This window comes from Blattabacterium sp. (Periplaneta americana) str. BPLAN (assembly GCF_000093165.1).
Lineage (GTDB): Bacteria > Bacteroidota > Bacteroidia > Flavobacteriales > Blattabacteriaceae > Blattabacterium.
On the sequence record NC_013418.2, the window covers coordinates 575,184 to 632,854 of the forward strand.

A 57,671-nucleotide genomic window follows, 5' to 3' on the forward strand; every position below is an offset into this window, starting at 1 on the left:
TTACCAGATTGGTTATTATTATGCGCTCCAGGATTTCAAGCTCATCCAAAAACGGATGGAACACGGGAAAAAAATTTTACCATATTAAATTTTCAAAGAAAAATTATCCTGATTGGTGGATCAGGATATACGGGAGAAATAAAAAAATCCATTTTTTCTGTTTTAAATTTTATGCTTCCTACGTATAAAAACGTATTTCCTATGCATTGTGCAGCAAATATTGGGAAGCAAACAAAAGACACCGCTCTTTTTTTTGGATTGTCCGGAACCGGAAAAACAACTATTTCCAACGATTCTAATAGGAAATTGATAGGAGACGATGAACATGGATGGACATATGATGATATTATTTTCAATTTTGAAGGAGGTTGTTATGCAAAAATACTGGGTATTTCCAAAGAAAGAGAGCCAATGATCTATCATGCCATAAAAAAGGGGGCTATGTTGGAAAACGTTGTTTTTAAAAAAGGAACTAAAGAAGTAGATTTTTTCAATGATTCTATCACACAAAACATGCGAATAAGTTATCCTATTTATTTCATAAAGAATATTGAAAAAAAATTATTATCCTCCAATATAAGGAATATTTTTTTTCTAACCTATGATGCTTTTGGAGTGTTGCCTCCTATAGCTAAACTAAATAAAGAACAATCTTCCTATTATTTTTTATTGGGATATACTTCTAAAGTTGCTGGAACAGAATTAAATATAAAAAAACCACAGGCTACTTTTTCTTCTTGTTTTGGAGCTCCATTTATGCCATTACATCCAGTTGCATACACAAAAATGCTAATAGAAAAATTAAAAAATCCAAAAATAAACGTATGGATGGTAAATACGGGATTAATATCTGGGGGAGAAACTTTAGGTTTTCGTATTAAATTAAAAGATACACGAAAACTTGTACAATGTGCTTTAGATGGATGTTTATCTAAGGTTCATTATGAAAGGTATCCGATTTTCAATTTTCAAATTCCTAAATATTGTCCAGGTATTTCTTCTGATATCTTAAATCCAAAAAAAACTTGGAAAAATAAGAAACTATATCAAAATCAAGTAGAAAAACTTGTCAATAAATTCATAAAAAATTTTGATACATATAGAAAATATGCGGATAAAAATATTTCCTATGAAGAACCAAAAATAGAACACTAAATTATAATTAGTTATATAGTATATAGTTTACTATTTGAATTCATATAGTCCCTGACATACTTTCCAAGTATATCATATTCTATGTTAACAAAATCTCCAATTTTTATAAATTGGAGATTAGTTTTTTCATATGTGTAAGGGATTATAGAAACATTAAATATGTGTTGGGTACATTTTATTATAGTCAGACTAATCCCATTTACAGCAATGGAGCCTTTTTCGACAGCTAATCCAGATAAATTTTTTTTAGACTTAAAAGAAAATAACCAACTTCCATTTTTTCTTTCTATATCCAAAACTTTTGCTGTTGTATCTACATGTCCTTGTACTATATGTCCATTAAATCTTTCATTAATTTTCATACTACGTTCTAAATTAACTTCATCTTTCATTTTTAAAACATTTAAATTAGTACAACGTAAAGTTTCTTCTGAAACAATTACGGAATAAGTTTTCTTTTTCACATCTATAATTGTGAAACAAACTCCGTTATGAGATATACTTTGATTAATTTTTATTCCATCTGAAAATGGATTTTTAAAAGTAATACAAAGATTCTTCTTTTCATAATCTAATCCATGTACTTGAGTAGTACATTCTATAATTCCAGTAAACATGATTGAAAATTATTCATAATTTTTTTAAATTAAAATATTTATTTCATATTTATATTATTCATATGATGAATTATAGAAAAAAGAAAATTAAAGTAGGTGTTTCCACAGGAGACATCAATGGGATAGGAATAGAAATTTTTTTAAAAGTATGTCGTAAAAAAAAACTTTTGGATTTTTTTACTCCTATATTATTTGGATCTATCAAATTATGCTCCTATTACAAAAAAATTCTAAATATTGAAGTAAATAATATGCGAGAAATAAAAAATTTAAAAGATATTGTAGATTATAAAATAAATGTTCTAAACATTTGGAAAGAAGATATCAAATTTGATTTGATAAAAATTAACCAAGATTCAGGAAAATATCCTATTTTATCTTTAAAAAAAGCAACAAAAGCTTTGAAAGAAGGAAAAATAGATGTTCTTGTTACAGCCCCAGTTAATAAAAATTGGATGAATCACAAAGAATTTTCTTTTTTTGGTCATACTGAATATTTGCAAAATATTTTAGAGGGGGAATCATTAATGCTCATGATTCATGATACTTTAAAAATTGCCTTAGTTACTAATCATTTACCATTAAAAAATGTAACTCATGAAATTACTACAAAAAAAATTATAAAATCTATCAAAATTTTGCATAAATCTTTAATAATGGATTTTTCTATAGAAAAACCTAAAATTGCAGTTTTAGGATGCAACCCTCATTCAGGAGAAAATGGATTAATAGGAGACGAAGAAAAAACGAAGATAAAACCAGCTATTGATAGTTTATTTCAAAAACAAGGATTCTTAGTTTTTGGGCCCTATTCTCCAGATGGTTTTTTTGGAAATCAACATTATCGAAATTTTGATGCTGTTTTAGCTATGTATCACGATCAAGGTTTGATTCCTTTTAAAACACTAACTTTTAATGAAGGGGTTAATTTCACTGCAGGTCTTTCTCACATACGTACATCTCCAGATCATGGAGTGGCATATGATATAGCAAAAAAAGGTATTGCTAATGAAAACTCTTTTGAAGAAGCTATTTTTAGTGCTATAAAAATATTCAAAAATAGAAAGGAATATATGAATGAAAATGGAATATGATTTATAAAATAATAGAAACCATATTCTTTTTTACTTGTAAGATTCCACCTTCTATTTGTATTTCAAAATTTTTTCTATCATAGACATAGAAGGGTTTCAATTTTAATATTCCGTCTTTTAATATAGAAATAAATGGAGCGTGATTTTCTAATATTTGAAAATAACCATTTAATCCAGGAGCTACAATAGATACCACTTTATCTTGATAAAAGATTTTTTCAAAATTGATAATTGTTACTTGCATGGAAACAAAGATTTATGAGGATAACATTTTTTTTCCAGTTTCTATAACTTGTTCAATGGTTCCTTTTAAATTAAAAGCCATTTCCGGAAAATTATCCAATTCTCCATTCATGATCATATTAAAACCTTTAATTGTATCTTCTAATTTTACAAATTCTCCTTCAATACCTGTAAACTGTTTTGCTACATGAAATGGTTGGGATAAAAAACGTTGAACACGTCTAGCGCGAGAAACTATTAATTTGTCTTCTTCACTAAGTTCCTCTATTCCTAAAATCGCAATAATATCTTGTAAAGAATTGTATTTCTGTAAAATTTCTTTCACACGTAAAGCACAATCATAATGATTTCTATTTATGACATCCGGAGATAAAATTCTAGAAGTAGAATCTAATGGGTCTATAGCTGGATAAATTCCTAAAGAAGCTATTTTCCTTGAAAGAACAGTTGTGGCATCTAAGTGTGAAAAGGTAATGGAAGGTGCTGGATCCGTTAAATCATCTGCAGGAACATAAACAGCTTGTACAGAAGTAATAGAACCATTTTTAGTAGAGGTAATTCTCTCTTGCATCGCTCCCATTTCAGATGACAAAGTCGGTTGATAACCAACAGATGAAGGAATTCTCCCTAACAAAGCTGAAACCTCTGATCCAGCTTGAGTAAACCTAAATATATTATCTATAAAAAATAAAACGTCTTGCCCTTTTTTTCCTTTAATATTCTGATCTCTATAGTATTCTGCTAAAGTTAATCCAGATAATGCTACTCTAGCCCTTGCTCCAGGAGGTTCATTCATTTGTCCAAAAACAAAAGCTGCTTTGGATTCCTTTAAAGCTTCTTTATCTACTTTAGAAATATCCCATCCTCCTTTTTTCATAGATTCCATAAAAGAATCCCCATATTTTATAATTCCGGATTCCAACATTTCTCGTAATAAATCATTTCCTTCTCTAGTTCTTTCTCCTACTCCAGCAAATACAGAACGTCCTCCATGTCCTTTAGCAACATTATTAATTAATTCTTGTATTAACACTGTTTTTCCAACTCCTGCTCCTCCAAATAACCCAATTTTCCCTCCTTTTGGATAAGGTTCTATCAAATCAATTACTTTAATTCCTGTATATAATATTTCTGTATCTGTAGATAAATCCTTAAATTCTGGAGCATGGTTATGGATAGGTCTCACTTTAGACCTGTCTAAATTTCCTAATCCATCTATAGGTTCTCCTAAAACATTAAAAACACGTCCGTTAATACTTTCTCCTATAGGCATGCTAATCGGTCCTCCTAAAAATTCTACTTCTTGACCTCTTGAGATTTGATCCGTCACCTCCATAGATATACAACGAACACTATATTCTCCAATATGTTGTTGAACTTCTAATACTATTTTGTTTTTTTTGGATAAATTTACGGTTAATGCATCGTAAATTTTAGGAAGAAAAGATCTCTCTTCAAATGAAACATCAATAACTGGTCCTACAATTTTAGTGATTTTTCCTTTTAACTTTTTTTTATCCATGTAATTTTTTTTCAAAAAAAAGATTTCCAGATATTATGAATCCTTTATCTTTGTAAAGGTAAGAGAAAAAGATAAAAAATTTTGAAAATTTATTCATTTATTGATGAATTTTCATCCTTTTCTCCATGTGTATTTACACTTGGTTTTTTTGATGGAGTTCATAGAGGACATCAAAGAGTTATTCAAAATTTAATTTTTCGAGCAAAAAAAAAAGAAGAATATTGCTCTGTTTTGCTTACTTTTAATCCACATCCCAAAGAAGTTCTAAATCCAGGAAAAAAAATACTTTATTTAAATACTCTTTCTGAAAGAATATATCATTTACGAAAAACAGGAGTAGAACATTTAATTATTCATCCTTTCACTATAAATTTTTCAAAATTAAGTGCAAAAGATTTTTTACAAAAAATTTTGTTTTCCAAACTAAAGATTAAGCAAATTATTACGGGATATGATTCTCATCTTGGAAAAGATAGAGACGGATCTTCCCATCAACTAAAAAAATTTTCTCAAATTTATGGATTCAAGCTTTATCAAGTAAGTCCTCATAAACTAAAAAAAAAGATCATAAGCTCCACTTATATACGAAAATCTCTTCTAAAAGGAAACATAGAATGGGCCAATAAAGCTTTAGGATATTTATATACCCTTTCTGGATATGTCATAAAAGGAAGAGGGATAGGAAGAACCTTAAATTTTCCAACTGCCAATGTTCAAGTGGATAAAAAAAAACTAATTCCAAAAAAAGGGGTGTATGCTGTAAAAATTAATTACTTGAATCAAATTTATCAAGGAATGATGAACATTGGGATATGTCCTACTATTCATTTATTTAATAAGGAGATAAAAATAGAAGTACATATTTTTGATTTCCATCAAAATATATATGGTAAAAAAATTGATGTTTTAATCGTTCAAATTTTTCGTGATGAAATGAAATTTCAAACACTTCATGATTTAAAAAGACAAATAAGTCAAGACAAAATGAAAATAAAAAATTTTTTTAACCAAATTATTTATTGTGAGAAAAAAAATAGATAGAATTATTCAACATTTGTTGCTTCAAGAAAAAAGCATGAAAAAAAAATTTCTATTAGTTTCATCGGATAACTTTATTATAGAATATTTTAGAAAAAAGTACTATACGAATTTTAGTTATTTTCCTGAAACTTATACAATGGATAAACTTATTGAGAAAATCTCCGGTTTATCTCCATGTTCTGTAAATCAAATTTTTTTTTATTTTTTTTGTCTCTTGAGAAAGAAAAATAGTGTTTTATCGAAAAACTTGAACGATTTTTTGAATTGGGCTCCTAATATTCTAAATGATTTTCAAGATTTAGATATTCATCTGATAAATATTGAGTATTTTTTTTCTTACATTATTTCCACTGAAAAAATAAAAAAATGGCATATCAATCCTTTGGAAAAAGTGGATATAGAAAGAAAAAAAAAATTCCTATTTTGGGAGGAAATTTATAAATATTACAACCTTTTTCAAGAGAAACTATTGAAAAAAGGAATAGGTTATAAGGGGTTACTATTCCGAATAGCTATTTCTCGTCTAAAAAAATTTTTCTCCAAAAAAACGGATATAAAAATAATCTTATTGATTTACAAATTCAATCTACTTTCTGAATATGAAAAACTTTTTATAAAAAAAATTATTCAAATAAATCAAGAGTCTATTCAATTACATAGTATATGCGATATACAGCTCAAAAAATCTCAGGATTTTTATATCAATCTCCAGGATAAACCAATACTGATTAATAATCAATTAAATAATCTAAAAATCATCAGCGTTTCTAACGAAATCGAACAAGTGAAAATAATAGAAAAATTAGTTGATAAACTTATTAAAAACAGACAAGAACTATCTAAGATAGTTCTTGTCTTAGGAGATTCCTATTTGACTTTTCCTTTATTACATTCTCTAAAAAAAATTTCAGGAATCTATCCATCTATATCCATAGATTATCCCCTAAAAAATCTTCCGATTCATTATACTTTAGATTCAATTTTTCAGCTATTATTAAAAAAAGAAAAATTAAAAAATTTTTCTAAAAAAGATATACTAAGAGTTTTATTAGATGGATACATCCAAAAATTATTTCTTAAAAAAGATCTTTCTTTTATAGAGAAATTAGAAATAGAAAATTCTAATCTTATTTCAGAAGAAAATATAAACAAATATTTATTCAAGAATAATCTAAATATCATTTTTCAAATCCCAACTCATAATGCCAAGAAAGCTTTTCTTGGTATTATGAGTTTTATTAGAAAATTAAAAAATTTATTTTTTCTAAATACAAAAAAACATCTTTTAGAATTAAAATTTCTATCGGAATTAGAAAATTATATGCAAAGAATAAAAATTCTAATCAGAAAAACAGAATGTTCTTTTTTTGGAATAAAAGACTTATTTAATATTTATCAACAATTTATAAAAACAGAAAAAATTTCTTATATACAGAGAAATTCAAAAGGAATCCATTTAATAGGATTTTTAGGTTCTTATTTTGAAAGTGTTGAAACCACAATTATGACTTCCGTTAATGAAGGCATTATTCCCCCAAATACAGAAGAAAACTATTATAAAACACTGATCCCTAACGACATTCGTAAAAAATTTCACTTATCTAGTTCTCAAAAAAATGAGAATTTTTATTCTCATCATTTTAGAAATCTTTTGGAAAATTCAAAAAATATTTATTTGATATATAAAAACAAACCTGATGAGCTAAATTCTGGAGAAAAAAGCCGTTTCATTCATCAAATAGAAATGATTTCAAATTTTTCCATCAAAGAGAGAAAAAATCATCCACTTATTCTAAGTACTAAAATTTCCCCCATCTCTCCTATTGTGATAAAAAAATCAAATTCCATGATTCAACGTTTGTATGAACTAGCTACTCATGGTTTATCTCCTTCCTCCATCCATTTGTACAATTATAATCCTCTTATTTTTTACTACAAAAAAGTACTTGGATTAAACATAGAAAAAATATCTCTTAAACAAGAAATAGGAAAAATTATACACAAAATCTTGGAAGTATTATATCATCCTATTAAGGGAAATTTTATTACTATAGATGGAATTGATACAATGAAAAAAAATTATGAATCTATTATAAAAAAGATAATATCAGAAAACAAAAAAAATCCAGAAGGAAAAAGTCTGTTAATTAATTCAATAGTAAATAATTACATAAAAAATTTTATTTCTTGGGAGGAAAAAATTTTTCATAAAGGACATAAAATTTTTATCAAAGAATTAGAATGCAAAGTATCAACTCTATTAGATATTGGATCTAATAAAAAAGTTAATTTATACGGAATCATAGATCGTATAGATGAATGTGACGGAACTACACGGATTCTTGACTATAAAATAGGAATATCAAAAATAAATAAAATCCATATTTCTTTAAATAAAATAGAAAAAATCTTTCAAGATCCTCATTATGGAAATATTATGCAATTACTTATTTACATGTATTTATGGTTTAAATCATTTCATAAAAAAAATCCTCCAGTTATAGCTTTTGTTTCACCTGAAAAAAATAAAATAAATTCTATACAAACCATTCCTATAAATTTTTTTCATCAAATTACATATGAAAATTATATAAAAGAATTTTTACCATATTTGATGAATAGAATTTACGAAATTTTGGATCCAAAAATTCCAATAGAAGAAAAAAAATTTAATGATTTTTAATGTATTTTTCTATATAATCTCCCACTTCTTCAGTAGAAGAAGAATTTCTATCATCTAGAATAATATCTGGAGTGCATATTTTTTCTTGGATAGAGCTTTTCACAGCTTCTTCTAAAAGATTTTTTTCTTGAGGCATTTCAAAGTATTCTAGCATCATAGATACGGAAAGTATACAACCTAATGGATTTGCGATATTTTTTCCTTTTGCTTGAGGATAAGATCCATGTATAGGCTCAAACAACGATTTTTTACTCCCAATAGAAGCAGATGGAAGTAATCCTAAAGAACTAGTTAATATACTGGCTTCATCTGATAGAATATCTCCAAACATATTATCCGTTAAAATTACATCAAATTTTCTAGGATTAATAAGAATTTGCATAGCTGCATTATCTATATATAAGAATTCTAAATCCACATCAGAATAATCTAAAGCCATTTTTTGAATAACTTCCCGCCATAACCTAGATGTCTCTAGGACATTAGCTTTATCTACCAAAGTCATTTTTCTATTACGAGAACGTGCTGCTTTAAAAGACATTTCGCCAATACGTTCAATTTCTTTTTCTGAATACACACAATAATCATATGCTTCTTTTCCATTTTTAGAACGACCTTTTTTTCCAAAGTAAATTCCTCCTGTTAATTCTCGATATATAACAAAATTAACTCCTTCTAATTTTCTTTCTTTTATAGGGGATTTATTAATTCCTGGATAAGTAACTATAGGACGAATGTTACAATATAAGTCCATTTCTTTTCTAAGTTTTAATAACCCGTCTTCCGGTCTCATCCCTCTTGGATAAGAATCGTATTTTGGATCTCCTATAGATCCGAATAAAACAGCATCTGATTTTAAACAACTATCTATAGTTTCTTTTGGCATAGGATCCCCAAACGTTTCTATGGCTTTAGCTCCTGCTAAAACATTTTGATAAGAAAACTCATGGTGAAATCTATTTCCAATAGAATTCAAAGCTTTTATGGCTTGTTTTATAACCTCTGGTCCTATCCCATCTCCTTCGATTACAACAATATTCTTTTTCATATTTTAAAGGAATTTGTTTTTTTTTCAAAATTCTCTATGTCTTTTTTAATGGAAACCAAAAAATCTATGTCGTCATAACCATTTATAAAACAATTTTTTTTATATGGATGGATATAAAATTTTTCAGAAATTCCTGTTTCCATTATTGTAATAAGTTGTTCTATTAAATCAACTTTAATATTAGTATCCGGTTTTTTATTAACTAGATCAAATAAATTTTTCAAAAATTTTTCGGATATTTCTACAGTAAGTAACCCATTATTTAATGCATTCTCCTTAAAAATATCAGCAAAAAAACTAGATATAACTACTTGAAACCCATAATCAAAAAGAGCCCAAGCAGCATGTTCACGACTAGAACCACAACCAAAATTTCTTCCTGACAAAAGGATTTTTCCAGAAAAAAGTGGATTATTTAAAATAAAATCTTTTTTCAAAGATCCATCATTAGAATACCGCCAATCTCTAAAAAGATTCTTTCCATATTCCTCGCGTTTAGCTTCTTTCAAAAAACGAGCGGGAATAATTTGATCTGTATCTATATCCTCTACAGGTAAGGGAACAGCTTTGCTTGTTATTACAGTAAATTTTTTCATATTATATATTTTTTAATGTCTACAATTTTTCCTTCAATTGCTATAATAGAAGCTGTCAAAGGACTTACTAATAGGGTGCGAACTCCTGGTCCTTGTCTTCCTTCAAAATTTCTATTAGATGTAGAAACACAATATTCTCCAGAAGGAATTTTATCCTCATTCATTCCTAAACAAGCAGAACATCCTGGTTGACGAAATTCAAATCCAGCATTTTTAAAAATTTGATCTAATCTTTCCTTTTTAGCCTGTTGAATAACTCTTTGCGATCCAGGAACTACCATAACTGTTACATGATTAGCTTTTTTCTTTCCTTTTACTACAGAAGCCACTAATCGTAGATCTTCTATTCTAGAATTTGTACAACTTCCTATAAAAATATAATTAATCGGTTTCCCAATTAGGGATTCTCCGGATTTGAATCCCATATAATACAAAGATTTTTTGTGTTGAGATTCAGTTGATTTCGGGATACGATCAGAAATTTTCATTCCCATTCCCGGGTTTGTTCCATAGGTAATCATAGGTTCAATATCTTCAGCATCTAGGACATATTCTTTATCAAAAACTGCGTGATCATCTGTTTTTAATGTGGTCCAATGCTCTAGATGTTTTTTATGATATTTTCTTTTTAAATAAGTATGATTTTTAAGATAATCAAAAGTTATTTCATCTGGAGCTATTAATCCCCCTTTTGCTCCCATTTCAATACTCATATTACAAATAGTCATTCGACCTTCCATACTCATATTTTTAATGATAGGTCCCGTATATTCTATAAAATGCCCAGTCCCTATATCTACACCAAGCTTGGATATCATGTATAAAATAACATCTTTTGGAGTCACCCTTTTTTTTAAAGATTTTCCTTTTAATTGAATTCTCATCTGTTTCGGTTTAGATACTAATAAACATTGACTAGCCATAACCATGGCTACTTGACTAGTTCCAATTCCAAAAGCAATACTTCCAAAAGCTCCATGAGTAGAAGTATGACTATCTCCACAAACTATGGTCATTCCAGGTAATGTTAAACCTAATTCTGGACCAAGAACATGAACGATTCCATGATTCTCATGTCCTAATCCATACAACGTTATTCCAAATTTTTTACAATTTTTGATTAATAAATCTATTTGTTTTTTAGAAAGAGGATCTGAAATGGGTAAATGTTGATTAATAGTAGGAACATTATGATCCGCCGTCGCTATAATTTTTTCTGGTCTAAAAACAGGAAGCCCTCTTGTTTCTATTTCTAAAAAAGCTTGAGGGCTAGTTACTTCATGTATATAATGTCTATCGATATACAGAACATCCACTCCATTTTCTAATTTTTTTACTGTATGTGTTTCCCAAATTTTATCAAACAATGATTTTGACATGACTAAACAACATTTATTCTTCCACTATTATGTAACATGCGTTTTTTCTTAATATTCGCTTTTTCTAAAATAATCTTTAATTCTTTATCTGCAATTTCTTTTTTTTTATCTGCATAACTCAGAAAAATAGAATAAACTAAATCCAAAGAATTTTTATTTAAAAAATATCCCAATTTTTTATAACGATAAGCTAAAGCAGCCCTTCCACTCCTAGCTGTTAAAATAATTGAAGATTGATCAATTCCAACATCTTCTGGATTGATAATTTCATAAGTTTCTCTCTTTTTTATTATACCATCTTGATGAATTCCTGATGAATGAGAAAAAGCATTGACTCCTACAATCGCTTTATTAGCCTGAACTTTCATTCCCGTACATTCAGACACTAAATAACTGGTTTCAGAAATAAGCTTTGTTCTTATATTTGTAAATAAATTCAAATGAGAATTTTGTCTAATGATCATTACTATTTCTTCTAATGAGGTATTTCCAGCTCTTTCCCCAATCCCATTAATGGTGCATTCTACTTGTTGAGCCCCATTCATAATTCCAGATAAGGAATTAGCTGTAGCCAATCCCAGATCATTATGACAATGAGTAGACAATATAATTTTATGAATTCCTTTAACATTTTCTTTCAAAAAACGAATTTTTCTTCCATATTCTTCCGGTAAACAATAACCTGTAGTGTCTGGAATATTAATTACCGTCGCACCATATTTTATAACTGTTTCACAAACTTTTGCCAAAAATTCATTATTGGTACGTCCTGCATCTTCTGCATAAAATTCTACATCTTCCACGAATTTTTTTGCGTATTGAACCGAAAGTTTTGCTTTTTCTATAATTTTTTCTGGAGTACTATTAAATTTATAACGAATATGACAATCAGAAGTTCCTATTCCAGTATGTATTCTAGCCCTTTTCGCATTTTTTAAAGCGGTTCCAGCTATTTCTATATCTTTTTCTATGGCTCTAGACAATGCACAAATAATAGGTTTTGAAATAGATTTACAAATCTCTTGTACAGATTTATAATCTCCTGGACTAGAAGTGGGAAATCCAGCTTCAATAACATCAACACCCAAAGCTTCTAATTGCTTAGCTATCCTTACTTTTTCTTTAGTATTTAATTTACATCCTGGAACTTGTTCTCCATCACGCAATGTTGTGTCAAAAATTTGTATTCTTTTCTTTTCCATACTCATTGGATTATTTGATAATTCCAAAACTATTTTTTCCAAAAAGAAAATCATATCAAATAATTTACATATTTACAATACCTAATTGATAAAACTATTTTATATTTTATTGTCAATCAAATCAAATAAAAAAATATAATTACAATGTCAAATTATAATAAATTAGATCATCTTTTTCTATTGATTCAGTCTTTATCAAAATCTGAAAAAATAAATTTTAAACTTTATGCAGGTCGTATAAAACGAAATAAAAATGCAAAATTTATAAAACTATTTGAAATTATGAGTAAAATACATTGTTATAATGAAAAAAAGATTTTGGAAAACACCCCTATAAGTAAAATACAATTATCCAATATGAAAGCTCATTTATACAAGCAAATTTTAGTTAGTCTCCGATTACAACATACTGAAGAAAACTACGATCTACAAATACGTGAATATTTAGATTTTGCTAAAATTTTATACAACAAAGGATTGTATATACAAAGTTTAAAATTTTTAGAAAAAGCAAAAATCATTGCTAGATGTTATGAATCTAATACCATTCTTTTAGAATTAGTTGAATTTGAAAAAATGATAGAATCTCAACACATAACTAGAAGTCTTTATTCTAGATCTGGAGAATTATCTGTGGAATCCAAAGAACTAATTGAACGAGTTCAATGTCATGACGCTCTATCCAGTCTTTCCTTGGAATTATACGGATTATATTTAAAAGTTGGATACGTGAGAAATGAGAAAGATAAAATATTTATAGAAACCTACTTTCGTACTAACCTTCCAAAATTTGATATCGAAAAACTTAGTTTTTATGAAAAATTATTTTTATATCAAGCTCAAGTTTGGTATCATTATATTAGACAGGATTTTATCATGTGTTATAGATCATCTTGTAAATGGGTAGAATTATTTCAAAATCATACAAAAGCAAAAAAAATAGCTCCTGTAAGCTATCTGAAAGGATATCATTATTTGTTAGATACTTTATTTTATTTAAATCACTATTCTAAATTCACTAAAGTTTTAGAACAGTTTGAAAAGGAAGTTCAAAATGAGAAAATAATTTTAAATGGAAATACTAGAATATTAATTTTCATGTATAAATATGCTAATCGTATTAATAAACATTATATGGAAGGAACCTTTTCAGAAGGAGTGAAAAAAGTAATTCCTCCATTATTAAAAGATTTTAATAAAATTTCTAATCGTTTGGATTCTCATTATATCATGGTCCTTTATTATAAAATTGCTTGTTTATATTTTGGAAGTGGAGATAATCAAAATACTATTTTATATTTATTAAAAATTATGGAAAATCAAGAAAAAAATATACGACAAGATTTACAATGTTTTGCCAGACTTTTACATATAATCGCTTGTTACGAAAGTGGATTAGATGAAAATATGGATAAAAAAATTCAATCCGCATATAAATTTTTTATTCAAATGGATGATTGGTACATTGTACAAAAAAAAATTATCCATTTTTTTAAAAATTTAGGCAATGTGTATCCACATCAAATTAAAGGACAATTCAAAAAATTGAGAGAAAGACTCCTGAAATATTCTGATCATCCTTATGAAAAAAGGACTTTTTTGTATTTAGATATTATTTCTTGGTTAACTTCTAAAATAGAAAATAAATCTGTGGAGATGATTATAAAAGAAAAATTTCTAAAAAACCATTGTTAGTTTATTTCCTTCATTAAGAAAAAAGTTCTAAAAAAAAGAATCATAAAATATGAAAAAACGAAATCCAAAAGGGTCTTAAAGATATTCAAATATTCCAGGATGAAATAAAAAAATACACAAATACTAAAAAAAAACTTTATAATTCCACCTATAATATAAATAAATACAGCTATATTGGGTTTTTTAGTTATTGTGAACAACGAAAAAAAGAAAAAAAAACTACTGAAAGGCAATAAAAAAATATATATTTTTAACAAAGATAAATTTTTTTCAAAAAAAAGAAAATTACTAACTATATGAATGCAAGCAAAAAAAACAGTTAAAAGATTATAAAGTATAATTTTTTTAATCATCATGGAAAAATTCGTTGAACTGTATAAAACCTAAATAAAATAATGTTATTTATTAATTTTTCACATGAAAAACATTATTGATGAACTCTCCTGGAGAGGATTAATACAAAATAAGGTTCCTGGTGTAGAAAAACAATTAAAAAAGCGTACTACTATATATATAGGTTTTGATCCTACCTCGGATTCTTTACACTTAGGTAGCTTACTTCCAATTATTATATTGATACATTTTCAAAAACTTGGACATAAATCCATAGTGTTAATTGGAGGAGCTACAGGTCTTATAGGAGATCCGTCCGAAAAAAAAGATCAAAGAATTTTTTTTAGTCTGGAAACTTTACAAAAAAATGCAGAATCTATAAAAAAACAATTATATAAATTGCTAAATTTTTATTCAGAAAAGACAGAATTATTAAACAATTTTAGTTGGATAAAAAAAATATCCCTTTTAGATTTTCTACGGAATGTCGGAAAACACTTTCCTATAAATTACATGATGTCTAAAGATTCTGTAAAAAAGAGGATTGATAATAATAAGAATAATGGAATGTCTTTTACGGAATTTTCTTATTCTCTTATACAAGGATATGATTTTCTTTATTTAAACAAAGAAAAAAACTGTCTATTGCAAATAGGTGGATCCGATCAATGGGGAAATATAACTACTGGAATAGAACTCATTAGAAAAAAGACAGGAAAAAAAGCATATGGAATAACATTTCCTTTAGTTACAAAATCTGATGGAATAAAGTTTGGAAAAAGTGAAAAAGGAGAAAATATCTGGTTAGATAGAAAACGTACTACTCCATACAAATTTTATCAATTTTGGATGAATGTTTCAGATAAAGAAATTGAAAAATTTATTAAGATTTATACTTTTTTTTCAAAAGAAAAAATAGAATCTTTGATTTTAAAACATAGAAAAAATCCTGAAAAAAGATTTTTACAAAAAAGAGTAGCGGAAGAAATCACTCAATGGGTTCATGGAAAAATGGCTTATGAAGAAGTAGTTAAAATATCGCATGTTTTATTTGGAAAAAAATATATCAACGAACTATTACTTTCTTTAGATGAAAAAATATTGTTTTCTATATATGAAAATATTCCACATATGAAACTCCCTTATAAAGAATTTGAAAAAGGAGTTTTTTTATTAGACGTTTTGAAAAAAAGTAGTCTTTTTGCTTCAAAAAGTGAAGCAAATCGTGCTTTGAATTTAAATTCCATTTCTATCAACAAAAAACTCATCAAAAAAAATATTCTTCTTCATAAAGAAAACTTAATAGGAAAAAAATATATTTTATTTCAATTTGGAAAAAAAAACTTTTTTATTACAAAAGTTGAATGAATTTAATATCCAAATTTTTTTAAGATCTTGTAATCTGAACGCCAATTTTTGCATATTTTCACATTTAATTTTAGCCAGACCTTTTTCTTAAAAAATTTTTCTATTCCTTTTATAGATAAAGCTCCTAACTTATTTATATAATTCCCTTTTTTTCCAATTAGAATACCTTTTTGAGAATTCCTTTCTACATATATAGAAGAAAATATATGTAGAAACATTTCATTTTCCTTAAATGTTTCTGTGAAAATTTCTACAGAATAAGGAATTTCTTTTTTATAAAGAAGAAAGATTTTTTCCCTAATTATTTCATTCACAAAAAATCGTTTTGATTTGTCACTCAAGAACCCCTTAGGATAATAAGGAGGATGTTCCGATAATAAACCTAAAATCTTATCCATTAATAAATCTTGATTTATGTTTTTCAATGCAGATATTGGTAATATTTCTGAATGAGGAAAAATTCTATGCCAATAATTGATTGTCTCATATAATATTTTTTCATCACATTCTATTCCAATTTTATCAATTTTATTAATTAAGATAAGAAAAGGTTTATTATTTTTAATATTTTTAAGAGAATTCAAAATAGAAAAATATTTATCGGAAATAGAAAATTTTCCTATTTCCGTCGTAAATAAAACAATATCAGCGTCTTCTAATGATCTTTCTATATATTTCATCATAATTCTTTGCATAAAGAATGCTGTTTTTATCATAAAACCAGGAGTATCAGAAAAAATAATTTGGGCATTATATTTATCCACTATTCCTAGTATTCTATGACGAGTTGTTTGTGGTTTATGTGTGATGATAGAAAGATCCTCTCCTACAAGAGAATTCATTAATGTAGATTTTCCTACATTAGGAAATCCTATAATATTTACAAAACCAGATTTATGTATTAATTTTTCCTTGCACATTAACAGGATCAGATTGTCTAAATACAATTCCTTGTTCTTTAAAAAAATCCACTAATATTCTATTGTTATCATGTATTTTTCCTTTTAATATTTCTTTAGAAAGATTGTTGAGGATCTCGTGTTGAATGACCCTTTTTAAGGGTCTTGCTCCAAAATGTGGATCATAACCTTTTTCTGATAAATAATCTATAGCTTCATTAGTTGCTTCTATATGAATATTTTTATGAGATAATAAATTAGCAAATTTTTTCATTTGTAATTTGACGATTTCTTTAATCTCTTTTCTGGAAATAGGTTTAAATAAAATGATTTCATCAATTCTATTAATAAATTCTGGTCTCACTATATTTTTTAACAAGTCGATCAAAGTCTTTTTTGTTGTTTCCATTCTGTTGATAGACATTTCCGTGTCTAAATTTTCCTGAATAATATCTGCTCCTATATTGGAAGTCATGATAATAATAGTATTGGTAAAATTGACAGTACGACCTTTATTATCTGTTAATCTTCCATCATCTAAAACTTGTAAAAGGATATTAAATATATCTGAATGAGCTTTTTCTATTTCATCTAAGAGAATAACGCTATAAGGACGTCTACGTATGGCTTCTGTTAATTGTCCGCTTTCTTCGTATCCAATATATCCAGGAGGGGCTCCAATAAGTCTGCTTACAGAATGACGTTCCATATACTCACTCATATCTATACGGACCATGTTGTTTTCGTTATCAAATAAATATTCGGCTAGTGTTTTGGCTAATTCCGTTTTTCCAACTCCTGTACTTCCCATAAAAAGAAAGGAACCTATGGGTTTTTTTTCATCTTGAAGTCCTGCCCTAGAACGCCTTATTGCATCTGCAACAGATTGAATGGCATCATTTTGACCTATAACCCTTTTGTGTAACTCTTTTTCTAAAAAAAGTAATTTTTTCCTTTCACTTTGCAACATTTTAGTAACCGGAATTCCTGTCCACTTAGAGACCACCTGAGCTATATCTTCTTTAGAAACTTCTTCTTGGATCATTTTTTTTCCCTTATCTTCCTGTTTTTTTAATTCTATTTCAAACGATTTGACTTTATTTTCTTCTTCTTTAATCTTTCCATACCTTAATTCCGCAACCTTTCCATAGTCTCCGGATCTTTCTGCTTGTTCTGCTTCAAATTTGAAATTTTCTATTCTTTCCTTAGCCTTTTGGATTCCTTCAACTAAATCCTTTTCCTTTTGCCATTGAAATTGTAATTGCATTTTTTCTTCATTCAATTTTTCTAATTTTTTTCTTAAAAGGACCAATTGTTTTTCATCTTTTTCTCTTTTGATGGCTTCTATCTGTATTTCCATTTGCATAATTTTCCTATGCAATACATCCAATTCTTCTGGTTTAGAATTAATCTCCATTCTAAGTTTTGAAGCTGCTTCATCAATAAGATCAATAGCTTTATCCGGTAAAAAACGTTCATTAATATAACGCTGAGATAATTCTACGGCTGCAATAATAGACTCATCTTTAATTCTTACTTTATGATGACTTTCATATTTTTCTTTAATTCCACGCAATATGGATATGGCATCAGTGACTGAAGGCTCATCTACATATACTTGTTGGAATCTTCTTTCTAAAGCTTTATCTATTCTAAAATATTTTTGGTATTCATTTAAAGTTGTTGCTCCTATAGCACGAAGTTCTCCTCTCGCCAATGCAGGTTTTAGAATATTTGCAGCATCCATAGCTCCTTCTCCACCTCCTGCACCTACCAAAGTATGTATTTCATCAATAAATAAAATAATTTCTCCATCTGAAGAAGTCACTTCTTTTACAACAGATTTAAGACGTTCTTCAAATTCTCCTTTATATTTAGCTCCTGCAATGAGAGAAGCCATATCCAATGAAAAAACTCTTTTATCTTTTAAATTATCTGGAATATCTCCATTAATAATCCGATGAGCTAATCCTTCAGCTATGGCTGTTTTTCCTACTCCTGGTTCTCCAATTAAAATAGGATTATTTTTCGTTCTTCTGGACAAGATTTGTAAAACTCGACGAATTTCTTCATCACGTCCAATAACAGGATCTAATTTTCCTTTAGATGCCCATTCATTAAGATTTTTTGCATATTTCTCTAAAGCATTATAAGTATTTTCTGCTGTTTGAGAAATAACATTTCCGCTTTTTTTTCTAATATCTTCAATCAAAATTTTTATTTTGAATTCTGTAATTCCTTGATCTTTCAAGAGTTTAGAAGTAACATCCGAAGTCATAAAAATTCCATAGAAAATATGTTCAATAGAAATAAATTCATCTTTTAATGTTTTAGCATAATTTTCCGCTATATTGAACATTTGTGTAACTGAATGGCTTAAATGTTGTTGAGTAACTATTCCACTTCCTACTCTAGGATAAGAAGATATAATTCGATCCAAACCGATCATAATTTTTTGATGGTTTACATTTAATTTTTTTATAAGAAAAGGAATGACATTTTCCTCTTTTTCCAAAAGAGATTTTAAAATATGTGCATTCTCAATTGCAGGTTGATTATTTTTTAAAGCAATACGTTGTGCTTCTTGTATTATTTCTTGAGTTTTTATAGTAAATTTATTATTGAAATTCATAATAAAAGTGGAATTATTAATAGAATATTAGTTCCATATATTTCTGGATGAATTAAGTTTTTCTTTTCTAATCAGAATTTACAAAAAATTCAAGAATTAATAGAAAATAAGTGTTATAACTTAGATGTCCCTATTTTTTTTACGAAAAAATTTATTTTCATATTATGATAAAAAATGAAGACATTCAATCTATTTCAGAAAAAATTAATAAACTTCAAGAAGTTCTAAACATAGATCAAATTAAAGAATCTATTGAGAAAGAAGAAAAAAAAATTTCAAATCAAAATTTTTGGAAAAATTGTAAAAAAGCTAAAAATTTTACAAAACGTTTGCATGCTATGAAGACATGCATAAAAAATTTTTTTGAATTAAAAAACGCTCTAGAAGAATTAGAAATTCTATTCTCTTTATCTAAAGAAGAAGATCTAGAAAAAGAGGTTAAAATTCAATTAAATAAAACGAAAAACCTTCTGTCAAATATAGAATTTAAAAATCTTCTTTCGGAAGAAGAAGATATTTTTAACGCTGTATTACAAATTTCCTCTGGGGCAGGAGGAACTGAAAGTTGTGATTGGACTTCTATGTTAATGAGAATGTATATTATGTGGGCTGAAAAAAATAAATTTTCTGTAAAAAACATTCATCATATTCCTGGAGATATTACAGGAATCAAATCTGTTACTTTAGAATTAGATGGATTATATGCTTTCGGATATTTAAAAGGAGAAAATGGAGTTCATAGATTAATACGTTTATCTCCATTTGATAATAATTCAAAACGTCATACTTCTTTTTCTTCGGTTTATGTATATCCTTTAGTAGATAAAGACATAGATATAAACATTAATATGTCTGATATACAATGGAATACATTTCGTTCTAGTGGATCTGGAGGACAAAACGTTAATAAAGTGGAATCTGGGGTCAGATTACGTCATCATCCTACGGGAATTATTATTGAAAATACAGAGACTCGTTCGCAAATGCAAAATAGACAAAAAGCCTTGCATCTCTTAAAGTCTAGATTGTTTGAAATAGAAATTTCAAAAAAAAATGAAAAAAAAAACAAAATAGAATCCAGTAAAAAAAAAATTGAATGGGGATCCCAGATTCGAAATTATATAATGCATCCTTATAAATTGGTAAAAGACTTACGAACCGGTTATGAAACTACACAAATCCATTCTGTAATGAATGGAGAAATAGATATTTTCTTGAAAAAATTTTTGGTATACAATAAAAAAATAGAAGAAAAGGAAAAAGAATGAAAAAATTAAAAATTTTTAAACCTTATTTTTATTTAACCATAAAATTAATTTTTCTTTAATGAAAATTCGCTATGCAGATCTTATCGATCAAACTTTTGATTTTCCTACCGAGGAATTTTCTCTCAAGAATGATCTTCTAGAATTTCATGGAATTCCATTAATGAATATTATTCAAAAATATGGAACTCCACTGAAGTTTACTTATTTGCCAAAAATATCTAAAAACATACAAAAGGCTAGAAAATGGTTTGAAAAGGCCATTCATTCTAATAAGTATAATAATAAATATACTTATTGTTATTGCACAAAAAGTTCTCATTTCTCTTTTGTATTAGAAGAAGCCTTAAAAAACAATATTAGTATTGAAACTTCATATGCTTATGATATAGAAATTGTGAAAAATCTTTATCAAAAAGGAAAAACAAATAAAGATATTGAAGTTATTTGCAATGGTTTTAAAACTCATAATTACATAGAAAATATATCCTATTTGATTAATAATGGTTTTTATAATACTATTCCTATATTGGATAATTCCGATGAATTGGAAAAATTAAGTTTTTTTATCCATTATCCATTTAAATTAGGAATCCGAATCGCCTCTGAGGAAGAACCTAAATTTGAATTCTATACCTCCCGTTTAGGAATAGGATATAAAGACATCATCGTTTTTTACTTGAATAAAATAAAAAACAATCCAAAAGTTGAACTAAAAATGCTCCATTTTTTTATAAATACGGGAATTAAAGATACGGCTTATTACTGGAATGAACTTTTCAAATGTTTACACATTTACGCTAAATTAAAAAAAATTGCTCCAGAGTTAGATATTTTAAATATAGGGGGGGGGTTTCCTATTAAAACCTCTATGTCTTTCAAGTATGATTATGAATACATGACTAATGAAATTGTTTATCAAATAAAAAAATTTTGTCAAGAAGAAAATATTTCAGAACCTCACATATACACAGAATTTGGAGCTTATACAGTTGGAGAAAGTGGAGGAATTATCTACAGAATACTTAGTCAAAAAAGACAAAATGATAGAGAAAAATGGAATATGATAGATAGTTCTTTTATGACTACTCTTCCTGATACTTGGGCTATTAGTCGTAGATTTATTATGATGGCTATAAACCGTTGGAATGATTCTTATGAAAGAGTTTTTTTAGGAGGTTTAACGTGTGATAGTGACGATTATTATAATTCTGAACAGCATATGAATGCCATATATCTTCCTCGTTTTCGAGAAAATCCTCCACTTTATATTGGTTTTTTTAATACTGGAGCTTATCAAGATACCATCAGTGGATATGGAGGAGTCCATCACTGTTTAATCCCACAACCTATTCATATTTTAATTGATCATGATGATCAAAAAAAATTAGTATATAAAATATTTCGTCATTCTCAAAATCCTAAAGAAATATTGAAAATATTAGGTTATTAAGGTGATTAAAAAAAATATTATGAAAAAAAAAACATTTGCAAAAATTCCTCTAAAATATGCAACTCTTGAAAAATCTCAAATAGTACTTATTCCTGTTCCATACGATTATACAGGGACATGGAAAAAAGGATCTAAAAAAGGACCTAAAGCTTTTTTATCTGCATCAGAACATATGGAATTATATGATATAGAAACTAATTCTGAAGTATACAAAAGAGGAATTTTTCTTGTTAAACCTGTTGTAAATTCTTCAATTTCTTCCAGAAGAATGGTAAAAATAGTTTACGATATTACTAAAAAATATCTTTTAAAAGAAAAATTTGTTACTCTCATTGGTGGAGAACATTCCATTTCCATAGGAAGTATCAGAGCTTTTGGAGAAAAATATACGAATATGAGTATTCTTCATATGGATGCACATGCAGACTTGCGTCCTATCTATAATGGAGATCCTTATAATCACGCATGTTCTATGCATGAAGCCTCTAAAAAATATCCTGTAATCCAGATAGGAATTCGAAGTATGGATATTTCAGAAAAATCGTACATCCAAAATGGAAACATTTTTTACTTTCATGAAATTTATCAAAATGATTTATGGATGAAAAAAGCGATTCAAAGACTATCTGAAAATGTATTTTTAAGCATAGATATCGATGTTTTTGATCCAAGCATAGCGCCTTCTACAGGAACTCCAGAACCAGGAGGTTTATCTTGGTACAAAACTTTAAAATTTTTAAAAATGGTTTTTCAAAAGAAAAAAATTATAGGTTTTGATATTGTGGAACTTTTGCCAAATGAACGAGAATCTTCTACAGATTTTTTAGTCGTTAAACTTTATTATAAACTCTTGTCATATAAATATGAATTAATAACTTATCAATCATGAATCCAAAAATGATCATAACTATAGATGGATATTCTTCTTCTGGAAAAAGTACTTTAGCTCAAGCGCTTTCTAAGAGATTAGCATACTCCCATATAGATACTGGAGCTATGTATAGAAGTATAGCTTTGTTAGCTATTAGAAAAAAAATTTTCAACAGTGATTTATGGAATGTAAAAAATTTTATGCCTGTTTTAAATAATATAAATTTCCAATTTAAATGGAATAAAAAATTGAATCAGACAGAAATTTTTTTAAATAAAGAAAACGTTCAATCTGAAATTAAGTCGATAGAAGTGACAGATAAAGTCAGTTTTATAGCAAGAATCCCAGAAATTCGGGAAAAATTAGCAGCGATACAAAAAAAATTTGGAAATCAAAAAGGGGTTATTATGGAAGGAAGAGATATCGGGCATAGAATTTTTCCTCATTCAGAATTAAAAATCTTTATGAAGGGATCTCTAGATATTCGTGCTCATAGAAGATATCAAGATTTTCAAAAAAAAGGAAAAAAAGTTTCTTATGAAGAAATGCGAAGAAACATTTTCCATAGAGATATGATGGATATTTCTCGTAAAATTTCTCCACTTCAAAAACCTATAGATTCCGTAGAAATAGATAATACATTTCTTAATGTTGAAAAACAGTTAGATCTTGTACTTCAATTGATAGATAAGATTAGAAAAAAAAATAAGATATGAAACTTCTAAATGGAAAACTAGCCATAGTTACAGGTGGTTCAGGAGATATCGGAAAATCTATAGTGAAAACATTTGTAAAACATGGTGCCTATGTGATTTTTACATATTTTTCATCAAAAAAAAACGCTAAAAAATTAGTGAAAGAATTAGGAAATTCTGTAGAAGCTTACGAAATAGACCTAAAAGATTTAAATTCTTCTAAAACTTTTGTTCAAAAAGTTATAGAAAAATTTGGAAGTATAGATATATTAGTCAATAATGCTGGAATTATAAGAGATAATTTTTTATTTAGAATGTCTGAAAAAAATTGGGATACAGTTATTCGTACTAATATTTATTCTGTTTTTAATCTGACTAAATATGTCATATTTCCTATGATCAAACAAAAAAATGGAAGCATCATTAATATGAGTTCCGTTATAGGAATAACAGGAAATTCTGGACAAGCTAATTATGCGACATCTAAAGCTGGAATTATTGGCTTTACTAAATCTATAGCTAAGGAATTAGGAAGAAAAAACATACGTTGTAATGCCATCGCTCCTGGATATATTTCTACGAAAATGAATTCTTATTTTTCTCCCAAAACAAAAGAAAATTGGATAAAGAATATTCCATTAAAAAGACCGGGAATTCCTCAAGATATTGCCAACTGTACTCTATTTCTAGCATCGGATTTATCCAATTACATAACTGGATCTGTTTTAAATGTTAACGGGGGATTAATTTAATTTAAATGTATTCAAATAAAAAGATTGTACAAAGTTTAGGAGAAATACTAAAAGCTAAATCCATATTTCATATAGTCATCTCTCCAGGTTCTAGAAACGCTCCAATAATTATTCACTTCACACAGCATAAAGATTTTAAAACTTATAGTATTGTAGATGAACGTTGTGCAGGTTTTTTTGCTTTAGGAATAGCTCAAGAAATAAAAAAGCCTGTAATTCTTAGTTGTACTTCTGGATCTGCTGTCGTTAACTATTATCCTTCAGTGACAGAAGCTTTTTATCAAAATATTCCACTTATTTTTCTTACAGCAGATCGTCCTAAAGAAATTATAAATATTCTAGAAGGACAAACCATTCATCAAGAAAATATTTTTCAAAACCATGTGGAATCATCTATTCAATTAACAGAAGATGAAACCAAATTAGGATTATGGTATAATGAAAGATTAATCAATGAATCTATTAATAAATGTATTGAAAAAAAAAAACCTATACATATTAATATCCCTTTTTCAGAACCTCTTTATGAAACCACTGAATTTTTACACGTAAAACCTAAAATTATCAATACTTTTCCTGTAAAAAATTGTATTGAAAAAACTAAATATTATCGAAAAGAAAAATATATATGGAAAAAATCTAAAAAAAAAATGATTTTGCTAGGTTTATATAATACAGGAAAAGAATTAGAAAAAATTTTAAATAAATTAAGTAGAGACCCTACCATAGTTATTTTCACGGAAACCACATCTCATGTATACGGAAAATTTTTTTTCTCCTGTATAGATCAACTACTTTTCAGTATGAAAGATACTGAATGGATAAAATTAAAACCTCATATCTTATTAACTATTGGTGGAAATATTATATCCAAAAAAATAAAGCATTTTTTAAGAAAAAATCCTCCTAAGTATCATTGGCACCTAGGAGAAAATAATAGAAAAAATTACCCAGATATCTATTATCGATTAAACACCTATTGGCCTATAGAACCAGAATTTTTTTTCAAAATATTTTGTTTCTCCAGTTTAGAAAGTTTAAAATCATCGGATTATCGATATAAATGGGAAAAATTGAGAAAATATAGAAGAAAAAGAAATGACTGGTTTTTAAAAAAGGAGAAAAGTTTTTCAGATCTTAAAGTTTTATTTTGCATATTCAAATCTATTCCTAATCATTCAGTTTTGCAATTAGGAAATAGCACTATAATAAGATATTATCAACTTTTTGATGAAAAAAAACATTTCGTAAAATCTTATTGTAATAGAGGAACTTCTGGAATAGAAGGAAGTGTTTCTACTGCTATAGGTTATGCTGTCAGTAGCAAAAAAAAGGTAACCTTAATCATTGGAGACATAAGTTTTTTTTACGATAGTAATGCCTTATGGAATAATTATATTCCAAATAATTTTCGCCTTATACTTATTAACAATGGAGGGGGTAATATTTTTAGATCTATTTCAGAATATAAAATTCCTGAAAGGATATTCAATTTTTTTGAAACAAAACATCTTTTTACTGCAGAAAAAATTTGTGAAATGCATAATTGGAAATATGAAAGAGTATCAAATAAATTTTCTTTGAAAAAGAGTTTAGATATTTTTTGGAATAAGTCGGATGTTCCTTGTCTATTAGAAATAGACACTCAAAAATCTAACAATGCAAAAATATTGAAAAAATATTTATCCTATCTTTCTTGATTTTAAAGATAAAAAAATATCCCATATAGCTTTTATTCTAGCTAAAATTTCTCTAAACTGTGTTTTGCAATCAAAAGAGAGACTTTGAGCGTTAAAACCTATGACATCTAAACCTAAACAATTTCCAATGAATATGGCTCTTTCATTATGAAATCTTTGAGAAATTATAGTAAACTTTTTTTGATTAAAAACTTTGTAGACTCTTAATACAGAATGTATAGTGCTGATTCCAGAAAAATCTTCATATATAAAATAAGCGGGGATCCCCTTACTTATTAATTCTTTTTTCATCATTTTTGGTTCATTATAATTCTTTTCTCTATTATCTCCACTCACGATAATATAACGAATTTTTTTCTGATAAAACAAAAAACAAGCAGCATCTATCCTATATTTAAAATAAGCGTTTAACCCCCCACCATGTAAATACTTAGAAGTCCCTAAAACGACTCCAAATGTATTATATGGAATTTTTTCAATATTATCATAGCTTTTTCTTATAGCCCACAAACTAATTCCGAGATAACAAATAACTATGATAAAAACTATAATAAAGAATATACGTTTTATTTTTAGTTAACACAATCGTATTCTAAAAAAGATCGTCTTCTATGATCCATTCTCCCTTTTCTAAAAAAAAATCCACTTGTTTAAATTTTATGTTTTTAGTTTCTCCTGTAATTAGATGACGGATGTTAATTCTATTATTTCTTCCTAATTTTTTCCATTTTTTTCCTTTCAAAAAAGGATCTATCATTTTATAATGATTTGGAATACATAAAATATCACTTTTCATTATAATAGACTTTAGCAAAAAAGAAATTACCTGTTTGTTAATTTCATAGACTCTTTCTTGAAATAAATTAAAAGCATTTTGCTTATAAACAATCAGAGGGTCTTTTTGTTCAAAAACGGCATTTTGCACTGAATATCGCAAACTATCCATTTCTCGTAAATGTTCTTTCCATTTCTCATCTAAAAAACACAATATAGTTTTTTTTTCAAATATAGATAATAACGATAATCCACGACTATCATAAATTTCTTTTAAGTCGGATACAGAACTAATATTGTTAACGCCATCCGTAAACATAACCTGAATTTGATAATCAGTTTGATCCTTTCCTTTCCCTATTATATTAGATATAACAGGAGTAATTTCTTCAAAAACCATTCTTTCTTTTTTTTTCTCATAAAAATCCATAATGAGATCATGAAGATAATTGATACAATCACGTTCTTTATAAGAAAAAAATTCATTCTCTTTTATAGGAAACTCCAGTCCAAAAATTTGGATGAATTCATATTCCAAATTTTTAAAATCATTCAAAGATTTGTTCACCAATATCATATTATCTAATAAAACATAGATCATATTGGAAATATCTAAACTTAATTCTTCTCCACATAAAGCATTTCTACGTTTTTTATAAATAAATTCTCGTTGTTTATTAATAACATCATCATAATCTAGCAAACGTTTACGTATACTAAAGTTATTATCTTCTATTTTTTTTTGTGCTCTTTCTATAGATTTTGTTAATAAAGGATGTTGAATAATATCTCCTTCTTTATGTCCAAAACGATCCATTAATTTAGAAAGTCTTTCTGAATCAAGAAATAAACGAATTAAATTATCTTCTAGCGATACATAAAACTGAGAACTTCCTGGATCCCCTTGACGCCCAGAACGTCCTCTTAATTGATTATCTACCCTTCTAGAATCATGTCTTTCCGTACCTAAAACGGCTAACCCTCCATTTTTTACAACTTCTTTCGAAAGCTTTATATCCGTCCCTCTACCTGCCATATTGGTTGCTATAGTTACGGATCCAGGTAGTCCTGCTTTCTCTATAATTTCCGCTTCTTTATCATGTAATTTAGCATTTAAAACATTATGTGCTATTTTTCTAAATTTTAAAGCTCTGCTAAGAAATTCAGAAACTTCAACAGAAGTTGTTCCAACAAGAACAGGACGTTTTTCATATTTAGATAAATGAATAATTTTTTCTATAATAGCGTTATATTTTTCACGTTGTGTTTTAAAAACTAGATCTTGCAAATCCTGTCTTTGCATAGTTTTATGTGTAGGGATGACTACTACGTCTAATTTATAGATATGCCAAAATTCTCCAGATTCTGTTTCCGCAGTTCCAGTCATTCCAGAAATCTTTTTATACATCCTAAAATAATTTTGTAAAGTTATGGTAGCAAAAGTTTGACTAGAAGATTCTATTTTCACTTTTTCTTTAGCTTCAATAGCTTGGTGAAGACCATCTGAATAACGTCTTCCTTCCATAATACGACCAGTTTGTTCATCCACTATTTTCACTTTTCCATCCATAACTACATAATCTATATCTCTTTCAAATAAAGTATAAGCTTTAAGAAGCTGATTAATAGTATGTATACGTTGTAATTTTACAGTAAAATTTTTTAAAAGCTTTTCTTTTTCTTTTGTTTCTTTCTCTTTTGAGTAATTTTCTTTCTCTAATTCAGTAATTTCCACGTTAATGTCAGGTAAAACAAAAAAACCTACATCTTCTACATTTTTAGATAGGAATTCAATTCCTTTATCTGTTAATTCTACAGTATTATTTTTTTCATCAATAACAAAATAAAGATCTTTATCTACTTTATGCATTTCTCTACCATTATCTTGTAAATATTGACTTTCCACTTTTTGTAAAAGCAAACGTATTTTCTCTTCACTTAAGAATTTAATCAAGGATTTTTTTTTTGGTAAACCACGGTAAGCCTGAAGAAGTTTAAAACCACCTAATTTTTTTTCTCCAGATTTAATTAAATTTTTAGATTCTTGAAAAAATTTTGTAACTTCTATATTTTGTTGGTTAACAATATTTTCTATCTCATCTTTTAATAATTTAAACTCCTCTTTATTATCTTTATGAGGGTGAACTGGTCCTGATATCACTAAAGGAGTGCGTGCTTCATCTATTAAAACAGAATCAATTTCATCTATAATAGCATAATTCAAATCCCTTTGAACTAATTCTTCTTTAGAACAGGCCATATTATCACGTAAATAATCAAAACCAAATTCATTATTAGTTCCATAAGTGATATCCGCTTGGTAAGCTTTTTTACGCATATATCCATTAGAAGATGGATAATTATCAATACAATCAACTCTTAATCCATGAAATTCCATTAAAGGAGCCATCCAATTGGCATCTCTTTTAGATAGATAATTGTTTACGGTAACAATGTGTACTCCCCTTCCAGATAGAGCATTTAAATAAGCAGATAAAGTAGCCACAAATGTTTTTCCTTCTCCAGTTGCCATTTCCGCTATTTTTCCTTGATGTAAAACTATTCCTCCCATTAATTGAACATCATAATGAACCATATCCCATATAATAGATTTTCCATATGCATCCCATTTATTCTTCCAAATAGCTTTATTATTTTGCAATAAAACATAAGATTTTTTGTTTGACAATTCCTCGTCAAAAGGAGTAGACTTTACTATAAGCTGTTTTTTTTCTTTAAAGCGTTTAGCTGTTTCCTTAATAACTGCAAAAGCTTTGGATAAAAGATTCATTAAGACTTTTTGTTCGATTCTATAACATTCTTCTTGCAGTTTTTCTATTTTCAAGTAAATTTCCTCTAAAGTACTTATAGAATAAGATTTTTCCTTTATTTTTTTAAGGAAATATTTTTTCTTTTCATAAAATTTTTTTGTAGATTCTTTTATGATTTCTTTAAATTCTTGAGTACTATTCCTTAATTCATCATCTGATAAAAACGATATTTTTTTTTCTTCTTCTTTTATATGAATGATTAATTTTTTCACTTCTTGAAGATCTCTTTCATTTTTATTTCCTAATAAATTTTTTAATATTTTTTTAAAAAAACTCATTAAATGCAATGATTAAAATATAAATCTGAGTCAAATAATTAAAGTTCATATTCATCTCTATTCCAATAAAAATCTTCGTCATCACGTGGATAATCAGCCCATATATCTTCTATGGATTCAAAAACTTCTCCTTCTCCATTTTCTAATTGCTGAAGATTTTCCACGACTTCTAATGGAGCGCCAGTGCGAATAGCAAAATCAATTAATTCCTCTTTTGTTGCTGGCCAAGGGGCATCTTCTAAATGAGAAGCTAATTCTAAAGTCCAATACATATATGAATTATTTTATAATAAAAAAATCCCTAAAATTTTTTGCAAAGAAATGATATTTGTTTGATTTTCAAAAATCAATAAACTTTTTCATATACAAGATAAAATTAGTGTATTTAAATTACAAATAATTTGATATTATTTTAAACATATATAAGATGAAAAAGTTTCCTAGAATTGTATTTATAGGTTCTACTCCTTTTTCTTTTTTCTCTTTGAAAGAATTATATACTCGAAAATATAATATTGTAGGAATAATAACTACTCCTGATCCTCCATTTTTTAGAAGAAAAAAAAACTTTTTTCCTGTCAAAGAATATGCTTTAGAAAATCATATTCCTCTTTTACAACCAAAAAATCTTTTGGATTCTTCTTTCTTGAGAAATTTTACGATGTGGAAAGCGGATATACAAATTGTTGTTTCTTTTCGAATTTTACCTAGAGAAATTTGGTCTTATCCAAAAATGGGAACTTTTAATTTACATGCCTCACTTCTTCCTCAATACAAAGGAGCCGCACCTATAAATTGGGCTATTATCAATGGAGAAAAAAAAACTGGATTAACTACTTTTTTTATTTCTAATCAAGTAGATTCTGGAAATATTCTTTTGCAAAAAGAAGTAGAGGTTAAAAGAGATGAAACTGCTGGAGAACTTGAAAATAAAATCAAAAAGATTAGTGGATCTTTAGTTCTAAAAACATTAGAAGGAATTTTACAAAAAAAAATCAAACCTATTCCGCAAAAAATCATAAGTTCTTCATTATTAAGATATGCCCCAAAAATATCTCCTATAGATTGTAAAATTCATTGGGAAGAAACTTCTATAGATGTTATTTATAATAAGATAAGAGGACTTAGTCCTTATCCATCAGCATGGACGACCTTATTTTTTAAGGAAAATAGATTTGTAAGATTCAAAATCTTCTTTGTCAAAAAAATGCGAAAAGCACACAATTTTCCAATTGGATTAGTAATTCTTTCTTCCTGGGAAATGAAAATTTCTGTAAAAGAAGGATTTATATCTGTTCTTGAAGGACAAATAGAAGGGAAAAAAAAAATGAGTATAAAAAATTTAATTAACGGAATAAAAATAAGAAAAAATCTTTTTGTTCGATAAAAAAGTATTTTTTTTACTGCACAAGCCCTTTTATCCATGATAAATCTTTTATATTTGTTATCTGAAGTAAATAAATGTTTTATAGTTAATTCAATATATATTTCATGAACAAAACAGAATTGGTGAATTCAATAGCTGAAAAAACAGGTATTACGAAAATAAAAGCAAAAAACGTTACGGATGCATTTATTGAAACGGTTATTGAATCCCTAAAAAAAGGAAATAAAGTTACCTTAGTTGGATTTGGTACCTTTTCTGTTGTAGAAAGGAATCCAAGAAATGGAATTAATCCTAGAACAGGAAAAAAAATTCACATTCCAGGAAAAAAAGTAGCTAAATTCAAAATAGGTGCAGAATTAACAAATTTGTAATTTTATTTTTTTCAATAGAAGATAAAGTCGTGTAGTACTTTTATCTTCTATTTTTTATTAATCTTTAGTCATGGAGATAATCTATACAAATTCCATTTATTAGTTTTAGTTAAACTGTAAACCAATCTATCATGAAGTCGATTCGGTTGTCCTTGCCAAAACTCCATTTTATAGGGTTTTACGATATAACCTCCCCAATCAAAAGGACGTTTTATGATATTTTTTTTAAAAAAAGAACTCCACTTTCGATATTGAATCAATAAGTGTTGTTTAGACGGAATAACGGTACTTTGTTTAGAAGCCCAACATCCTACTTTATTTTCTATAGGTCTTCTAGAAAAATATTCATCTGATTGATTTTTTGATAATCTCATTACATTTCCTTTAATGAGAATTTGCCTTTCTGTATTTGGCCAATAGAAAGATATACATACTTTTGGTTTTTTTTGAATGGATCTACCTTTAAGGCTCCGATAATTTGTATAAAAAATAAATCCCTCTTCAGAATACATTTTTAGCAAAACAATCCTTGTTTCAGGAACTCCATCTTCTCCTATAGTTGAAATAGACATAGCATTGCATTCTTCGTTGACTTTATGAATATTTTTTTCTTCTTGAAACCATTTATGAAATAATTTGAAAGGATCTAAGGGAACCTCTGTTTCTGTCAAAGAATTTTTTTTATAAATTTTTCTATAATTACTTAAATCAAAAGTCATAATATTTTATGTAAAAAATGTTGAATGATTATATATCAAATAAAAATATATTAACTTTATTACACAAGTAAGTTCTTTATACCTGTTTCATTATTATTGATATGAGGCGTGATAGCTCAGTTGGTTAGAGCGTTGGATTCATAACCCAGAGGTCGGGGGTTCAATTCCCCCTCACGCTATCTATTGTGTAAAGTTAAAAAGTATAACATGCACTTTTCCGTTTCTAGCTTTTCTCTTTTACAAGAATTATATTTTTTACATAAAATTATAAATACTAAATATTCTCTTTTTAAATTCAAAATTTTCGGAAAAAAATTGGTGATCATGGTTTCTGATTCAGAAAATCATTTGGTTACTGCAGAGATACAAGTATATGTAAAAAAAACTTCCGAAGAAAAAATAGCTATTCATCCAAAATTGATGATAGAAATTTTAAAAACTTTTCCGAATGAAACTATTTTTATCAAAAAAGAAAAAAATACACTTAACATTTATTCTGAACAGGGAGACTACCCTATTCCTATTATCTGTCATGAAAATAAAAATAGACATCATCTCACCATTTTTTCCAGTATGGAAAATTTTGAAAAAGGAAAGATTTTGAAAATTACTTTATTTTCCAAAATCCTTTTAAAAATTTTGAATAAAACTTTATTTGCTACAGGAAATGAGGAAATAAAACCTGTTATGAATGGAGTCTTTTTTCGATTTTCTCCAAAAGGAGCAACTTTTGTAGCCACAGATACTTATAAATTAGTCAAATATACCTTAAAAAATATTAAATCTAATCAATACATAGAGTTTATCATTTCGAGAAAATCCCTTAGGATACTTAAAAATATTTTATTTAATGAAAAAAAAAGTGTGACTATTGAATACAAAAAAACGGGAATACTCAAATTCAGTTTTGAAACTAAAACTTTTCTATGTGAACTAATAAACGAAAAATATCCAGATTATAATTCTGTTTTTCCTAAAAAGAAAGATATCTCATTTATTATTAATCGTCTTTTTTTTTTAAATTCTATTAAAAGAATATCTCTTTTTTCTAAAGAAGAGACAAATTTTATTCGATTTAATTTAAGTGACAATACATTAAGAATTTATGAAGAAAATACAAGAATTTCTATTTTTTCAAAAATTAGATGTAAATATATCGCTGAATATTTTCGAGATGAATCTATAATAAAAATGGGTTTTAATTCCAAATTTTTAATAGAAATCCTATCCTCTTTTAAGGAAGATTTTGTTAGTTTTGAACTCTATAGTTCAAATAGAATGGGGATTTTCAAACCATTTTCTTCTTCAAAAAAAGAAGAATCAACTTTAATATTGATTATGTCTATAATAGTATGAGAATTTCATATAATTGGCTTAGAAAATATATTTCTATTGATCTTAGCGCAAAAAAAATATCAGACATCTTAACGGAAATAGGTTTATCAGTAAAAAATGTAATAAAAAAAAAACAGGAGAAACAGAAGATTCTATTTTGGATGTAGAAATTACCCCTAATCGTTCTGATGCAATGAGTCATTACGGAATAGCTCGTGACTTATATGCTGTTTTAACATTTCGCGGTTACAGAACCCATTTATCAAAACCAATAATAAGTAATTATCAAAAAGACATTAATAAATATCGTTTTCAAATTTCTATTGAAGAAAAAAATAAATGCAGAAGATTTTCTGGACTAATTCTTTCTAAAATAGAAATAAATTCATCTCCGAATTGGTTAAATAACCAATTAGAATCTATTGGAATAAAACCCATAAATAATATAATAGATATCACAAATTTTGTGATGAATGAATTAGGACAACCTATACAGGTTTTTGATATGGACCAAATAGAAGGAAAAAGTCTTATAATAAAAAACGTAAAAAATAAGATTTATTTCAATTCAGAAGATAATCGAAAAAGAATACTAAATGAAAAAGATTTTATCATTTCTGATAAAATAAAACCTTTATCAATAGCTGGAATTATAAATGAAACTAACTTAAATGTTAATATAAAAACTAAAAATATTTTCTTAGGGTGCGCCTATTTTAATCCTGTAGATATTCGCTCTATTGGAATCAGACACATGATAAAAACGGATGCTAGATTTCGATTTGAAAGAGGAGTAGATCCTAATCTAACAGTATATGCTTTACAAAGAACCGCTCTTCTCATAAAAGAAGTTACAAAATGTAACATTAGTTCTGATATAATGGATATTTATCCTAATCCAATAGATCCTTCGACAATAAAACTTCGTTATCAAAAAATACATGATCTTATCGGAAAAAAAATTTCCGAAAAAAACATCAAAAAAATTTTATTACTACTTGAAATAGTCATTCTTGATGAAAATAAAAAATCTCTGCTAGTTCTTGTCCCTCCTTATAGAATAGATGTACAACGAGAAGTAGATTTAATAGAAGAAATATTGCGTATTTATGGATTAACTCAAATAAAAATTTCTAAGAAAATACAAATTTCTCCACTTCCAAATTTTTTTTATAAAACAAAAGAAAAAATCCAAAAAACTATTTTCAATCAATTAGTGAATTATGGTTTTCAAGAAATTATAAATCCTCCCATCATAAATAAAAATAAAGATTCTTTATTATTGAATTCTTTTTTCAAAAGGGAAGAAATCAGGATTTTAAATCCTGTAAATAAATCCTATAATTCCATGCGTTCCAGTTTATTATTTGGAATGATAAATAGCATAAAACATAATTATAATAGAGGAAATCAAAAAATTAAATTCTTTGAAATAGGGAAAATTTATTATAAGAGTAATAATCAATTTTTAGAAAAAACCTGTTTGAGCATTGCTTTATCGGAAAAAGATCAAAACAAAATTATCGAACCAAAAAGTTCTTTGTTTTTTGATTTGAAAGGAATTATAGAACAAATTTTTCAGAGAATTGGGATTTTCCATTATACTCAAATAAACTCTATTCATCCTTTTTTAAGAGAAAGTATATTCATCAAATATAAAAATAAAAATCTAGTAGAATTAGGAAAATTAAAAGAAAATTTATTCAAAAAACAGGAAGTTTTTTATGCGGAAATAAATTGGGAATATTTGATTTCTATAATTCAAAAAAAAAAAGTAATATTTATTCCCTTTTCTAAATATCCTACTTCAAAAAGAGACTTATCATTCTTAGTGGATAAAACCATTTCCTTTGAAAAAATTTATCAGTTAATAAAAGAAAAAGAAAAAAATTTGATCAAAAAAATTAAGATATATGATTTATATGAAGGAAAAGATTTACCAAAAGAAAAAAAATCCTATACAATAAGTTTCTTTTTTGAAAGTCAAGAAGGAACGTTAACCGATTTGATGATGGATGAAGTCATGAAAAAAATAGAGAAATTTTTAAAAAACGAGTTAGGAGCAAAAATTAGAGGAATATCTCAATAAAAAGAAATTCTAGATAAACTGAGATAAATTTCTTAAAATTTTTCTCATTCCGGTTTCTTTTTCTATAATTTTTGAAATCTCTTTTATAGGAACTCTTTTTTGTAACATAGAATCTCTATATCTCATGGTTACTGTATCGTCATTTATGGTATCATAATCTATGGTGAAACAAATAGGAGTTCCAATAGCGTCTTGTCTACGATATAGTTTCCCAATAGATTCTTTTTGATCATAAACCAATCTATAATCTATTTTCAGATTCTGAAATATTTTCTTTGCAATTTCTGGTAATCCGTCTTTTAAAACTAACGGAAATATAGCTGCTTTTACAGGTGATAAACAGGGTGGAATTTTCAGAACGACTCGTTCTTTTCCATTATCCAATTTTTCTTTCTTAAGAGAAGAAGAATATATAGCAAGAAAAAAACGGTCTAAACCTAGTGAAGTTTCTATTACATAAGGAATATAGTTTTCTAGATTATCTCTAAAAACTCTTAGTTTTTTTTTGGAAAAAAATTCATGTCTTTTCAAGTCGAAATCTCTACGAGAATGGATTCCTTCAATCTCTTTAAATCCAAAAGGAAAATGAAATTCTATATCCGCTCCTGCACTAGCATAATGAGCTAGATGATCATGATTACGCAACTGATATTTTTTATCTCCTAAATTTAATTCTAAATGCCATTTTAATCTAATTTTCTTCCAATATTCATACCATTTCATTTCTTCTTCTGGAAGAATAAAAAACTGCATTTCCATTTGTTCAAATTCACGCATTCTGAAAAGAAATTGTCTTGCCATAATTTCATTTCTAAATGATTTTCCTATTTGAGCAATTCCAAATGGAATTTTTTTTCTACTAGATTTTTTTACAGAAAAAAAATTAGAAAATATACCTTGAGCTGTTTCTGGACGAAGAAATAAATCTCCTTTTTCTTCTTTAATCTTAAACATCATATTAAATGAACGAATATTTGTCCAATTATTAGAACCACATAGAGGATCAGAAATATTTAATTCGTCAATTAAAACACGAATATCTAATAAATCCTTTTTTTTTATAGATTTCTCTAAACGAGATAATATTTCATTTTTGCGATTCTTTATGAATTTAGAAGTTTTTGGTGCTTTTTGCATAAAATTTATGTGCTCTCTAATTAACACCTCAGGACTATATCTTTTCTTAGAATCTTTGTTATCAATTAACAATTCATTAAATTTCTCAATATGTCCAGATGCTCTCCAAATCTCAGAATGCATAAGTATAGACGAATCCAATCCTACTATATTTTCATGAAGTTGAGTCATTGATTTCCACCAATATTTTTTGATATTATTTTTCAATTCTATTCCATGTGGTCCATAATCATATACTGCATTCAATCCTCCATAAATTTCACTGGAAGGAAAGACAAAACCGTAATTTTTAGCATGAGATGCCAAAAAATGGAAAAAATGATCGTTCTGCTTCATCTTAATTAAAGAAAAATCAACATAAACATAAATATTTTTCCAAATCTAATGCCGCCATACACCCTGTTCCAGCAGAAGTGACAGCTTGGCGATATGTAGAATCTTGAACATCTCCTGCAGCAAATACTCCTGGTTTATTAGTACTAGTACTTCCTTTTTCTACAATGATATATCCTCTTTCATCTAAGTTTAATTGATTTTTAAACAATTTTGTATTAGGAGAATGACCTATAGCAATAAACAAACCGCTTATTAAAATAGTTCTACTAATTTTTTTTTTAGTGTTAAATATCTGAATTCCTTCTAAAAAATCATTTCCCATAATTTTTGTAATCTGAGAACAAAAAAATATATTCACATTATTTATTTTTGAGATTCGATATTGTAAAGCTTTAGAAGCTCTGAAATAATTTTTTCTAACTACCAAATATACATTTCTGCAAATTTTTGACAAATAACTAGCTTCTTCCAAAGCGGTATCTCCTCCTCCTATAACAGCTACATCTTTTCCTTTATGAAAAAAACCATCACAAGTAGCACAAAAAGAAACTCCTAATCCCAAAAATTTTTTTTCTTTATCCATTCCTAAAAATTTAGGACTAGAACCTGTAGCTATGATAATCCCTTTACTTTCTATTATATTTTCTTCATTTTCCACCATATAAACACGATGTATCCCTCCTTTTTTATCAGAAAAATCTACTTTTGTAATGGTTTTATGAATAATAATAGTATTAAAACGCTCTGCTTGTTTTTTACAATTTTCCATAAGTTCATTTCCACTAATTCCTACAGGAAAACCTGGATAATTATCAACCTTTGTTGTAGATGTTAATTGTCCTCCCGGTTGCATTCCGACAAATAGAATAGGGTGAAGGTCTGCTCTTGCCGCATATATAGCCGCAGTATATCCGGCTGGACCAGATCCAAGGATTACACAATCCATTATTTTATTTTTCTTTAACATAAAGAATGTTTACTTTGGATTTTACTTATTCTGATTCTAAACTTTAGAATTTTTATTTAAAAAATTATTAGATATGTCCGTTTTTTTCTTTTTTATCAATCATTTACATTTAAAAAAAATTCAAAACAAAACTTATGTATTTTGCATGATTCGAAAAAAATGGTATCCCTTTACAAAAGAAGAAGGAATCCGTCAATATATAATTTTTTTTCTAAAAAAAGTAAAAAAATACAAAAGTTCTAATATTCTAGTAGAAGTCCCTTTTCAAATCAATCAATTAAACAAAAGGTTAGACATTCTAGTTCTTTTGAAAAAAAAACCCTATATCCTCATTGAATGCAAAGCTCCGAATATTTTATTAACACAAAAAACTTTCGATCAAATTTCTAGATATAATAAAAAGATAAAGGCTCCCTATTTAATGGTTAGCAACGGAATAAAAAATTTCGTTTTCCAAACAGACGAATATAATAAAAAGTTCTCATTTTTGAATGATCTTCCTATTAAATAGAAGACATATAATCAATTAGATCTACTAATTTAGTAGAATAACCTACTTCATTATCATACCAGGACACTATCTTGATAAAAGTAGGACTCAACATGATACTTGAACTTGCATCGAAAATAGAAGTTCTAGGATCTCCTAAGAAATCAGAGGAAACAACAGCTTCTTCTGTATATCCTAATATTCCTTTTAATGAAGTTTCAGATGCTTCCTTCATACAAGACTTTATATCCTCATAATTAACGCCATTCTTCAAACGAATAGTAAGATCTAATACAGAAACATCAGAAATGGGAACTCTGAAAGCCATTCCAGTTAATTTTCCATCTAAACTTGGAATGACTTTTCCAACTGCATTGGCGGCCCCTGTAGATGCTGGAATAATATTAGTTAAAGAAGACCTACCGGCTCTCCAGTCTCTAGTAGAGATAGAATCAACTATTTTTTGAGTGGAAGTAGAAGCATGTATAGTAGTCATTAATCCTTCCAAAACTCCAAAATTATCATTCAAAACTTTAATGATAGGAGCTAAACAATTCGTAGTACAAGAAGCATTAGATACTATTCTTTGATCCTTTTTTATAGTTTCATGGTTGACCCCCATCACATACATGGGAATATTTTCTTCTTTTGGAGGAGCAGATAATATGACTTTTTCTGCTCCTGATTGTAAATGTAAACCCGCTAAATTCCTGGTTAAAAAAATCCCCGTAGATTCCACTACATAATGGACATTTAAATTTCCCCATTCTAAATTATGAGGATCTTTTTCATTAGTCACTTTTATTTTATTTCCATTTAAAATTAAATAATTTTCATCTTCTATGCGGATTTCACCCTTAAAAGGACCATGAACAGAATCATATTTTAACATATATGTTAAATATTCTATGGAAACTAAATCATTGACAGATATGACTTGGATATTTTCTCTATTTAAAGCAGACATTAAAACAAGTTTCCCTATCCTTCCAAGACCATTGATTCCTATTTTAATTTCGGACATATTTAATAAATTTTTTATAATTCTTTTATAAATTTTTAACTTTTAAAAAAGTCATAAAAGCAGATGAAGGGATCTCTACTTTTCCTATTTTACGCATTTTCCTCTTTCCTTTTTTCTGTTTTTCCAAAAGTTTTCGTTTTCTAGAAACATCTCCTCCATAACATTTATCTGTTACATTTTTTCTTAAAGCTTTAATAGTTTCTCTGGCTATAATTTTTCCAGAAATAGAAACTTGAATAGGAATGCTAAATTGATGTTTTGGGATCAAAACGGATAATTCTTGACATATTTTTTTTGCCATAAAAAAGGCTTCATTTTTATGAACCAAAAGTGATAGTGATTCTATTTTTTGATGATTAATTAATACAGTAATCTTTTTTAAATCAGAATTTCTATAACCTAAAAAGGTATAATCAAAAGAAGCATAGCCCCTAGAAATTGTTTTTAATTTATCATAAAAATCAAATATTATTTCAGATAAAGGCATTTCGAATGTTATCTGAACCCTTTCAGAGGTCAAATAATCTTGATTTCCAATCATTTTTCCTCTTTTTACAAGACATAGAGATATGATACTTCCTATAAAATTTTCTTTAGTGATAATAGAAACTAATACATAAGGTTCTTCGACTCGTTGTATTTTTTCTACTTCTGGAAAATCTGAAGGATGGTTCACTATAATCATCTTTTTTTTTATAAAAATTCTATAAGAAACATTGGGAATGGTAATAATAACTGAAATTCCATACTCTCTTTTTAGACGATCTCTAACAATTTCCATATGAAGTAGACCTAAAAAACCGCAATGAAATCCAAATCCTAAAGCCGGGGAAGATTCCGGACTAAAAGTGAGAGCCGCATCATTTAATTGCAATTTTTCCATAGAAGAACGTAATTCTTCGTATTTATCAGAATTTACCGGATAAACACTGGAAAAAACCATAGGTTTTACTTCTTCAAATCCACTTATGGCTTTTGAAGCCGGATATTTAGCATCTGTAATAGTGTCTCCTACTTTTACTTCATAGGGATTTTTTATTCCAGAAACTATATATCCAACATCTCCTGTTTCAATTCTATTTTTAGAAATACGTTTTAATTTCAGAGTTCCTATTTCATAAGCACAATAAATTTTTCCTGTAGACATAAAACGTAATTTTTGTCCTTTTTGCATACATCCATTTTTTACTCTAAAATAGGACAATACTCCAGTAAAAGGATTGTATAAAGAATCAAAAATCATTGCTTGTAGAGGGGCTTTTGGATCCCCTTGTGGAGGAGGAATCCGTTTGACTATTTGATCTAAAACTTCCTTAATACCTAATCCATTTTTAGCACTAACAGAAATAATATCTTCTGATTGGCATTTTACTAGTTCTATAATTTCTTCTACACATTCAGACTTTGAATGAGGTAAGTCTATTTTATTTAAAATAGGGATAATCACAAGATTTTTTTTCAAGGCTAAATAAAGATTAGATATCGTTTGAGCTTGTACACTCTTAGTGCAATCTACAACAAGGAGTGCCCCCTCACAAGCTGCAATGGAACGTGAGACTTCATTAGAAAAATCTACATGTCCAGGAGTATCTATTAAATTAAGTATGTAGACTTTATTTTTATATCTATATTCCATTTGTACAGCATGACTTTTAATAGTAATCCCGCGTTCCCTTTCTAAATCCATATCATCAAGTAACTGATGTTGGTTCCCTTCTGAAACTGTTTTTGTAAATTCTAACAAACGATCTGCTAGAGTACTCTTTCCATGATCTATGTGTGCAATGATACAAAAATTACGAATATAATCTATTATCATCGTTTTTCGATTTTTATTATGAACGACCTTGAAGGGATTCGAACCCATTCCATAGGAACCGGAATCCTATATTCTATCCGATTAAACTACAAGGTCTTAAATTTTAAAATTTCTATTGTTGAAGAAATCCATCGTTTTTTGTAACCCATTTAAAACAAATGAAAATATTATTTCTACGCTTATTTCCAATCTATTAAATAGATTTTTTAATTCCTCTTCCTTCCAATTCCCTAATACATAATCTATTTTATTATCCTGATAAAAATGATTTTTAATCCCAAAACGCATACGCGCATAATGAGATGTTCCTAATTCTTTTTCAATACTTTTTAATCCATTATGTCCTCCATCTCCTCCTTTTCCTCTCAAACGAATATTCCCAAAATTAAGATAAATATCGTCAGATATTACAAGAATATTTTCCAAGGCTATTTTTTTTTTATTCATCCAATATTTTACAGATTTTCCACTTTCATTGACATAAGTAGATGGTTTTAAGAAAAAAAGTAATTTTTCTTTATAAATCAATTTTGAAATAAAACCTAATTTTTTTATCGAAAAAGATAGAAAATATTTTTCAGAAATTTTATCTAAAATCAAAAAACCTAAATTATGTCTGGTTTTTTGATATAGAAATCCTGGATTTCCTAATCCAGTTATTAAAAATTTTTTCATTTTTTTGAAAAAAATCATTGATCCTTCTTTTGGAGGACTTCGTGGACTTTCATTCCTATATCTGCTGGAGATATAACTACATGAATTCCGTTCTTTTTCAAAATATCCATTTTTACTTGTGCTGTTTCTGATTTGTTCCCTATAACAGCTCCAGCATGTCCCATTGTCCGCCCTTTAGGAGCTGTTTGACCTGCAATAAAACCTATAATAGGTTTTTTATTTTCTGAATTTTTAATCCACCACTCAGCTGCATCAATTTCTAATTTTCCTCCTATTTCTCCAATCATTACAATACATTTTGTTTCTGTATCTTTCAAGAATAAATCCAAAATATCCGTGATAGTCATTCCAATAATAGAATCTCCTCCTATTCCAATAGCCGTAGAAATCCCATAACCGTATTGGACTATTTGATCTGCTGCTTCATAAGTAAGCGTTCCAGATCTAGAAACTATACCGACTTTTCCTTTTTTATTGAAAACCAAATTTGGCATAATCCCCACTTTAGATTCTTCTGGAGAAATAATTCCAGGACAATTCGGTCCAATCAAGCGTGGTTTTTTTCCTTTTAAAAAATTTTTGATTTGAATCATATTCGAAACGGGAATCCCTTCAGTGATGCACACAATGACTCTCATATTCATGCTAATCGATTCTAGAATAGCATCTGATGCGAAAAAAGAAGGAACAAAAATCACACTGACATCTCCTCCTGTATAGGAGACCGCTTCATACATAGTATTAAAAATAGGAACCCCTAAATATTTCCTTCCTCCTTTTCCTGGAGTCACTCCTCCAACTATACAGGTTCCATAATTAATCATTTGCTCAGTATGAAATAGACCTTCTTTTCCCGTTAAACCTTGTACAATGACACGAATGTGTTTATCTATCAAAATACTCATAATAATCTTTTTCTAAATAAATAAAATTGATATTAATTACACAATTATTTTCTAATTCTTTCTATATAAGATGTTCTATCCGTATTGATCTTAATATATTCTCCAGTATTTATGAATAAAGGAACCAATAACTTGGCTCCTGTTTCTAAAATAGCAATTTTACTGGAAGTATTAATGGTATCTATTTTTCTCACTTTTTCCGTATATTTTACTTTTAAAATAACAGTAGGAGGCATTTTTAAAAATAAAGCTATTTGATTATTATCACTTTTTACATGAAAAAAAATAGTTAATTTTATTCCTTCTTTTAAAAAATCAGTATGATTTTTTATCAGTTTTTTATCAATTTGGATTTGATTGTAGTTGATCGTATTCATAAAATAAAAAATCTCTCCATCCCTATACAAATATTGGTATAAATCAGATACTATTTTTGCTTCTTTTACTCTATGTTTTGCTGAAAAATTATTTTCCAAAATATGACCTGTAATCAAATTCTTTAACTTAGTTCTTACAAAAGCATATCCCTTTCCAGGTTTAACGTGAAGAAAATCAATTATTTTATATACTTCCTTATTATGTTGTATATGTAACCCCTTTCTAATATTCGTATGCATTTTATCTAGTTTTTTTTATTCTAATAGTTTTAGGATTCCTGAATTTTTACTATTTTTGCCATAACTTCTGCTTCAACTACAAGTTGATTATTGACATATCCCTTTCCTTGCATATGGACGATTCCCCTTCTTATTGGTTCTAACAAATCTACTTGAAAAACTAACAAGTCTCCAGGAATTACTTTTTTTTTAAATTTTACTTTATCTATTTTTAAAAAATATGTAGAATAATATTCTGGATTTTTTACTTGGTTTAATACAAGAATTCCACCTACTTGTGCAATAGCTTCTATTTGCAATACTCCAGGCATGATTGGCTCTTTAGGAAAATGTCCCATAAAAAAAGATTCATTCATCGTTACATTCTTAACCCCTATTACACAATCTTCGGTTAATTCCATAATTTTATCTACTAAGAGGAATGGAGGTTTATGAGGCAAAATTTTCATAATGTTTCTAATATCCAAAATAGGTTTTTTTGTTAAATCAAATTTTGGAACATCTTTGTGTGTTTGGATATTTTGAATTAATTTCCTTGCAAACTGTGTATTTATATGTGAATCTGTGTTGTAAGCAATTATTTTTCCTTTTAATTTAACTCCTATTAAAGTTAAGTATCCCATAATCTCCAAAAGATTATGTTTTGCTATTTCGTTAGAAGAAGAGGAATAACGGGAGATATTTCCGTTTTTTTTTAAATTTTCTTTTTCATAAAGAAAACAGAAAGTCCTTGAACTCGCTATTTTTTTAAATTGATCTGGATATTTTAGTACAGCATTTTGTATATTTATAAATTTAGAATCAAAATCAACCAGGGTTACTATTTCTAATTTTTTAGAGGGGGAAGCAATAATCTCTCCTCCGGTTTTTGAATCCACGTGAGATATAATTTCTTTGATCGAATAATATCCTCTTTCTGCATTTTGTTCTATCACTCCTGCTTTTTCAATAGCCTCTACAAAATATTTGGAAGAGCCATCCATTATAGGAAATTCCATGTTATCCAATTCTATAATCACATTATCTAAATCCATTCCCATAAGAGCAGCCAAGACCTGTTCACTAGTACAAATTTTCAATCCATTTTTTTCTAAAATAATCCCCCGATCCGTTGTTTCATTGAACAACAATGAAAGATGTGCTTTTATACTAGGTTTTTCTTCTATATCCGTTCTTACAAAAAGAAATCCTGAGTTTTCAGGAGCTGGTTTAAAAGTTATGGTTACGTTTTTTTCCGTATATAATCCTACTCCTTGTAAGGATATTTTTTTTGCAATGGTTTTTTGCTTATCAAACATAATTTGATGATTCTATCTTTCTAAAAAAATTATTTACTTCATTTTTATAAAGAATGAATTTTATTTTTCATATTTTTAAATATATCCAATATGAATTTTTTCTTTAATGCTTTAATGAAAGTAAAGAAAAATAAAAAACTTTATGTAATTTAGGGAGTTACAAGTGTTCTTTTCATGAATTTTTTTAGGCGTTTTATTTGTTTCTTAACAGGTTTTATTATTGGTTTTATGATTTTATTATACTGCTCACCTCCTATCTCTTATTCTTATCATCAAAAAATATTAGATAATAATATAAAAAGGAAGAAAATAATATTTGAAATAGATGAAGATACAATTAGGAATTGTAAAAAAAAATATATGAACCCTGTTTTCATCAAGTCAGAACTTTTAAAGAAAGGAAAAATCATTTTAAAAAAAAGATTGTTAAAAACAAAACTATATCCTCTGATTTCTCATATTGAGATAAAAGATAAAAATAGGAAAATAATCTTTGTTATAGAAGAAAATTTAGATGTTATATATATAAATAAAATTATTTTTTTTTAGAAAAATATAAAATAATATGAAAAGAACTTATCAACCTTCTAATAGGAAAAGAGTAAATGTTCATGGATTTTTAAAACGTATGTCCACAAAAACAGGTCGTAAAATTCTATCTAGAAAAAGAAAAAAAGGGAGAAAAAAATTAACAGTTTCTAATTTTAAAAAATAAAATCATAAAATATCAAATAATTCTATGTCCCCAATTATAGGATCATTTATTCCTTTTAGATGAAATTTTTTTCCTCTGAAATCTTCATAGGCAAAAAAATTAGATAAATCTCCTATATCAACTATCTTTGATATTAAATCAATATCGTTTTTAACAAAATTAAATTTTTCTATATTTCTTATCCCTATATCAACTAAAAATTGATATTTTCCTCTTTGAATTTCTACTCCTCTATAAATTTTGTCTAATAGTTTTTTTTTATTTTCAGGTATAGTGAAATAAGAAGAATATTCTTTTTCAAAATCTATTTTTTGAAAAGAAAGAAAATAGAATCCTATTAGGATAGATAAAGCATTATATTTTCTAATTATATCTTTTTTAGGATCTTTTGGATAATTTCCTGCTTCAAAAAGAATACAAGGATAACCCTTTTTTTGTAAATTATCTCCAGTAGCTGTAGGATAGAATTCATCTGAAAACCTTCCTATTGAACCTATATTTGGCAAAATGGATCTTATTTTTTTTTCAATAAAAGCTATCAATCCCATAGCCTTTTTTCTTTCAGGAGAAATCTTTGTGTTTTTTTCCTCTTTTACCGAAGGGCATAAAAAGGATAAAATAGCTGGATTAAAATTTTTATTTCCAACATTATAAATACTTCTTTGATCATGCAAATTAAATAAAATATTTGGATTACTATATTGAATTTCATGAAATAGTATCTGAATTTCTGGAGATTGTAAACGAATAGCATCTCTATTTAAATCAATATTTACAGCATTTCTTCTTTGATATTTTTCAGAACCATCGGGATTTAACATAGGAATAAATAAAATAGTCAAATTTTTTCTTATAAATTTAACTAAATCATGGTTTTTCTCTTTTAGAAAAAAGTGAAGAATATCAAACATGGCTTTTGTTCCCGTTGTTTCATTTCCATGCATTTGAGACCATATAAAAACTTTACAAGTTCCAGACCCCCATTGAATTTTAAAAATTTTTCTATTTTCTATAGAAGTTCCTACAGGAACAATAGAACATATATTTTCATATGTTTTTATCATTTTTAATAATTCAGAGTATTTAAAAATTTTAGAAGAATTAAAACTTTTCTCTTTAAAAAGATTATAATTTTTAAATAAAAAATGTATATCCAAATCTAACATAATCATGAATGATTTTCTTTTTTCTTTTCTTAATCTAAGAAAGAGTTAAACAATTTTATTAAAAGTTTTATATTTTCGCAAAAACACATAGGAAAAAAAATATAAAAATGGAAATTACTAAAAAAGAAATTATGCGTCTGTGAAAAAAGCTATTCTATAGATCCTTTCATTAGGGAATAAACGAATTTTTACTTAATTATGAAGAAATATTTTAAAATAAACTACACGGAATCAGTTCTATTAATTTTAGCATTTACGGGTTTGAACTTTTTTAACATAATTTTTAGAAAATTATTGATTGCTATACATCTACCTGATAGTATGATATTTTCTATATCATATACAATCCCCTTCATTTTTTTATTTATTTTTATTTCTCACCAAGCTCAAAAAAAAAACCTAATCATAGAATTATCATTTAAAGTTTCTCCATGGTATATTTATCTTGTTTTTTTTTGTATGATGCTTTGTTTGATTATACTTAACGACTACGTGACTTCTTTAGTTCCAAAAGATGGCCCATTGTTAGGAAATATGTATAAAGAGATTGAGGATTTTTTAAAAGAAGAAGCTAAAAATCCAATTCCATTTTTTTCCACTACAGTTTTGTTAGCTCCTATATGTGAAGAAGTTCTTTTTAGAGGAATTATTTTAAATGGAATGTTAAAAAATAAAATACATCCAATCAAAGCTATCCTCTTTTCTTCTTTTTTATTTGGAATAACTCATATGAATCCTTGGCAATTTTTAGGAGGGATTCTTATTGGAAGTTTCATCGGTTTTATTTATTTCACTACCTCTTCTATAATAGACTGCATATTATTACATGTTTTCAACAATGCTTTTGCCATATTTACTATGTTTTTTTTCATGAAAAATGAAGAATTCCTTTCAAAACAAAAAAATTTGAATTTTTGGTTAATTTTGATAATTAGTTTTACCATAATTATGGGTTGCGTTTTTCTTTTTAAAAAAAGAAGAAAAGAATGAAAAAAATTGTTTTTGTTACAAGAAATTTTTTTAAAGAAAGAGAAATAAAATCTTTTCTTTATCCTAATGCTGATCAATTGAATATTTTATCCTTAAAAGATATTCTATTTCCATATTCCATTAAAGAAAATGGAAATTCTTTTCAAGAAAACGCTTTAATTAAAGCAGAATTCTTTTTTCAAAAAACACATATTCCTTGCTTTTCCGAAGATTCTGGATTGAAAATAGAATGTTTAAATGGAGCTCCAGGTATCTATTCTTCTAGATATCTTCAAAAAGAAAACAGTCTAGAAAAATTACTTCTTAGTATAAAAAAAAATTCATCCAGAAAAGCAGAACTTTTTTGTGTTTTTTGTTTAAAAAAAAATGAAGAAAAAAATTATTTTTTTGAAGGAAAATTAACCGGACACATCTCGGAAAAAATTATGGGAAAAAAAGGTTTTGGATATGATCCTATATTTATTCCAGATAAACATAAAAATACTTTATCTCAAATAAACATTCATCAAAAAAACAAGATCAGTCATAGAATAAGAGCTTTTAAAAAACTCATGAAATTCATGAATCATCACCTATAATGGATAAAACTTCATTAACAATTTTGGGGTGTCATTCCTCAATTCCAACGGAAAAATTTTATCCTACAGCTCAAATATTAGAGATGAAAGGAGCTTTTTTTCTTATTGATTGTGGAGAAGGGACACAAGTTCAATTAAGAAAAGCGAAAATAAAATTTAACAAAATAGTACACATATTCATATCTCATTTACATGGAGATCATTTTTTTGGATTAATTGGATTGCTTTCTACTTTTCATTTACTAGGAAGAGAAAAATCAGTATATATTTACGCCCCAAAAGGGTTAAAAGAAATTATAGATGTTCATTTTAAATGGTCATATACACGATTAAAATTCTGTATTGATCATATTGAATTATCTTCTAAAAAATTGGAAAAAATTATGGAAACTGAAAAAGTAGAAGTTTATACCATTCCATTAAAACATAGAATTTACACTAATGGTTTTCTTTTCAAAGAAAAACCTTGTCATAGAAAATTAAATATAGAGGAGATAAAAAAAATTTCTTCTATCAAAATAGAAGATTATAAGAGTTTACAACTTGGAAAAGATTTTAGAACCAAAGAAGGGATAATCATTCCGAATTATCAACTCACATATGATCCTCCAAAAATCTTATCTTACGCTTTTTGTTCAGATACTTCCTATTATTTGCCTATTATTGAACAAATAAAATATGTAGATTTATTATATCACGAGTCTACTTTTTTGAAAAAAGAAGAAGATAGAGCTATCAAGACAGGACACTCTACGGCTAACCAAGCTGCTTGTATAGCTAAAAAAGCTCAAGTAAAAAAATTATTATTGGGCCATTATTCGAATAGATTTCCTAATCTCAAAGCATTTGAAAAAGAAGCAAAAGAAATATTTGATAATGTAGAAGCTTCTGAACCATTAAAAACATACTACCTAGATGAATAATTCATCTCTATTTTTTTAGAGGAAATGAAAGAGATAAAGAGACCAACTGTTAAAATAATACATGTCATCATTACAAAATCCTCTATGGTAAATTTCATAGGAAATGGAATTTTTCTTCCAATTTTAAATAAATGATATCTCTCTTGCAAAAGAGATAGAATAGAAGTTGCCAATACTCCAATAGACCATCCAAATACACTGATAAGGACTCCTATATAAAAGAATATTCTTCTTATTCTATACAAAGAATAGCCAAAACTCCATAAGAGAAAAATATTCTCTCTCTTATCTAACTGTAAAATGAAAATAGCACCAATTAAGTTAAACGCCGTCATTACAGTTATTAAACTAAATAAAAAATAAATGAATATTTTTTCTGTATTAATTACTTTGTAAAAAGCTCTTTCTTCTTCTGTACGTGTTTTTATCCTAAATTTTGGACCAAATTTTTTTTTTAAAATCTTTTTTATCTTATCTATATTTTTCTTTTGATGAATTTTTATTTCCAGAGTATGAAAAGCATTTTTCTTAATCAAATTTTGAATATCACAAAATAAATATTTTTGATCTATTTCTTGGTTAAAATGAAAAAGACCTTTTATTCTAACTTTTTTTGCATTAAAAATGGAAAAAAAGTTTTTTTTATAGGAAAAAAAACTAATACTCATAGAGTCTGTTTCTATTTTATCCATAAATAAAAACGGAAAAATGGATGATAGACCTACATATAGATCCAATTTATTATGGGATAAATTTTTATCATTTTTATCTTGGAAGGTTATTTTTTTAAATTGATTCATCACTTCTTCATATTTTGAATCTACTCCTTTTAAGTGAAAAAAATATTTTTCATTTTTATAATGGAAAAAAACTTTTTTTTCCATTGTTTTAGAAAAACACATGATTCCTTTTATTGATCTCATTTTTTTATTTAAAACATTTTCATGAAAGAAGATCTCTTTTCCATTAAAAGAAGAAATCATAATATCAGGGTAGTTATTTTGATAAAATTTAATATTTAAGTCTTTTAATCCTGAAAAAACAGATAAAATGGTAGATAAAGAAAATGTAGATATACTGAGTGATATGATAGACAAAAAAATTATGAGGTTAACAATGTTAGTTTTTTTTTTTGAAAAAAAATAGCGTATAGTTATGTAAAAAGAAGTTCTCAAAAAAAATGATTCAATTACGAGAATTTACTACACAAAAATCCAATTCTGGAATCTTTTTTACACGATATCTAAGTTTTTTAGAAAGTAATTTTCTGTAAAATCCAGATTTTGAACGAATACTTTCCAAAATTTCTTTATCTAAAAAAGGATAGATAGATATATAACTTTTTATTAAACTCAGATCAGGAGTCATACAAATCTTGATTAGAGTAATTAGAAAACCTTTTTTTGTTTCATCTTTCATCAAAATCTCTGCTATTTCCATATAAAATATTGAAGATAATCTTTGATTTCTAATAGAATTCATTTCTATCATGTTTTTTTTAATTTAAAAAAAAATGAAGAATAAAACTTTTTCATCAGAAAATTTGTAATCTGAAAAATATTGTTGTAACATTGTATTTATTTTTAGGTCCCATAGCTCAGTTGGTTAGAGCACCTGACTCATAATCAGGGCGTCGCTGGTTCAAATCCAGCTGGGACCATTTTTTTTGTGACCGGGGAGGGATTCGAACCCACAACTTACAGTTTAGGAAACTGTTGCTCTGTCCTATTGAACTACCCAGTCTATTTCATTTTTTTGATGAAATAACAGATACAATGGATTTATTTTTAGTTCCCTTTTTAAAAAAAACAAAACCTTTTTTCAGAGCATATAAAGTGTGATCTTTCCCCATTCCGACATTGATTCCAGGATGGTGTTTTGTTCCACGCTGACGAACAATAATCCCCCCACACTTGACATGCTGATTTCCAAACACTTTTACTCCTAATCTTCTTCCTTCTGAATCCCGTCCATTTCTAGAACTTCCTGAACCTTTTTTATGAGCCATTTTTAATTTTTTTAGATTCTTTTTCTAAAAAGGAAATTACTTTAATTTTTGTAAAAAATGGTCTAAATCCATTTTTCACCTTATATCCTTTTCTTCTCTTTTTTTTGAATATAATTACTTTATCTCCTTTTAAATGTTGTAGAATTTCTACTTCCACCTTTATATTTTCTAAAAAAGGAGAACCTATTTTAGGAAAACCATTTTTATAAAAGAAAAAAATTCTATCCAACAATATCTTTTCTCCTAAACTCATAGAAGAAAGAAGAGGAACATAAACGTATTTATTTTCAATAAGTTTAAATTGTATTCCTTGAATATCCACAATTGCGTATATCATATATAATATCCTTTTTACTTTAGTAAAAACTTTCTCGCTTTCAAAAGTCCTTCCAATAAATAATCTATTTCTTTAAAAGTGTTATAAATAGAAAAACTAACACGAACCATTCCTGCCACATTGAAGAAATTCATCAAAGGCTGAGCACATAAATGACCCGTACGAACGGCAATTCCTAGACGATCTAAAATACTCCCTATATCAAAACAATGCAATTTGCTCAAATTAAAAGATATAATACTCAATTTTTTTTTAGAATCTACTCCTCCATATAATTGGATTCCATCAATAGTACTTAAACGCTGTATAGCATAATTTAAAAGTTTTTCTTTATAAGATTGTATATTTTCTACGCCTATTTTTTCTACAAAATCTATAGCAGATCCCCAAACAATAATTCCCTCTATATTAGGTGTTCCAGCTTCAAACTTAAATGGTAAATCGGAATAAGTTGTTTTTTCAAAACTTACATTTTTAATCATTTCACCACCTGCTTGATAAGGAGAAAGAGCATCTAATATTTTTTCCTTTCCATATAAAACTCCAATTCCAGTAGGTCCATACATTTTATGCGCAGAAAATACATAAAAATCTGGATTTAAATCTTGTACATTTAAGCTTAAATTAGAAGGGACTTGAGCTCCATCAATCAAAACTAGTGCCCCATATTCATGAGATTTATCAATAATGTTTTTAACGGGATTCACAATTCCCAAAACATTAGATACATGTGTTATTGCTACTAGTTTAGTTTTTTCTGAAATTAATAATTCGAAATCTTCTAATTGCAAAATTCCATCTTTGTCAATTGGAATAATTTTCAATAAAGCACCTTTTTTTTTACAAAGAATTTGCCATGGGACAATATTGGAATGATGTTCAAGATAAGAAATAATTATTTCATCTCCTTTTTTAATATTAATACTAGATGCTACCAAATTAATAGATTCAGTAGTCCCTTTTGTAAAAATAATTTCTGAAGAATGTTTCGCATGAATAAAATTTTGTATTTTTTTTCTTACATCTTCTACATGAAAGGTAGCTTTTTGACTTAAAAAATGTAGACCTCTATGAACGTTAGAATTTATCGTAGAATAATAATTTTCAGAAGCATGAATCACCTGCAAAGGCTTTTGAGTCGTTGCCGCATTGTCTATATAAACTAAAGGATTGGAATAAACTGTTTTTTTTAGAATTGGGAATTGACTTCGTATTTCTTGAATTGTTTTTTGTGAAAACATAATTATAAATATATCCCTAATTTTTTTTTCATCTTTTCATAAACTAAATTTTTCAATTTTAAAATATTCATAGTTTTTAAGATTTCTTCTAAAAAAGAAAGCAATAATAAAACTTTACTTTCTTTTTCCGAAATTCCTCTTGATTGACAATAAAATAAATCAAGTTCATGAAAACTTCCAACAGTACAACCATGTGAACATTTCACCTCATCAGAGAAAATTTCTAATTGAGGTTTAGCATATATACAAGCTTCGTCAGAAAGAAGAATATTATTATTTTTCTGAAAGGCCTTAATGTTTTTGATACACTTATCAACGAGTATTTTTCCATTAAAAATTCCCATCGATTTATTCCATAAAATATTTTTATATAATTGAAAACTATGAGCATTTGAATATAAATGCTCCATTGATGTATGATGATCTACTAATTGCTCCCCTGATAATAGAGAAATTCCATATAGATAAGAAGAAGTGAATTTTCCATGAGAAGAAAAATTCAAATTGTTTCTAATAAACTTTCCTTGAAAAGAAAAGGTATAAAATGAACATTTACTACGTAAATCCTGCTTCACAAAAGTATTATCTATGATGGATAATTCATCAAAATTATCTTGAATTTTATAATATTCTATTTGACTATTGGAAAAAGCATAGATTTCACTAACAGAATTATTAAACAATAAATGTTTTTTTAAACATTTATGATGTTCAATAATTTTAACAAAAGAATATTTTCCCACTATAATCAAATTTCTTGGATTTAACATAATTTTCGACTCTCTCCCCGTATAGATGTGCAATATTTCTATAGGTCTTTTCAAAAAAAGATTATCAGGAATATAAATATATACTCCATCTTTTGAAAAAATGGTATTTAAAATGTTAAAAGCCTCATCCAGATTAGATAATTTCCCATAAAAATCTTTAATTGTTCTTTCTTCTTGTGAAGCTAGATTAGATAATCTAATGTTATTAGATGTATGAGAAGAAATGGATTGGTATTTCCCATCAATAAAAATTATAAGAAAAGAATCGTCTAAATAAATCAATTCTTTGATCTTTTGATATTCTAAATCTTTTCTTTGTTGAGAAAGTTGAGAAAAAAGATTATATTCTTGATTAAGAATTGAATTAACATTTGTATTTTTCCATTCTTCATCTGTAACAGATGGAAACCCTTTTTTTAGAAAAAGATCTATAGATTTATGTCGTAAACTAGATATATAGGAAGATTCTTCATGAATGTTTTTTTTTCGAAACTTTGAAAGTGAAGAAAAAATTCTATCTTTTAATAACATGAGACCATCAATTAATTTTCTTTTATTTGATTTTTAATCCAATCATATCCTTCTTTTTCTAATTTTTCAGACAAATCCTTATTTCCTGATTGAACTATTTTTCCATCATACAAAATATGTACAATATAATTTGAAAATAAATAATCTAATAATCTTTTGTAATGAGTAATAATAATCATAGAATTTTTTTCGTTTTTTAACGTATTAATTCCTCTCGCTACAGTCCTCAAAGAATCTATATCCAAACCTGAATCTACTTCATCTAAAATAGATAATAAAGGATCTAACATGGCCATTTGAAATATTTCATTTCTTTTTTTTTCTCCTCCAGAAAATCCTTCATTTAAAGAACGGTAAAAAAAATCTTTTTCTACATTTAAAAGATCCGCTCTTTCCTTCATTTTAAAAAGCATTTCTTTAGCAGACATTTTACCTAAACCTCGTGCTTTACGAGATGCATTAATCGCTGTCTTAATAAAATTAATTACAGAAATCCCTGAGATTTCTACCGGATTTTGAAAAGAAAGAAAAATTCCCAAGTGTGCACGTTTGTCTGGAGAAAGAGAGATCAAATCCTTATTCTGAAAAGAAATATTTCCTTTAGTTATATGATATTCTTTTTTTCCAGCGATAACAGAAGCTAGTGTACTTTTTCCAGAACCGTTAGGCCCCATAATTACATGAATTTCTCCTGGATTAACTTGAAAATTAATTCCTTTAAGAACTTCCTTTCCCTCTACAGAAACATGTAAATTCTTTATACTCAACATATTCAAATTATTATTTATTTCCTAATAAATCCAAATCCACTATCCAACAGATCCTTCCAAGGAAACTTCTAAAAGTTGTTGAGCTTCTACCGCAAATTCCATTGGCAGTTTTTTTAAAATTTCACTACTAAAACCATGAACAATGAGAAAAATGGCTTTTTCTGTATCAATTCCACGTTGATTACAATAAAAGAGTTGATCTTTTCCAATTTTTGAAGTAGTAGCTTCATGTTCTACTTGAGAGGTAGAATTATATACATTGATGTAAGGAAAAGTATGCGCTCCACATTCGTTTCCTATTAATAAAGAATCACATTGGGAAAAATTACGTGATTTTACGGCTTTAGGAGATATCTTCACTAATCCTCTGTAATTATTTTGAGCTTTTCCAGCAGAAATTCCCTTTGAAATAATAACACTTTTTGTTTTCTTTCCCAGATGAATCATTTTAGTTCCCGTATCTGCTTGTTGAAAATCTTTAGTTAAAGCTAAAGAGTAAAATTCTCCAATAGAAAAATCTCCTTTCAGAACACAAGATGGATATTTCCAAGTAATAGAAGACCCAGTTTCTACTTGTATCCAAGATATTTTAGCTCTTTCTTCACATAATCCACGTTTTGTAACAAAATTGAAAACACCTCCTTGTCCTTTTTTATCACCAGGAAACCAATTCTGAACGGTAGAGTATTTAATTTCAGATTTTTCCAAAGCAACTATTTCTACCACTGCAGCATGTAATTGATTCTCACTTCTTTGTGGAGCAGTACATCCTTCTAAGTAACTAACAAAAGATCCTTTATCTGCAATAATTAAAGTTCTTTCAAATTGACCAGTTTTATTTTCATTAATACGAAAATAGGTAGACAATTCCATAGGACAGCGAATTCCTTTTGGAATATAACAAAAAGAACCATCTGAAAAAACAGCTGAATTAAGAGCTGCATAAAAATTGTCTTTCCTTGAAACTACCGAACCTAAATATTTTTTAACAATGTCTGGATATTTCTTCAAAGCATCACTGATGGAGCAAAATAAAATTCCCTGACCTTTTAGTTTTTCTTGAAACGTAGTAGCTAAAGAAACAGAATCTAAAACTATATCTGTTGCAATCTCAGAAACGTGTTTTTTTTCTTTCAGAGGAATTCCTAATTTATTAAATGTATCTAATAATTCTGGATCCACTTGATCTAAATCATTCAGATTTATTTTCTTTTTTGGAGCAGAATAGTAACTGATTTCCTGATAATTTGGTTGATCATATTTTATATTTGCCCAAGTTGGTTCTTTCATTTTTTTCCATATAGAATAGGCTTCTAATCTCCAATCTAACATCCATGTTGGTTCCTCTTTTTTTTCCGAGATCTTTTGAATGACATTTTCACTTAATCCTACTGGAATTTTATCCGATTCTATTGGAGTATAAAAACCATACTTATATTCAGAACTAGTAAAACTTTCTAAGATTTTATTATTTTCTTTCATACACTCACTATGATGAAAAACTTTTTCCGCATCCACAAGTATGTTTAGCATTAGGATTTTTAAAATAAAAGCCTTTTCCATTTAATCCACCTGAATACTCTAACGTCGTTCCTGCTAAATAAGGAAAACTATTTTTATCTACTAATATTTTCATATCTCCATATTGAAAAAGTTTATCTTCTTTTTTTTGTTTTTGATCAAAAGTCAGCTCATAGGAGAAACTAGAACATCCTCCTTTTTTAACCCCAAATCTAATGAAAGAAATTTCATTAGAAATTCCTTCTTCTTTCATAATAGAATTCAATTTACTTTTAGCTTGATCTGATATAAAAACCATAATATTTAAATTTTTTTATTATCTATGTTTTTTTAAAAAAAACCTTTGTAATTCCATTTTTAATGCCCCATTTATCTGACATTCCTGCATTAATTTCCAAAATATATTTAACCGAAGGATTATTAAGAACTTCTATATTTCTCATAGGGGAAACATATTTATTAACAAAAATAACTGTGTAAAAATGATCAATATAAACAATATCTAAAGGAATTCGCATATTTTTCATATTCATTTTTTGAATTTCTTCTTTTTTATCTAAAATAAATAACATTCCTCTATCCTCTTTCATAAAAGATCGATACATTAATCCGTTTTTTTTTTCTATTTCTTTATTAGCTAATTCTATTTCAATTTTTTTTAAAAAAAAATTTTTATTTTTCATGTATAATTCTCCATGTTTCAAAAATTGAATTTCTAATTGATCTCCTATATCTCGGAATAATTCATCCTCCTTTTCACTTTTTTCAGAAGATAAAAAAAAGAAAAAAACTATTAGAGAAAATAAAATCTTCACTTTCTTCATGA

The 57,671-nt window shown here is 27.2% G+C and carries 55 protein-coding genes and 4 tRNA genes (2 of these 59 cut by a window edge); 24 read left to right on the forward strand and 35 right to left on the reverse strand.

The features are described 5' to 3' along the window. Nucleotides 1–1,155, forward strand: the 3' portion of a protein-coding gene (pckA, locus tag BPLAN_RS02815) for a phosphoenolpyruvate carboxykinase (ATP) (RefSeq protein ID WP_012821687.1). The gene continues 432 nt to the left of window position 1, outside the view; 1,155 of the gene's 1,587 nt are visible here — the last part of the coding sequence; the start codon falls outside the window, past its left edge; it ends in the stop codon at nucleotides 1,153–1,155. Nucleotides 1,156–1,166: 11 nt separating this feature from the next. On the opposite strand, the gene BPLAN_RS02820 is transcribed toward pckA, so the two are convergent. Further along, nucleotides 1,167–1,772: a riboflavin synthase gene (locus tag BPLAN_RS02820; protein ID WP_012821688.1), complete on the reverse strand. Its 606-nt coding sequence runs from the start codon at nucleotides 1,770–1,772 to the stop codon at nucleotides 1,167–1,169. A 65-nt stretch (nucleotides 1,773–1,837) separates the two neighbouring features. Here BPLAN_RS02820 and pdxA point away from each other — a divergent pair, with 65 nt between their 5' ends. After that, a complete protein-coding gene (pdxA, locus tag BPLAN_RS02825) occupies nucleotides 1,838–2,866 on the forward strand; it encodes a 4-hydroxythreonine-4-phosphate dehydrogenase PdxA (protein ID WP_041178321.1) in 1,029 nt (342 codons plus the stop codon). Between the two features lies 1 nt (nucleotide 2,867). On the opposite strand, the gene BPLAN_RS02830 is transcribed toward pdxA, so the two are convergent. Both BPLAN_RS02830 and atpD read right to left on the reverse strand, forming a co-directional pair. Beyond that, complete coding sequence (locus BPLAN_RS02830) at nucleotides 2,868–3,110, reverse strand: F0F1 ATP synthase subunit epsilon (protein WP_012821690.1); 243 nt, start codon at nucleotides 3,108–3,110, stop codon at nucleotides 2,868–2,870. A gap of 12 nt (nucleotides 3,111–3,122) precedes the next feature. Further along, nucleotides 3,123–4,631, reverse strand: a complete 1,509-nt coding sequence (atpD, locus tag BPLAN_RS02835; protein WP_012821691.1) for a F0F1 ATP synthase subunit beta — start codon at nucleotides 4,629–4,631, stop codon at nucleotides 3,123–3,125. A gap of 81 nt (nucleotides 4,632–4,712) precedes the next feature. Here atpD and BPLAN_RS02840 point away from each other — a divergent pair, with 81 nt between their 5' ends. Both BPLAN_RS02840 and BPLAN_RS02845 read left to right on the forward strand, forming a co-directional pair. Further along, a complete protein-coding gene (locus BPLAN_RS02840; RefSeq protein WP_012821692.1) occupies nucleotides 4,713–5,672 on the forward strand; it encodes a bifunctional riboflavin kinase/FAD synthetase in 960 nt (319 codons plus the stop codon). Further along, complete coding sequence (locus BPLAN_RS02845; protein WP_012821693.1) at nucleotides 5,653–8,355, forward strand: PD-(D/E)XK nuclease family protein; 2,703 nt, start codon at nucleotides 5,653–5,655, stop codon at nucleotides 8,353–8,355. The genes BPLAN_RS02840 and BPLAN_RS02845 overlap by 20 nt, the downstream gene beginning before the upstream one ends. Here BPLAN_RS02845 and leuB read toward each other — a convergent pair. The 4 genes from leuB to BPLAN_RS02865 are packed head-to-tail and all read right to left on the reverse strand — an operon-like array spanning nucleotide 8,342 to nucleotide 12,580. Next, complete coding sequence (gene leuB / locus BPLAN_RS02850; protein WP_012821694.1) at nucleotides 8,342–9,403, reverse strand: 3-isopropylmalate dehydrogenase; 1,062 nt, start codon at nucleotides 9,401–9,403, stop codon at nucleotides 8,342–8,344. The genes BPLAN_RS02845 and leuB overlap by 14 nt on opposite strands. Continuing rightward, a complete protein-coding gene (gene leuD, locus BPLAN_RS02855) occupies nucleotides 9,400–9,999 on the reverse strand; it encodes a 3-isopropylmalate dehydratase small subunit (RefSeq protein WP_012821695.1) in 600 nt (199 codons plus the stop codon). Before leuD ends, leuB begins: the two co-directional genes overlap by 4 nt. Beyond that, nucleotides 9,996–11,378, reverse strand: a complete 1,383-nt coding sequence (leuC, locus tag BPLAN_RS02860) for a 3-isopropylmalate dehydratase large subunit (protein ID WP_012821696.1) — start codon at nucleotides 11,376–11,378, stop codon at nucleotides 9,996–9,998. The genes leuD and leuC overlap by 4 nt, the downstream gene beginning before the upstream one ends. Nucleotides 11,379–11,380: 2 nt before the next feature. Next, nucleotides 11,381–12,580, reverse strand: a complete 1,200-nt coding sequence (locus BPLAN_RS02865; RefSeq protein WP_012821697.1) for a 2-isopropylmalate synthase — start codon at nucleotides 12,578–12,580, stop codon at nucleotides 11,381–11,383. Between the two features lie 144 nt (nucleotides 12,581–12,724). On the opposite strand from BPLAN_RS02865, the gene BPLAN_RS02870 reads away from it, so the two are divergent. Then, complete coding sequence (locus BPLAN_RS02870) at nucleotides 12,725–14,275, forward strand: hypothetical protein (RefSeq protein ID WP_012821698.1); 1,551 nt, start codon at nucleotides 12,725–12,727, stop codon at nucleotides 14,273–14,275. Nucleotides 14,276–14,692: 417 nt separating this feature from the next. Next, the gene (gene tyrS, locus BPLAN_RS02880; protein WP_012821699.1) at nucleotides 14,693–15,976 is read left to right on the forward strand and encodes a tyrosine--tRNA ligase; all 1,284 of its coding nucleotides are present in this window, start codon (nucleotides 14,693–14,695) and stop codon (nucleotides 15,974–15,976) included. A gap of 2 nt (nucleotides 15,977–15,978) precedes the next feature. Here the strand turns inward: tyrS and era are convergent, their stop codons facing one another. Both era and clpB read right to left on the reverse strand, forming a co-directional pair. Then, nucleotides 15,979–16,896, reverse strand: a complete 918-nt coding sequence (gene era / locus BPLAN_RS02885; protein ID WP_012821700.1) for a GTPase Era — start codon at nucleotides 16,894–16,896, stop codon at nucleotides 15,979–15,981. Further along, a complete protein-coding gene (gene clpB / locus BPLAN_RS02890; RefSeq protein WP_012821701.1) occupies nucleotides 16,871–19,507 on the reverse strand; it encodes an ATP-dependent chaperone ClpB in 2,637 nt (878 codons plus the stop codon). Before clpB ends, era begins: the two co-directional genes overlap by 26 nt. A 164-nt stretch (nucleotides 19,508–19,671) precedes the next feature. Between clpB and prfB the strand changes: the two genes are divergently transcribed. The 6 genes from prfB to menD are packed head-to-tail and all read left to right on the forward strand — an operon-like array spanning nucleotide 19,672 to nucleotide 26,243. Continuing rightward, nucleotides 19,672–20,775: a peptide chain release factor 2 gene (gene prfB / locus BPLAN_RS02895; protein WP_012821702.1), complete on the forward strand. Its 1,104-nt coding sequence runs from the start codon at nucleotides 19,672–19,674 to the stop codon at nucleotides 20,773–20,775. A gap of 58 nt (nucleotides 20,776–20,833) precedes the next feature. Beyond that, nucleotides 20,834–22,225 carry a decarboxylase gene (locus tag BPLAN_RS02900; RefSeq protein ID WP_012821703.1) on the forward strand — a complete coding sequence of 464 codons (1,392 nt, stop codon included), beginning with the start codon at nucleotides 20,834–20,836 and terminating at the stop codon, nucleotides 22,223–22,225. A gap of 19 nt (nucleotides 22,226–22,244) precedes the next feature. Beyond that, nucleotides 22,245–23,114 carry an agmatinase gene (gene speB, locus BPLAN_RS02905; protein ID WP_012821704.1) on the forward strand — a complete coding sequence of 290 codons (870 nt, stop codon included), beginning with the start codon at nucleotides 22,245–22,247 and terminating at the stop codon, nucleotides 23,112–23,114. 8 nt (nucleotides 23,115–23,122) lie between these two features. Further along, nucleotides 23,123–23,812 (forward strand): (d)CMP kinase, encoded by a 690-nt coding sequence (cmk, locus tag BPLAN_RS02910; RefSeq protein ID WP_238523110.1) that lies wholly within the window; start codon nucleotides 23,123–23,125, stop codon nucleotides 23,810–23,812. Then, nucleotides 23,809–24,543 (forward strand): 3-oxoacyl-[acyl-carrier-protein] reductase, encoded by a 735-nt coding sequence (gene fabG / locus BPLAN_RS02915; protein WP_012821706.1) that lies wholly within the window; start codon nucleotides 23,809–23,811, stop codon nucleotides 24,541–24,543. Before cmk ends, fabG begins: the two co-directional genes overlap by 4 nt. Nucleotides 24,544–24,548: 5 nt before the next feature. Further along, nucleotides 24,549–26,243, forward strand: coding sequence for a 2-succinyl-5-enolpyruvyl-6-hydroxy-3-cyclohexene-1-carboxylic-acid synthase (gene menD / locus BPLAN_RS02920; RefSeq protein WP_012821707.1), 1,695 nt, complete (start codon nucleotides 24,549–24,551; stop codon nucleotides 26,241–26,243). Here menD and BPLAN_RS02925 read toward each other — a convergent pair. The 3 genes from BPLAN_RS02925 to BPLAN_RS02935 all read right to left on the reverse strand — a co-directional run bounded on the left by BPLAN_RS02925 (nucleotide 26,226) and on the right by BPLAN_RS02935 (nucleotide 30,398). Then, a complete protein-coding gene (locus BPLAN_RS02925) occupies nucleotides 26,226–26,753 on the reverse strand; it encodes a vancomycin high temperature exclusion protein (RefSeq protein ID WP_012821708.1) in 528 nt (175 codons plus the stop codon). The genes menD and BPLAN_RS02925 overlap by 18 nt on opposite strands. Nucleotides 26,754–26,835: 82 nt before the next feature. Next, on the reverse strand, nucleotides 26,836–30,126 hold the full coding sequence (secA, locus tag BPLAN_RS02930; protein WP_012821709.1) for a preprotein translocase subunit SecA: 3,291 nt from the start codon (nucleotides 30,124–30,126) through the stop codon (nucleotides 26,836–26,838). Nucleotides 30,127–30,164: 38 nt separating this feature from the next. Further along, nucleotides 30,165–30,398, reverse strand: coding sequence for a DUF2795 domain-containing protein (locus BPLAN_RS02935; protein WP_012821710.1), 234 nt, complete (start codon nucleotides 30,396–30,398; stop codon nucleotides 30,165–30,167). A 155-nt stretch (nucleotides 30,399–30,553) separates the two neighbouring features. On the opposite strand from BPLAN_RS02935, the gene fmt reads away from it, so the two are divergent. Then, nucleotides 30,554–31,513: a methionyl-tRNA formyltransferase gene (gene fmt, locus BPLAN_RS02940; RefSeq protein WP_012821711.1), complete on the forward strand. Its 960-nt coding sequence runs from the start codon at nucleotides 30,554–30,556 to the stop codon at nucleotides 31,511–31,513. Nucleotides 31,514–31,617: 104 nt separating this feature from the next. After that, nucleotides 31,618–31,884 carry an HU family DNA-binding protein gene (locus BPLAN_RS02945; RefSeq protein ID WP_012821712.1) on the forward strand — a complete coding sequence of 89 codons (267 nt, stop codon included), beginning with the start codon at nucleotides 31,618–31,620 and terminating at the stop codon, nucleotides 31,882–31,884. Nucleotides 31,885–31,952: 68 nt separating this feature from the next. Here BPLAN_RS02945 and pdxH read toward each other — a convergent pair whose 3' ends face one another. Then, nucleotides 31,953–32,603, reverse strand: coding sequence for a pyridoxamine 5'-phosphate oxidase (pdxH, locus tag BPLAN_RS02950; protein ID WP_012821713.1), 651 nt, complete (start codon nucleotides 32,601–32,603; stop codon nucleotides 31,953–31,955). Nucleotides 32,604–32,708: 105 nt separating this feature from the next. Between pdxH and BPLAN_RS02955 the strand changes: the two genes are divergently transcribed. The 3 genes from BPLAN_RS02955 (at nucleotide 32,709) to pheT (ending at nucleotide 36,027) form a co-directional block, all read left to right on the forward strand. Beyond that, nucleotides 32,709–32,782, forward strand: a tRNA-Met gene (locus BPLAN_RS02955). 28 nt (nucleotides 32,783–32,810) lie between these two features. Further along, nucleotides 32,811–33,959, forward strand: a complete 1,149-nt coding sequence (gene dnaN / locus BPLAN_RS02960) for a DNA polymerase III subunit beta (protein WP_012821714.1) — start codon at nucleotides 32,811–32,813, stop codon at nucleotides 33,957–33,959. Between the two features lie 136 nt (nucleotides 33,960–34,095). Beyond that, the gene (gene pheT, locus BPLAN_RS02965; RefSeq protein WP_012821715.1) at nucleotides 34,096–36,027 is read left to right on the forward strand and encodes a phenylalanine--tRNA ligase subunit beta; all 1,932 of its coding nucleotides are present in this window, start codon (nucleotides 34,096–34,098) and stop codon (nucleotides 36,025–36,027) included. A 9-nt stretch (nucleotides 36,028–36,036) separates the two neighbouring features. On the opposite strand, the gene BPLAN_RS02970 is transcribed toward pheT, so the two are convergent. Both BPLAN_RS02970 and trxB read right to left on the reverse strand, forming a co-directional pair. Further along, nucleotides 36,037–37,500 (reverse strand): glycine--tRNA ligase, encoded by a 1,464-nt coding sequence (locus BPLAN_RS02970; protein ID WP_012821716.1) that lies wholly within the window; start codon nucleotides 37,498–37,500, stop codon nucleotides 36,037–36,039. Nucleotides 37,501–37,516: 16 nt separating this feature from the next. Next, on the reverse strand, nucleotides 37,517–38,467 hold the full coding sequence (trxB, locus tag BPLAN_RS02975) for a thioredoxin-disulfide reductase (RefSeq protein ID WP_012821717.1): 951 nt from the start codon (nucleotides 38,465–38,467) through the stop codon (nucleotides 37,517–37,519). Nucleotides 38,468–38,540: 73 nt separating this feature from the next. Between trxB and BPLAN_RS02980 the strand changes: the two genes are divergently transcribed. After that, entirely contained in the window at nucleotides 38,541–38,978 is a 438-nt protein-coding gene (locus BPLAN_RS02980) for a type I restriction enzyme HsdR N-terminal domain-containing protein (RefSeq protein WP_012821718.1), read from the forward strand. Here BPLAN_RS02980 and gap read toward each other — a convergent pair. The 7 genes from gap to fabZ form a co-directional block, all read right to left on the reverse strand. Next, nucleotides 38,971–39,981, reverse strand: a complete 1,011-nt coding sequence (gene gap, locus BPLAN_RS02985) for a type I glyceraldehyde-3-phosphate dehydrogenase (protein ID WP_012821719.1) — start codon at nucleotides 39,979–39,981, stop codon at nucleotides 38,971–38,973. The genes BPLAN_RS02980 and gap overlap by 8 nt on opposite strands. A gap of 25 nt (nucleotides 39,982–40,006) precedes the next feature. Next, entirely contained in the window at nucleotides 40,007–41,794 is a 1,788-nt protein-coding gene (lepA, locus tag BPLAN_RS02990; protein WP_148213685.1) for a translation elongation factor 4, read from the reverse strand. Nucleotides 41,795–41,823: 29 nt separating this feature from the next. After that, a tRNA-Arg gene (locus BPLAN_RS02995) sits at nucleotides 41,824–41,896 on the reverse strand. Further along, a complete protein-coding gene (gene pth / locus BPLAN_RS03000) occupies nucleotides 41,897–42,493 on the reverse strand; it encodes an aminoacyl-tRNA hydrolase (protein ID WP_012821721.1) in 597 nt (198 codons plus the stop codon). Beyond that, on the reverse strand, nucleotides 42,490–43,380 hold the full coding sequence (gene sucD, locus BPLAN_RS03005; RefSeq protein WP_012821722.1) for a succinate--CoA ligase subunit alpha: 891 nt from the start codon (nucleotides 43,378–43,380) through the stop codon (nucleotides 42,490–42,492). Before sucD ends, pth begins: the two co-directional genes overlap by 4 nt. A 44-nt stretch (nucleotides 43,381–43,424) precedes the next feature. Beyond that, entirely contained in the window at nucleotides 43,425–43,997 is a 573-nt protein-coding gene (gene efp, locus BPLAN_RS03010; protein ID WP_012821723.1) for an elongation factor P, read from the reverse strand. Nucleotides 43,998–44,026: 29 nt separating this feature from the next. Next, nucleotides 44,027–45,295 carry a 3-hydroxyacyl-ACP dehydratase FabZ gene (fabZ, locus tag BPLAN_RS03015; protein WP_012821724.1) on the reverse strand — a complete coding sequence of 423 codons (1,269 nt, stop codon included), beginning with the start codon at nucleotides 45,293–45,295 and terminating at the stop codon, nucleotides 44,027–44,029. 174 nt (nucleotides 45,296–45,469) lie between these two features. Between fabZ and BPLAN_RS03020 the strand changes: the two genes are divergently transcribed. After that, nucleotides 45,470–45,844: a hypothetical protein gene (locus BPLAN_RS03020; protein WP_041178289.1), complete on the forward strand. Its 375-nt coding sequence runs from the start codon at nucleotides 45,470–45,472 to the stop codon at nucleotides 45,842–45,844. A gap of 16 nt (nucleotides 45,845–45,860) precedes the next feature. Continuing rightward, on the forward strand, nucleotides 45,861–46,010 hold the full coding sequence (gene rpmH / locus BPLAN_RS03025) for a 50S ribosomal protein L34 (protein WP_012821725.1): 150 nt from the start codon (nucleotides 45,861–45,863) through the stop codon (nucleotides 46,008–46,010). Between the two features lie 2 nt (nucleotides 46,011–46,012). Here the strand turns inward: rpmH and BPLAN_RS03030 are convergent, their stop codons facing one another. Then, nucleotides 46,013–47,182 carry a M14 family zinc carboxypeptidase gene (locus BPLAN_RS03030; RefSeq protein WP_012821726.1) on the reverse strand — a complete coding sequence of 390 codons (1,170 nt, stop codon included), beginning with the start codon at nucleotides 47,180–47,182 and terminating at the stop codon, nucleotides 46,013–46,015. A gap of 465 nt (nucleotides 47,183–47,647) precedes the next feature. Here BPLAN_RS03030 and BPLAN_RS03035 point away from each other — a divergent pair, with 465 nt between their 5' ends. From BPLAN_RS03035 to BPLAN_RS03045, 3 genes are read left to right on the forward strand one after another with little or no spacing between them, the layout of a single operon-like run. Further along, nucleotides 47,648–48,166 (forward strand): CPBP family intramembrane glutamic endopeptidase, encoded by a 519-nt coding sequence (locus tag BPLAN_RS03035; RefSeq protein ID WP_238523111.1) that lies wholly within the window; start codon nucleotides 47,648–47,650, stop codon nucleotides 48,164–48,166. Continuing rightward, complete coding sequence (gene rdgB, locus BPLAN_RS03040) at nucleotides 48,163–48,744, forward strand: RdgB/HAM1 family non-canonical purine NTP pyrophosphatase (RefSeq protein WP_012821728.1); 582 nt, start codon at nucleotides 48,163–48,165, stop codon at nucleotides 48,742–48,744. Before BPLAN_RS03035 ends, rdgB begins: the two co-directional genes overlap by 4 nt. Beyond that, nucleotides 48,744–49,667: a ribonuclease Z gene (locus BPLAN_RS03045; RefSeq protein ID WP_012821729.1), complete on the forward strand. Its 924-nt coding sequence runs from the start codon at nucleotides 48,744–48,746 to the stop codon at nucleotides 49,665–49,667. The genes rdgB and BPLAN_RS03045 overlap by 1 nt, the downstream gene beginning before the upstream one ends. Here BPLAN_RS03045 and BPLAN_RS03050 read toward each other — a convergent pair. Both BPLAN_RS03050 and BPLAN_RS03055 read right to left on the reverse strand, forming a co-directional pair. After that, the gene (locus tag BPLAN_RS03050) at nucleotides 49,652–50,650 is read right to left on the reverse strand and encodes an ABC transporter permease (protein WP_238523112.1); all 999 of its coding nucleotides are present in this window, start codon (nucleotides 50,648–50,650) and stop codon (nucleotides 49,652–49,654) included. The genes BPLAN_RS03045 and BPLAN_RS03050 overlap by 16 nt on opposite strands. Before the next feature lie 202 nt (nucleotides 50,651–50,852). After that, nucleotides 50,853–51,149 carry a ribosome-binding factor A gene (locus tag BPLAN_RS03055; protein ID WP_238523113.1) on the reverse strand — a complete coding sequence of 99 codons (297 nt, stop codon included), beginning with the start codon at nucleotides 51,147–51,149 and terminating at the stop codon, nucleotides 50,853–50,855. 104 nt (nucleotides 51,150–51,253) lie between these two features. Between BPLAN_RS03055 and BPLAN_RS03060 the strand changes: the two genes are divergently transcribed. Further along, nucleotides 51,254–51,327 (forward strand) — tRNA-Ile (locus BPLAN_RS03060). Nucleotides 51,328–51,336: 9 nt separating this feature from the next. On the opposite strand, the gene BPLAN_RS03065 is transcribed toward BPLAN_RS03060, so the two are convergent. The 10 genes from BPLAN_RS03065 to lgt form a co-directional block, all read right to left on the reverse strand. Then, nucleotides 51,337–51,410, reverse strand: a tRNA-Arg gene (locus BPLAN_RS03065). A gap of 4 nt (nucleotides 51,411–51,414) precedes the next feature. Next, on the reverse strand, nucleotides 51,415–51,675 hold the full coding sequence (gene rpmA / locus BPLAN_RS03070) for a 50S ribosomal protein L27 (protein ID WP_012821732.1): 261 nt from the start codon (nucleotides 51,673–51,675) through the stop codon (nucleotides 51,415–51,417). Beyond that, entirely contained in the window at nucleotides 51,665–52,012 is a 348-nt protein-coding gene (rplU, locus tag BPLAN_RS03075) for a 50S ribosomal protein L21 (RefSeq protein WP_012821733.1), read from the reverse strand. Before rplU ends, rpmA begins: the two co-directional genes overlap by 11 nt. 14 nt (nucleotides 52,013–52,026) lie before the next feature. Further along, nucleotides 52,027–53,253, reverse strand: coding sequence for an aminotransferase class V-fold PLP-dependent enzyme (locus BPLAN_RS03080; RefSeq protein WP_012821734.1), 1,227 nt, complete (start codon nucleotides 53,251–53,253; stop codon nucleotides 52,027–52,029). Nucleotides 53,254–53,255: 2 nt separating this feature from the next. Continuing rightward, nucleotides 53,256–54,554, reverse strand: a complete 1,299-nt coding sequence (sufD, locus tag BPLAN_RS03085) for a Fe-S cluster assembly protein SufD (RefSeq protein WP_012821735.1) — start codon at nucleotides 54,552–54,554, stop codon at nucleotides 53,256–53,258. A gap of 11 nt (nucleotides 54,555–54,565) precedes the next feature. After that, entirely contained in the window at nucleotides 54,566–55,324 is a 759-nt protein-coding gene (gene sufC / locus BPLAN_RS03090) for a Fe-S cluster assembly ATPase SufC (protein WP_012821736.1), read from the reverse strand. Between the two features lie 39 nt (nucleotides 55,325–55,363). Beyond that, nucleotides 55,364–56,806, reverse strand: a complete 1,443-nt coding sequence (sufB, locus tag BPLAN_RS03095) for a Fe-S cluster assembly protein SufB (protein WP_012821737.1) — start codon at nucleotides 56,804–56,806, stop codon at nucleotides 55,364–55,366. Between the two features lie 7 nt (nucleotides 56,807–56,813). Next, nucleotides 56,814–57,143, reverse strand: a complete 330-nt coding sequence (locus BPLAN_RS03100) for an iron-sulfur cluster assembly accessory protein (protein WP_012821738.1) — start codon at nucleotides 57,141–57,143, stop codon at nucleotides 56,814–56,816. Between the two features lie 22 nt (nucleotides 57,144–57,165). Further along, nucleotides 57,166–57,669 (reverse strand): DUF192 domain-containing protein, encoded by a 504-nt coding sequence (locus BPLAN_RS03105; protein ID WP_012821739.1) that lies wholly within the window; start codon nucleotides 57,667–57,669, stop codon nucleotides 57,166–57,168. Next, on the reverse strand, nucleotides 57,666–57,671 hold the 3' end of the coding sequence (lgt, locus tag BPLAN_RS03110) for a prolipoprotein diacylglyceryl transferase (protein WP_012821740.1). It continues 873 nt past the right edge of the window; 6 of the gene's 879 nt are visible here — the last part of the coding sequence; the start codon falls outside the window, past its right edge; the stop codon is at nucleotides 57,666–57,668. Before lgt ends, BPLAN_RS03105 begins: the two co-directional genes overlap by 4 nt.

What these genes read in the sequence shown, in the direction of transcription:
- BPLAN_RS02945 (WP_012821712.1), top strand. Translation starts at nt 31,618, where the DNA reads ATGAACAAAACAGAATTGGTGAATTCAATAGCTGAAAAAACAGGTATT.
- BPLAN_RS03105 (WP_012821739.1), bottom strand. Translation starts at nt 57,669, where the DNA reads ATGAAGAAAGTGAAGATTTTATTTTCTCTAATAGTTTTTTTCTTTTTT.
- prfB (WP_012821702.1), top strand. Translation starts at nt 19,672, where the DNA reads ATGATAAAAAATGAAGACATTCAATCTATTTCAGAAAAAATTAATAAA.
- speB (WP_012821704.1), top strand. Translation starts at nt 22,245, where the DNA reads ATGAAAAAAAAAACATTTGCAAAAATTCCTCTAAAATATGCAACTCTT.
- leuB (WP_012821694.1), bottom strand. Translation starts at nt 9,403, where the DNA reads ATGAAAAAGAATATTGTTGTAATCGAAGGAGATGGGATAGGACCAGAG.
- BPLAN_RS02900 (WP_012821703.1), top strand. Translation starts at nt 20,834, where the DNA reads ATGAAAATTCGCTATGCAGATCTTATCGATCAAACTTTTGATTTTCCT.
- secA (WP_012821709.1), bottom strand. Translation starts at nt 30,126, where the DNA reads ATGAGTTTTTTTAAAAAAATATTAAAAAATTTATTAGGAAATAAAAAT.
- BPLAN_RS02980 (WP_012821718.1), top strand. Translation starts at nt 38,541, where the DNA reads ATGTCCGTTTTTTTCTTTTTTATCAATCATTTACATTTAAAAAAAATT.
- pdxA (WP_041178321.1), top strand. Translation starts at nt 1,838, where the DNA reads ATGAATTATAGAAAAAAGAAAATTAAAGTAGGTGTTTCCACAGGAGAC.
- BPLAN_RS02820 (WP_012821688.1), bottom strand. Translation starts at nt 1,772, where the DNA reads ATGTTTACTGGAATTATAGAATGTACTACTCAAGTACATGGATTAGAT.
- menD (WP_012821707.1), top strand. Translation starts at nt 24,549, where the DNA reads ATGTATTCAAATAAAAAGATTGTACAAAGTTTAGGAGAAATACTAAAA.
- BPLAN_RS03045 (WP_012821729.1), top strand. Translation starts at nt 48,744, where the DNA reads ATGGATAAAACTTCATTAACAATTTTGGGGTGTCATTCCTCAATTCCA.
- BPLAN_RS02830 (WP_012821690.1), bottom strand. Translation starts at nt 3,110, where the DNA reads ATGCAAGTAACAATTATCAATTTTGAAAAAATCTTTTATCAAGATAAA.
- pdxH (WP_012821713.1), bottom strand. Translation starts at nt 32,603, where the DNA reads ATGACTTTTGATTTAAGTAATTATAGAAAAATTTATAAAAAAAATTCT.
- rpmH (WP_012821725.1), top strand. Translation starts at nt 45,861, where the DNA reads ATGAAAAGAACTTATCAACCTTCTAATAGGAAAAGAGTAAATGTTCAT.
- rdgB (WP_012821728.1), top strand. Translation starts at nt 48,163, where the DNA reads ATGAAAAAAATTGTTTTTGTTACAAGAAATTTTTTTAAAGAAAGAGAA.
- sufB (WP_012821737.1), bottom strand. Translation starts at nt 56,806, where the DNA reads ATGAAAGAAAATAATAAAATCTTAGAAAGTTTTACTAGTTCTGAATAT.
- BPLAN_RS03020 (WP_041178289.1), top strand. Translation starts at nt 45,470, where the DNA reads ATGAATTTTTTTAGGCGTTTTATTTGTTTCTTAACAGGTTTTATTATT.
- trxB (WP_012821717.1), bottom strand. Translation starts at nt 38,467, where the DNA reads ATGTTAAAGAAAAATAAAATAATGGATTGTGTAATCCTTGGATCTGGT.
- atpD (WP_012821691.1), bottom strand. Translation starts at nt 4,631, where the DNA reads ATGGATAAAAAAAAGTTAAAAGGAAAAATCACTAAAATTGTAGGACCA.
- fabZ (WP_012821724.1), bottom strand. Translation starts at nt 45,295, where the DNA reads ATGTTTGATAAGCAAAAAACCATTGCAAAAAAAATATCCTTACAAGGA.
- BPLAN_RS02870 (WP_012821698.1), top strand. Translation starts at nt 12,725, where the DNA reads ATGTCAAATTATAATAAATTAGATCATCTTTTTCTATTGATTCAGTCT.
- rplU (WP_012821733.1), bottom strand. Translation starts at nt 52,012, where the DNA reads ATGATATACGCAATTGTGGATATTCAAGGAATACAATTTAAACTTATT.
- BPLAN_RS03050 (WP_238523112.1), bottom strand. Translation starts at nt 50,650, where the DNA reads ATGATTTCTTCTTTTAATGGAAAAGAGATCTTCTTTCATGAAAATGTT.
- tyrS (WP_012821699.1), top strand. Translation starts at nt 14,693, where the DNA reads ATGAAAAACATTATTGATGAACTCTCCTGGAGAGGATTAATACAAAAT.
- BPLAN_RS03030 (WP_012821726.1), bottom strand. Translation starts at nt 47,182, where the DNA reads ATGATTATGTTAGATTTGGATATACATTTTTTATTTAAAAATTATAAT.
- dnaN (WP_012821714.1), top strand. Translation starts at nt 32,811, where the DNA reads ATGCACTTTTCCGTTTCTAGCTTTTCTCTTTTACAAGAATTATATTTT.
- sufC (WP_012821736.1), bottom strand. Translation starts at nt 55,324, where the DNA reads ATGTTGAGTATAAAGAATTTACATGTTTCTGTAGAGGGAAAGGAAGTT.
- pth (WP_012821721.1), bottom strand. Translation starts at nt 42,493, where the DNA reads ATGATTTTTTTCAAAAAAATGAAAAAATTTTTAATAACTGGATTAGGA.
- gap (WP_012821719.1), bottom strand. Translation starts at nt 39,981, where the DNA reads ATGTCCGAAATTAAAATAGGAATCAATGGTCTTGGAAGGATAGGGAAA.
- efp (WP_012821723.1), bottom strand. Translation starts at nt 43,997, where the DNA reads ATGCATACGAATATTAGAAAGGGGTTACATATACAACATAATAAGGAA.
- cmk (WP_238523110.1), top strand. Translation starts at nt 23,123, where the DNA reads ATGATCATAACTATAGATGGATATTCTTCTTCTGGAAAAAGTACTTTA.
- BPLAN_RS02865 (WP_012821697.1), bottom strand. Translation starts at nt 12,580, where the DNA reads ATGGAAAAGAAAAGAATACAAATTTTTGACACAACATTGCGTGATGGA.
- BPLAN_RS03100 (WP_012821738.1), bottom strand. Translation starts at nt 57,143, where the DNA reads ATGGTTTTTATATCAGATCAAGCTAAAAGTAAATTGAATTCTATTATG.
- sufD (WP_012821735.1), bottom strand. Translation starts at nt 54,554, where the DNA reads ATGTTATTAAAAGATAGAATTTTTTCTTCACTTTCAAAGTTTCGAAAA.
- rpmA (WP_012821732.1), bottom strand. Translation starts at nt 51,675, where the DNA reads ATGGCTCATAAAAAAGGTTCAGGAAGTTCTAGAAATGGACGGGATTCA.
- BPLAN_RS03055 (WP_238523113.1), bottom strand. Translation starts at nt 51,149, where the DNA reads ATGAATTCTATTAGAAATCAAAGATTATCTTCAATATTTTATATGGAA.
- sucD (WP_012821722.1), bottom strand. Translation starts at nt 43,380, where the DNA reads ATGAGTATTTTGATAGATAAACACATTCGTGTCATTGTACAAGGTTTA.
- BPLAN_RS03080 (WP_012821734.1), bottom strand. Translation starts at nt 53,253, where the DNA reads ATGTTTTCACAAAAAACAATTCAAGAAATACGAAGTCAATTCCCAATT.
- leuD (WP_012821695.1), bottom strand. Translation starts at nt 9,999, where the DNA reads ATGAAAAAATTTACTGTAATAACAAGCAAAGCTGTTCCCTTACCTGTA.
- BPLAN_RS02935 (WP_012821710.1), bottom strand. Translation starts at nt 30,398, where the DNA reads ATGTATTGGACTTTAGAATTAGCTTCTCATTTAGAAGATGCCCCTTGG.
- BPLAN_RS02970 (WP_012821716.1), bottom strand. Translation starts at nt 37,500, where the DNA reads ATGAAGCAGAACGATCATTTTTTCCATTTTTTGGCATCTCATGCTAAA.
- fmt (WP_012821711.1), top strand. Translation starts at nt 30,554, where the DNA reads ATGAAAAAGTTTCCTAGAATTGTATTTATAGGTTCTACTCCTTTTTCT.
- era (WP_012821700.1), bottom strand. Translation starts at nt 16,896, where the DNA reads ATGTGCAAGGAAAAATTAATACATAAATCTGGTTTTGTAAATATTATA.
- fabG (WP_012821706.1), top strand. Translation starts at nt 23,809, where the DNA reads ATGAAACTTCTAAATGGAAAACTAGCCATAGTTACAGGTGGTTCAGGA.
- clpB (WP_012821701.1), bottom strand. Translation starts at nt 19,507, where the DNA reads ATGAATTTCAATAATAAATTTACTATAAAAACTCAAGAAATAATACAA.
- leuC (WP_012821696.1), bottom strand. Translation starts at nt 11,378, where the DNA reads ATGTCAAAATCATTGTTTGATAAAATTTGGGAAACACATACAGTAAAA.